The organism is Nocardia exalbida NBRC 100660, assembly GCF_000308575.1.
Classification (GTDB): Bacteria; Actinomycetota; Actinomycetes; order Mycobacteriales; family Mycobacteriaceae; genus Nocardia; species Nocardia exalbida.
On the sequence record NZ_BAFZ01000093.1, the window covers coordinates 57,672 to 110,662 of the forward strand.

A 52,991-nucleotide genomic window follows, 5' to 3' on the forward strand; every position below is an offset into this window, starting at 1 on the left:
TGGCCAGCACCCGCTCCGGGTCGACCGGGCCGTCGAACGGGCAGGTGAAGGCCGTCGCCAAGCAGAGCTGGATCGACCCGCCCGCATCGCGGGCCAGGCGCACCGCGTCCGGCATGGCGGCGACGCTGTCGGCGGTGTCGCGCCCGATGTTCGCCCGGTTGTGCGCGTCGGAGACCGAGAAGCAGTACTGGAAATTGCGCACGCCCGCCGCGGCGGCCTTCTCGACATGGCGCGGCGTCGCCACCCACACCCAGCAGCGGCGCAGCTCCTCCGGGGTCAGCGCGGCGACCAATTCCATGGTGTTCGCCATCGGCGCGACCAGGTCCGGGCGCGCCATCGAGCCGATCTCCAGCGCGGGTACCCCGAGCGCGAGCAGGCGGCGCACGATGTCCACCTTGCGCTGCACGGACAGCAGTTTGCCGGTCAGTTGCAGACCGTCGCGCAACGTGACGTCGCGCAGCACCGGCGCGGTCATCGCTGCTCCCGAGCCCGGTGGTGACCGCACATCACGCCGCCCCAGGGCTTCTCGCCCGCCCCGGTCGGATTCGGCTGGACGGCGGGCCTGCTGGTGCCCGGCGAGAGCAGCTCCCGCGCGCCGCGGCCCTTCGGACGCCTCCGGTCGTGCGACTGCGTGCTCATCGCGCCTCCAACGCGTCGATCTCGGCCTCGCTCAGGCCGAGCAGACCGGACAGCACCTCCCGGGTGTGCTCACCCAGGTCGGGGCCTACGGTCCGGATGGGCAGGGACTGATCGCCGATCACCGGGACGATGCCGGGAAAGCCGACGACCTTCGGCTCTGGCGCGCCGACATCCACGGCGAACGGCTGGATCATGTTGCGGGCCCGATACTGCTCGTCGGCCACGATGTCGGCCGCGGTGTAGATCGGGCCGCACGGGATCGCGGCGGCGTCGAGCAGTTTCAGCGCCTCTGCGCGGGTATGCCGGACCGTCCACTCGCCGATCGCCGCGTCCAGCCGCTCGCGGTGGCGCCAACGGCCCGCGTTGTCCTGGAGTTCCGGGTCCGCGGCCAGATCGGACCGACCGATGACCGCCATGTAGCGCTGGAAGATGGCGTCGCCGTTGCCGCCGATGATGATGCTGGTGCCGTCCGAGCACGGGTAGGCGTTGCTCGGCGCGATGCCCTCCATCCGGCCGCCGACGCGTTCACGCTGGATGCCGTAGGCGAGGTAGTCCGGCACCAGCGACTCCATCACCGACAGGATCGCCTCGTTGAGCGCCACGTCGATCACCCGCTCCCGCAGCGGGACCGGCGCGTCCGGCTCGGCGCGGCGCTCGCGCTGGAACAGCGCCATCACCGTGCCGAACGCGGCGTAGATGCCCGCGATCGAGTCGCCGATCGAGACGCCGGTGCGCACCGGGGGACGATCCGGATCGCCCACCAGTTCGCGCAGCCCGCCGACCGCCTCGGCCACCGCCGCGAACCCGGGACGCTCCGACAGCGGCCCGGTCTGCCCGTAGGCGGAGATCCTGGTGATCACCAGGTCCGGATTCGCCTCGTTCAGCACCTCGGGGCCAAGGCCCCACTTCTCCAGCATCCCGGGCCGGAAGTTCTCCAGCAGCACGTCGCAACGGCGGACCAGGTCGAGCACGATCCCGCGCCCCGCCTCGGTGCGCAGATCCAGCGTGATCGACTTCTTGTTGCGGTTGATCGTCCGGTAGAGCATCGAGGTGTCGCCGCCGTAGAGCCGCCAGTTGCGCAGCTCGTCGCCCGCTTTCGGGCGTTCCACCTTGATCACCTCGGCGCCGAAGTCACCGAGGATGCGCCCGGCGGTCGGCGCGGCTATATAATTGCCGAGTTCCAGGACGCGCACCCCGTCCAGCGGCCGAATACTCATGGCAACCAGTATGGGCTGTGTTGGTTTTTGCAGCGCCTGCGGCGCTGCGTGTTCACGGCCCCGAGAAGTCTCGCACCCGAGCGACCGAGACTCGCGACTACGTCGCATGCGCTTCGGTTACTCGGCCGCGAGACGGGCCGCGAACGGTGCTCGTAAGACTCGCACCCAGCGGGGCTGGGTTGGTCTCGGTCCTCTCTAGATGGCGGGGCAACACCCCTTCGTGGTGGCTTGATGACCGTGGCGTTTCGTGGGCCCGACCTGTTGATTTGGCAGGTCGGGCTGCTGGCGACGGCGCACCGCGACGCGAAGACACCGCATGGCCCCTCAACAGCCGGAAGATCCGGCAACCATGCGGGGTCCTCGCTCAGGACGCGAGCAGCCGCGTGTCCTCGATGATCGAGTAGTGCTCCGCGTTGCCCGAGATGGTGGTGCTCGTCGAGCCGTCGACGCCGACCGGGACGTCGCCGGCCAGGGTGATGCGGGTCAGCTTGCGCGGCTGGTCGTCGTAGTCGTCGATGGCGTAGTGCTGGGTGGCGCGGTTGTCCCAGATGGCGACGTCGCCCGGCGCCCAGTTCCAGCGGGCGGTGTTCTCCAGCCGGGTCACCCGGTCCTGGAACAGCCGGAACAGCGCGTGCGATTCCGTGCTGGACAGCCCGACGAAATGCTTGACGAAGTGGCCGAGCAGCAGCGCCCGCTCCCCGGTCTCGGGGTGCACGCGCACCACCGGGTGCTCGGTCTCGTAGTAGGTGGACTCGAACTCCGCCCGGTAGGCGGCCGTGTTCGGACGCGGCGTCTCCTCGACGCGGGCGTAGTCGTAGACGTTGGTGTGCACGGCACGCAGGGATTCGGCGAGCCGCTTGAGCGGCTCCGGCAGCGACTCGTAGGCCGCGACGGTGGAGGCCCAGGTGGTGGCGCCGCCGTAGGAGGGCAGCTGCACCGCGCGCAGGATGGACGCCTTCGGGATGCGGTCGACGAAGGTGACGTCGGTGTGCCAGCTGTTGGCGCGGCCGTGCTCGGAATCGATCGCCAGGCTCTTCACACCGTGCGAGGTGACCGTCGGATGCGGCGTGGTCGGTGAGCCGAGCAGCTCGGCGAACTCGTACTGCGCGTCCTCGGTGAGGTGATCCTGCCCGCGGAAGAAGATCACCTTGTGCTCCAGCAGCGCGTGCCGGACGACCTCGACGGTGACCGGATCCAGATCGCCGCCGAGCCGGACGTTGTCGATACGCGCGCCGATACGGGCGCCGAGCTTGGTCACCACGGCGGTGGATGGGGTGGCGGGTGCGACCGTCATGAGATCACCTTCGCTGTCGAGATCGGTTACTGCTCCCTAGAGCACATCACCGAGACAACCTCGCTGACCAGGGTTTTCGTCGCGCTGATCGCAAACAGGGCATCGCGAAACGAAGCCGCCCGACCCACGAACACCTCATGCGGCTCAGCGTGCGACCGAGCAAACGATCCGCGGCCACCGAGCAGACCCAGCCCCGAGAGGTGCGAGTCTTACGAGCGCCGTTCGCGGCCCGTCTCGCGTTCGAGTGAGCGAAGCGCATGCGACGAAGTCGCGAGTCTCGGTCGCTCGAACGCGAGACTTCCCGGGGCCGCGAACACGCAGCGCCGCAGGCGCTGCAAAATCAAACGCAGTGCTCGCGCAGGTACGCCAGATCCTCCGCGAGGCCGTCCCCCGGGGTTTCCAGGACCACCGGCGCGCCTGCCGTCCGGCACACCTCGGCGAGCAGTTGCGGGTCGATCGTGCCGTCGGCGAAGTTGGCGTGGCGGTCGGCGCCGGAGTCGAACTCGTCGCGCGAGGAGTTCAGGTGCACCAGGTCGATCCGCCCGGTGATCGCCTTGATCCGGTCGACGACGCCGATCAGTTCCTCACCGCCCGCCCAGGCGTGGCAGGTGTCCAGGCAGAAGCCAGCGCCGTAGTCGCCGACCGCGTCCCACAACCGGGCGATGGAATCGAAATGCCTGGCCATGGCGTGATTGCCGCCCGCGGTGTTCTCGATCAGGATCGGCACCGCGAATCCGCCCTTGTCCTGCTGGCGCTCGAACAGTTTGCGCCAGTTGTCGATCCCGGTCTCCAGCTCGGCGTCGGAACGCACGTGCCCGCCGTGCACCACAAGGCCGAACGCGCCGAGTTCGGCGGCCGCCTTCGCCTGCTGCGCCACCGCGTTGCGGGACGGCATGCGCAACCGGTTGTTCAGGCTCGCGACGTTGATCTGATAGGAGGAGTGCACCACCACCTCGATCGAGCTGGCGAGAATCTCCTCGGTCCGCGGATGCGGGGTGGGTTTGTCCCAGCTCTGCGGATCGACCACGAACATCTGGATGACGTCGGCGCCGAGTTTCTCCCCGAAGCCGATCGGGTCGCTGTCGAGCCGGACGTGTGCTCCAATGCGCATGCGGGCCACCATACTGGCAGCTACCGACGACAATCGAAGTTGCGCCGCGACTGTTACGTCCCCATGGCTCGCCGAGATACATGGGTAGTGTTCGCGCGCTCGACTCGAGAAGGGGGTGTAGCGGTGTTGCAGACCGGCGATGTCTTCGCGGGCTACGTCATCAAACGCGTCCTCGGCCGGGGCGGCATGGGCACCGTGTACCTGGCCCAGCACCCTCGGCTGCCCCGCCTGACGGCTCTGAAGCTGCTCGAACGGGAGCTCTACGCCGACACCGGCATCCGCCGCCGCTTCGAGCGCGAGGCCGATCTGGTCGCGGGCCTGGACCACCCGAACATCGTCACGGTGTTCGATCGCGGCGCCGAGCATCAGCAGTTGTGGATCTCCATGCAGTACGTGCCCGGCGCGGACGCCTCCTGCGCGGACGTCGACGTGCTCGCGCCCGGCCGCGCGGTGCAGATCGTGGCCGATACCGCCGCGGCACTGGATTTCGCCCATGCCAACCAGGTACTGCACCGCGATGTGAAACCGGCCAACATCCTGCTGGCGAAAGCGCCGATCGGACAGCCGGAGCGGGTGCTGCTCACCGATTTCGGGATCGCGGGCATCCGTGGCTCGGAGTCCACGATCGGCTCGTCGGGCACGATCACCGCGACATTGGCCTTCGGCGCTCCGGAACAGCTGATCGGACAGCCGCTCGACGATCGCGCCGATCAGTACTCCCTGGCCTGCACGCTGTTCTGGATGCTCACCGGCGCGCCGCCGTATCCCGGCGCCAACCCGGCGGCCGTGGTGAACAACCATCTGTACGCACCGATCCCGGTACCGAGCCGCGTTCGCCCCGCACTGCCGCCCGCACTGGATCCGGTGCTGGCTCGCGCGATGGCCAAGCGGCCCGCGGACCGATTCGCCAGTTGCGCCGAGTTCGCCGCCGCGGCGAAACACGCTCTCGGCGCACACCCCACCGGGCACTGGACGGCGCCACCGCACGCCATCCACGCCGACGGGCGCGCGGCCGAGCCGACGCACCGCACCGCCGCGCCGCGGCAGCCGGAAACCGCTCGGCCGCTGCCGAGTTTCCTGCCACCGCGCCGTCCCGTCCATCCCGGCCTTATCGAGTTGCCGAACTTGCCCATGCGCCCGGGATCCGCGGTGCGACAGCACCAGCAACCTCCGGACCCCCGGCCACCGCCGGGCGGCCCGGCGCACGCCGATCGCCCGCACGTCGCCATGCTCGACGAGCGATAGCCGGCGCGCGACTACTGCTATGGTTTCGATGTTTTCCGTGGTCGGGCCCATTCCGGCCACGCATTCTTATGCTGTACGCCTGTTCGCCGGTGGGTCCCGGCGGGCGGCGGGAAGTGGAGCAGTCATGCTGGCCAGCGGTGACGTTTTCGCCGGCTATGTCATCGAGCGGCAACTCGGCCGTGGTGGCATGGGCTCGGTCTATCTGGCGAAACATCCGCGGCTGCCGCGGATGACAGCGCTGAAACTGCTGAATCGGGAGATGTGCTTCGACAAGGAGGTGCGGGCGCGGTTCGAACGGGAGGCGGATCTGGTCGCCCAGCTCGATCACCCGAACATCGTCACGGTCTACGACCGCGGGCTCGACGACGAGCAGCTGTGGATTTCGATGCAGTACGTCGACGGTATCGACGCCGCCTCGGTGGAACCGAAGTCGCTGCCGCCCGAACGCGCGGTGCAGATCATCAAGGAGACCGCCGACGCGCTGGATTACGCGCACGGCAACGGGGTGCTGCACCGTGACGTGAAACCCGCCAACATCCTGCTGGCCCGCTCCACTGCCGGTCGCGGTGAGCGGGTGTACCTCACCGACTTCGGCATCGCGCGGCTGCGTGACGACACCGGTCATCTCACCCAGACCGGCACTTTCACCGCGACGCTCGCCTACGCCTCCCCCGAGCAGCTCACCGGCGCCTCGCTCGACCACCGCTCCGACCAGTACTCGCTGGCCTGCTCGCTGTTCTGGTTGTTCACCGGCACCGGCCCGTTCTCCGCGACGAACCCCGCCGCGGTCATCCAGGGACATCTGCAGGGAGCGCCGCCCGCGCTGAGCGGCGTCCGGGCGGGATTGCCTTTCGCGCTGGACGGCGTCCTGGCCAGGGCGATGGCCAAGCGGCCCGACGACCGGTACGGCAGCTGCGCGGAATTCGCCGCGGCCGCCAAACAGGCGCTGACCGGTTCGAGCGCGCCGTCGATGCCGGTGGTGGGCGGTCCGCGCCCGGTCACCGGGCCGCCGCACCCGACCGCGGGGCCGCGCCCGACGACCGGGCCGCAGATCCCGACGACCGGCTCGCCGTATCCGGTGGCGCAGGGGCACTACGTCAGCGGCCCCGGTCACCAGGTGCACACTCCGCAGACCAGCGGTCCGAACGCGCTCGCCGCCTCGGCCGCCCAAGCGACTCCGCCGCCCGCGCCGGTGGTGAACTCGCGGCCGCAGACCGGCCCAGCGCCGCAACCGACGGCCGCCAACCCCTACAGTCAGCAGCAATCCGGGTTCTCCGGCTTCGCCGCCCCACCGGCACTCCCGCACGGCGCGCACCTCCACCCGTCGGCCCCGCCGCCGCCGAAGAAGAACACCGGGCTGATCGTCGGTCTCGCGGTGGGCGTGGTCGTGCTGATCCTGGTGGTGCTCGGCATCATCGGCGCCGTCTCCGATTCGGGCTCGAACAACGCGGGCACCACGACCACGTCGGCGGTGAAGCCGAACCTCGTCGACGCGACACCGGAGTCGATCAGCGCGGAATTCCCGCGGATGGTGCCCGCCTCCCAGACCGAGGATGTCGGATACAACGGCGCGGAGTGCTGGCTGGCCTCGCCGAGCTCGCCGCCCTCGCCGTCCAAGGGTGACCCGGACTTCGGCGACTGGGCCGCGCAGTGGCGCTGCTTCAAGGGCGGCAACAACGATGATCCGTACTACCGCATCTACGTCTACAAGACCCCGGCCGACGTCCAGGCGGTGCTGAAGACGCTGCCCTCGTCGGCCACCAAGTCCAGCGACACCAACGGCGGGAAGACCTACACCAATTACAAGTACGTCGACGAGGGCGCCAAGATGGTCACCGCGTTCACCGGCGACCCGGATCGGACCCAGTTCCTGATGTACACCGACGGCTTCGCCCACACCACCATCGACGAAGCGCTGCGCTGGTGGCGCTCGGCGCCGCTGAACTGACCGATGCTGCACACCGGCGAGGTCTTCGCGGGGTACACCATCGAACGCCTGCTCGGCCGCGGCGGGATGGGATCGGTGTACCTCGCCCGGCACCCGCGGCTGCCCCGGTTGACGGCGATGAAGCTGTTGAATCCGGAGCTGTTCGACGACAAGGAGATCCGCGCCCGCTTCGAGCGGGAGGCGGACCTCGTCGCGCGGCTCGACCACCCGAACATCGTCACGGTGTTCGACCGGGGCGTCGAGGGCGACCGGCTGTGGATCAGCATGCGCTATATCGACGGCACCGACGCCGCCGCGCTGGACGCCTGGACGCTGCCGCCGCAGCGGGCGGTGCAGATCATCGCGGAGACGGCTACGGCGCTGGACTTCGCGCACAGCCGCGGCGTGCTGCACCGCGACGTGAAGCCGGCGAACATCCTGCTGGAGCGGGTGGAAGGCGGGCAGGAGCGCGTCTTCCTCTCCGACTTCGGCATCGCCCGATTCCGGGACGACACCGGACGGCTCACCCAGACCGGAACCTTCACCGCCACCCTCGCCTACGCCGCCCCTGAGCAGCTGTCCGGTGCGCCGCTGGATCACCGCGCCGACCAGTATTCGCTGGCCTGCACGCTGTTCCGCCTGCTGACCGGCACGGTGCCGTTCGACGCCACCAATCCGGTCGCGGTGATCCAGGGACATCTCAGCGCACCGCCACCGCAGGTCAGCAGGCTGCGGCCCGGCTTGCCGCCGGCACTGGACGGCGTGCTGGCCAAGGCGATGGCCAAGCACGCGGCCGACCGCTTCGACTCGTGCACGGAGTTCGCCGCCGCCGCGTGGCAGGCGCTGACCGCGCCCGCGGCACCGTGGCCACCACCGTCCCTGCCGAATTCGTCTCCGCCCCGGACCGACGCGGCCATCCCGCAGCGACCGGCGCGCGCCTACCTCGGCCCGGCACGACGTTCCCGTTGGCACGCTTCGGTGGGCGGCTGGATCGGCCTGCTGTTGGTGGTCGCCCTGTCCGGCGGCGCGGTCGCGATGGCCCTCAGCAGCCCTGATTCCTCCGGTACCGCCGCACCGACGACGACCGCACGCCCGCAGAACACCGCGTCCCCCGCGCCCTCGGGCACCGGCCGTCCGGCCACGACCGTCGCGGCCACCACCGACCGTGCCACGATCGGCGCTCGCGCGGCCGAGTTGAGCGCGGCGTTCCCGGACATGCTGCCGGAGACCTCGGCCCAGCGCTTGGTGCACTCCGGAACCGGATACAACAAGGCGGGCTGTTTCGCCCACACACCGGATTCCCCGGCGCCCGACGACCCGGAGGACCCCGACTTCGGTGCCTGGCTGGTGATGTGGAGCTGCTTCGGCGGCCCGAACAAGGCGTCCTTCGACTTCTACCTCTACGGCTCGCCCGCCGACGCGCAGGCGGCGCTCGCCGCGTTACCGCCCAACGACCACGCGACCGCCACCACCGACAGCGGCCGCAGCTACCCGAGCTACACCCTGCGCGGCAGCCGCGACCTGCGCCCGCGCATGGTCACCGCGTTCCCCTCGGATCCCGGCCGGGCAGCCATGCTGATGTACAGCGCCGGATTCATCGCCACCGACGCCGAGTTCATGAATTGGTGGAAATCCGCGCCGCTGAATTGAGTTTCCCCAGGGGAGACGCGGCTGGCGTTACTCGAAGACGTAGTGCGCGAACTCGTGGGTCGGGTGGAAGCCGATCGTCCGGTAGATCCGGTTGGCCGTGGCGTTGGCGATGTCGGCGAACAGGCAGACGTCCAGGCTCTTCGCGCGCAGCAGCTCGGCGACATGCGCGGTCAGCGCGCTGGCGTAACCGTGCCCGCGCGCGTCCGGCGGGGCGTAGACCGGCCCGATCCGCGCCCAGCCCTGGATCGGAACGTGGTGCGCGGCCAGAGCGACCGGCTTCCCGTCGCGTTCCCACAGCCACCACCGGCCCGAGTCCACACGGCGCCGGATCGCGGCCTCGTCCAGCCCGGACGCCATTCCGGACTCCTCGCGCATGGCCCTCAGCCAGTCCCCGCACAGCGCGACATCGGATTCCACGGCGCGGCGCGGCGCTCCGGCCACGTCCGGGATCCGCAGCGCGCCGAGCCGGTGCAGCCGGGTGAGGTAGGACTGGCGGAAGCCTTTCCCCAGCAGGGCGCCCCAGTGCTGAGCGAAAGCGGTGGCGTCGGCGACGAGGCCCTCCACACCCCCGGTCTCGGGGACGACGTCGGCCAGCGCGCGAGCCACCGCGGGAATGCCCTCGGGCGGTAGCTCGCCGAGATACACGTCGCGACCGGCTACGCGCATGGCGGCACCGATCACCGAAGCGTCCTCGCCGCGGACGGAGAGAAATCGCGATACCTCGGCCGGGGCGTCGATGCCCGTGACGTGGTTGGCGACGGTCGTGGTGAGCACCGTGTGCCGCAACGGATCGCGGAGCAGGAACGACCCCGCGACCGAGCGGAACTCGGCGGCGTCGGTGGTGATCTCGATCCTCATGGAAATCACGGTAGGCGCCTGAAGTGTTGCGCGCCTTGCTTTCTCGCGGCCGATCCGAGACCGGTGACCGGACGACCGGCCGGTTCGCCTCAGTCGGCTTCGCCGCCACCCTCGCGGAGTTTGAGCAGAACCAGTCCCGCGGTGCACGCGAGAATGAGTCCGGCGACCGTGATTTCGACGTGCAGTCCGGCGATGCCGAGCACCGCCCCGACGAGTCCGCCGATGAAGATCAACCAGGCGAGCGTCCGCGACACAATCGTGGACAGCGTGCGCCCCTGCTGGTTCGACGCGGGATGCTGTGCCGTTGCCGACACCACATCCTCGGCGGCGCGGGATGAACCACGCCGCGACGCTGTCGAGTAAGCTCCCATCATCAACTCCTCGATGACGCCGGTAAGAGAACCACTATCACGTTCTCACACAACGTGTCTCTCATCCTGAAACCGGCGTCTCACGCGTAACTTTGCTCACACACGCTACGACTCCGGGACGCCGGAAGATAGCGACACGTGCCCACGACACGCCGAAGAGACCAATTCGATATCTGAATCAGTAACGTTTTATATGCGCCGACCAGCGTATCCCCCAGCGACCTCTCGCCTCGCCTGGCCGACGGGCCTCGATTAAGGTGAGTCCACTCGATACACACGAGGAGTGTCACCGTTGGAAAGCAGCAGGGCCAAGATCGCCGGTCCGGCGATCGCCGCGGGAGCGGTTTCCATCGGACTCGTCCTGATCGGCGCCTGTGGCGTCGGTAGACAGGACACCTACGTGCCGCCCCCGCCGCTGAAAGCGGGCGAGTACGCCGAGCCGGTGGTCCACGAAAGCACTACCGGCGGCTCGACGACCCCGAGGGTCGTCATCCCGCCATCCCCCACCTGGCGGATCGCGCCGGCCGATCAGAAGCACCCGACCCCGTTCGCGGGCTTCGTCAGCAGCACCACCGCCGAGCCGTCCCCGCGCAATCCGCACGAGGACACCTCGCAGGCGGCAGCACCGGCCGAGGAACCGAGGACGAGCACCGCGCGGACGCCCGCGAACGAATCGACCGGCGAGGCGCCCACGCAACTGCGGACCACGCCGGGCGACGACGAGTGAGACGCGGTGGTGCGCAGGCACGCACCACCGCGGCACTCCTTACAGTTCCGGCTGCTCGTAGTCGCCGACCCGCGAGCTGAGCACGCGCAGGTGCTCCAGTCCGCTGCCGAGCGTGCGCTCGATCGCGGTCAGCCGGGCCACGTAGTGGCTCACCGGGTACTCCGCGGTGACGCCGATACCACCGTGCATCTGGATCGCCTCCTGCCCGATGTGCCGGGCCGCGCGGCCGACCTGCAACCGCGCGCGCGACGCGATCACCGGATCGTCGGCCCCGTCGGCCAGCGACGCCGTGGCGTACAGGCTCATGCTGCGCGCCAGCTCCAGCGACACGTACATGTCGGCCGCCCGCTGCGTGAGCGTCTGGAACTTCGACAGCGTGACACCGAACTGCTTGCGCTGCTTGAGGTACTCGGCGGTCAGCCGCAACGCCTCTTCCATCGCGCCGACCGACTCCGCGCACAGGCTCGCCTGCGCGTGCGTCAGCACGGACGCGATCGCCTCGGCCGCGTCCGCCCCGCCGAGCCGCTCGGCGGGCGCGTCGGTCAGCTCGAGCTGTGCCCCGCGCTGGCCGTCCACCGTGCGGTAGGACTTGCGGACCACACCGGTCGCGTCGGGCGCGATCAGGAACAGCCCCACACCGCCATCGGGCAGCACGGCGCTGACCACCAGCTCGTCGGCGCTGTCGCCGTGCGGGACGGGGTTCTTCACACCGGTCAGCGTGTACGAATCACCCTGCGCCGCGGCGGTGGTCGCCAGTTCGCTCGACGACCAGCGCACACCGGGCTCGGCGTGGGCGAAGGCCAGCAGCTTCGTGCCCGACGCGACCTCGGGCAGGATCCGCTGACGCTGTTCGGCGCTGCCCACCGCGGCGACCAGCCCGCCGGGCACCAGCACCGCGTCCAGGATCGGTTCGGGGGCGAGCCTGCGGCCCACCTCCTCGAGCACCACCATCGTCTCCACGGGACCGGCGCCGACGCCACCGTCCTCCTCGGCGAAACTCAGGCCGAGCACGCCCAGTTCGGCGAACTGGCGCCACACGTCGCGACTCCAGCCGAGTTCGGAGTCGACGACCTTCAGCCGTGACTCCGCGTCGTAGTTGCGGGCGAGCAGGTCACGGACCGTGTCGCGGAGCATGACCTGTTCATCGGTCAGATCGAAATCCATGGTGTCGCCTCACAATCCGAGGATCGTGGAGGCGATGATGGTGCGCTGCACCTCGCTGGAGCCTCCGTAGATGGTTGTCTTGCGGTAGTTCAGGTAGGCGGGGCCGCTGCGCTGTGCCCACCCGGGCGAGGCGATGTCGTCCGCGCCCACCGGGATGGCGTCCGGTCCCGCGATGTCGAGCAGCAGCTCGGTGGCGGCTTGCTGGAGTTCCGATCCGCGCAGCTTCAGCACCGACGAGGCCGGATTCGGCTTGCCGTCCGAGGAGTTGGAGACCACCCGCAGCTGGGTGAGTTCCAGCGCGAGCAGCTCGTTCTCCAATTCGGCGACCCGCGCCGCGAACACCGGGTCCTCCAGCAGCGTGCCGTTGCCCGACTTGGTCTTCGCCGCGTACTGCTTGGCCACGCCGATCTTGACCTTCGTGCGGCCGACACCGGTGATGCCGGTGCGCTCGTTGCCGAGCAGGAACTTGGCGTAGGTCCAGCCCTTGTTCTCCTCGCCGACCAGCTGATCGGCGGGCACCCGGACGTTCTCGAAGAACACCTCGTTCACTTCGTGCCCGCCGTCGATCAGCTTGATCGGGCGGATGGTGACACCGGGCGACTTCACGTCGAACAGCAGGAAGGAAATGCCCGCCTGCTTCTTCGCCGCGCTGGGGTCGGTGCGCACCAGGCAGAAGATCCAGTCCGCGTACTGGGCCAGCGTGGTCCAGATCTTCTGGCCGTTGACGATGTAGGAATCACCGTCGCGGACCGCGGTGGTGCGCAGCGAAGCCAGGTCGGAGCCCGCGTCCGGCTCGGAGAAGCCCTGGCACCACCAGATGTCCAGCGCCGCGGTGGGCGGCAGGAAACGCTCCTTCAACTCCTGCGAGCCGAAGTGGGCGATCACCGGGCCGACCATCTGCGCGTTGAACGTCAGCGGCTCCGGCACCGAGGCCAGCTGCATCTCGTCCTGCCAGATGTGGCGCTGCATCGGCGTCCAGTCCTTGCCGCCCCAGGCCACGGGCCAGTTCGGCACCGCGAGACCGTGGTCGTTGAGGATCTTGTTCGCGGTGACGATGTCGTCGCGGGACAGCTCACGGCCGTCCCGGACGCGCTCGCGGATGTCGGCCGGGATCTCGGTCCGATAGAACTTGCGCAGTTCGTCGCGGAAGGCGACGTCGTCCGGGGACAAGGATAGTTTCATACGCATCTCCCTGCGTGTCTCGTACGTCCGAGTCAAACCTACCCCCCGGTAATCCTCCATTGTCGAGTGGATCACAGGAGCGGGCCGCCGGGGCCGGTCACCAGGCCGGATTCCCCGCCGCTCCCCGGGACGGCGATCGCGGCGAGCTGGTACGTTGCTGCACGTGGGTCGGGGTCCCACAGGCTTCGGTATCGAGGAGAACGAGTGAACGGCAGGACCATCGCACGCGCCGCGGCGGCCGCGGCATCCCTCGGCATCGGCGCGGTGCTGACGTTCTCCGCGCCGGCCGGCGCGGAGCAGAACCAGGCGCCGGTCGACTCCGGCCTGGCCCATCTGACCGAGATCGCGGGCGCCGACCCGTCCGCCCAGGAGGGCATCGCCGCGCTCACGCGATACGCCGGTTTGATCGACGCCGCGCACCTGCGCGAGGTCTCCAGCGTGTTCACGCCGTTCTCCTACGCCGCGCCCACCTTCGGCTGCGGCAGCAACGGGCCGATCACCACGATCATCGCGGCCGCGACCACCGACGGGACGGGCAACGGCCGGGACCTGAACGTCGCGCCCGGCGAACTGCGGTTCAGCGCGACACCCTCGCACCCCGGCGCTCCCCTGGCTTCCGGGCTCGTCGTCGCCTGGGTGAACGTGAACACCGGCGCCAGCGGCCTCGACCCGCTCGACGACGTGACCGAGTACCGCCTGCCGACGCTGTCCAAGACGGTCGAGAGCGGCCCGGGCACCGTTCTCGCCTCGATGTGGGGCATCATCGACTACCCGTTCGCCCACTGCGTGATGACCCCCACCGTCGGCCTGTTCACCGTCCCGGACTTCCCGGCTCCGCCGCCCGCGGCACCCCAGCCAGCACCCGCGGTCCCCCAGCCCGCGCCCGCTCCCTAGCCGGGACCGGCGCGGCGAACGCCGGTTTCGGCGAGACGCCCGCCGCACCGCGACGGGATGCCTCGGACGAGGTCAGAGAGCCAGTTCGCGGTGGATCCCTTCGGCGATCCGAGCGGCCGTACCGTCACTCGGCACCACCGTGATATCAGGAGTTCGGGGACGTTCGTAGGGCGAACCGATGCCGGTGAAATCTCGCAACTCGCCACTACGCGCAGCACGATAGAGATTCTTCGGATCCCGCCTTTCGCACTCCGAAAGCGGAGTGTCGACGAACACTTCGTAGAAGGCGGCTCCGATTTCTTCATGTGCGCGCCGCGCTCGGCGACGTCCGGCTTCGAACGGACTGATGAGGGCCACCATGACGACCAGTCCGGCATCGGCGAACAAGGCCGCCACCTCGCCGGCGCGTCGTACGCTTTCATAGCGATCCGCGTCGGCGAATCCGAGGTCTGAGTTGAGACCGGATCGCAAGCCGTCTCCATCGAGCAGATACGTGGCACGTCCAGCACGTGTCAGACTCTCGCGCAGCTCCGATGCGATCGTCGTCTTGCCTGCTCCGGACAGGCCGGTGAACCACACTGTCGCGCCTCGGACCCGAGCAGGCATCGACACTCTCCTTTCCGAAGGAGTGGCGGTGTCCCGGCCTTCGGCTGGAGGTCGCGCCACAGAGCGATATCAGCCGACAGATGGCGGCGTTTCACTTTTGTCCGTCACCGCCGCGGGATTTCCGGCTATCGCGGCCGGAAACAGGCGGGAGATGCTCTTCCGATAGACGACGCTCGCGGCGACGAACCCGACTCCCAGCACCAGCCAGCCGGGTGTGCCGAAACGGGCGACGATGGCGCTGAACAGCGGTGGCCCGGTGATCTGCTGGACGGACATTCCCAACGAGAACGTCGCGATGTACTCCGATCGCCGCCCCTCCGGTGCCAGATCGTGCGAGACGACCCATGCCGACGACGTCTGGTAGATCTCTCCTATGGTCAAGGTGCCGATCACCGTGAACAACACCACCGCGCCGAGTACCGGCCCGTCCACCTGGGCCATCACTGCCATCAGCAGGCACGAGACCCCCAACGCGATCCCGGCTCGGACCACCGCCGAACGAGCGGAGCGCACCGAGGCGATCCCCTTGCCGAGCGGAACCTGTAGCAACACCACCAGCAGCGCCCCGATCGTGACGATCAAGGGGATGAACGCGTCGGGCACGTCTGACCGAGCAGTTGTCCACAACGGCAGTGCGACGATCATCATCGTGGCGTGCAGCCCCAGCATGCCGTTGGCCAGGCCGAGCGCCAGATATCGAACATTCCGGATCGCGGGCAATCCGCGAGCACGGACCTCGAGGGGCGATTTCTCCAGTGCGCGCAGCCGGTAGACGAGGACGCCACAGATCAGATAGGACGCCGCGTTGCCCAGGAGCATGATCAAGTAGCCGCTGGTTCCCGCAGCCGCCAGCCCGAGCCCGGCCAGGGCCGACCCCACCATGACTCCGCCGTTCCGCGTCGCGCGCATCGTCGCCAGAACTGTCGAGCGCTCGAGACCGGTGACGACTATGCCCGCCACCGCCTGATTCACCGGCGGAACGGCCCGCATGATCACTGTTGCCACGGAAACGGCCACGACGAAACCGAGAACTCCGTCGATGAGCAAGTAACCGCAATACACCACTGCCAACGCGCAGTTGAGCGCCGCCAAGGTGCGCACCGCTCCGAACCGGTCGGCCGATCCGGCCAAAGGGACACTCGCGAAGATCCCGATTACGGCCGCGACTCCGAGCCCGCCACCCACCACCGCGATCGGTATGTCCAGGTAGGTGGTGTAGAACAACACCGCACCGGCCAGAAACAACCCGGTACCAGTCGAATTGACCAGCGCGGCGAGCACGAGAACTCGTGCGGATCCGTCGAGGGACAGCAACGCCTTCATGGCACGGAACCCGCCGCAGTGCGGTCGCCGCCTCCGGAGCAGTCGTGGGGAAGCCGGGGCGAGGCCGCCACACTGCTGGGATCGGCGCGATCGAGAAGGAGGACGCCGTCGAGATGATCGACTTGATGGGCGACGACCCGGGCCGCGCGGCCGAACAACTCCCAGTCGACGGGTTCCCCTGAACTCGTAGTCGCTCGATAGCGAATACGTGCGGAGCGGGCGACCAGCCCGGTCACGCGTGGGATGCTGACGCAGGTTTCATAATCCTCGACCGTCTCCGCAGCCAGTGGAGTGATCTCCGGGTCGTAGTGCACCACGACTCCGGCTTCCACGCCGGACAGACGACGAACCTGACACATTCCGGTGGTATCCAGCGCTATCATTCGCACCGGGGTACCGATCACCGGCGCGGATATGCCCGACCGCTGGTAGCGCGTCAGCGCGGTGCTCAGCCGGGCGGTGATGGCAGCGAGGTCGACGGCATCCGATCCCAGGTCTCGCACGAAGGTAGCCGGAACACGAAGAGCGGGCTCGTCGAAATCCATGATTCGAACGTCCTGCGGCATCCGTCACCTCGCTTCGGTGAGATGCCGCGCCAGATTCCGCTGATCGATGAACAGGTCGAAGCGTAGCGATTTCCCGCCCTTGGTCAGCAAGTCCTCCAGTTCGACTCGGCGTACCACGACCTCCGACAAATTCATCGCGGCGATGATTCGATTCGTATCGAAATCGACGGTCGGCCCGTCGTGCACGATCGACACTTCGACCTTTCCCGGCTCGGTCTGTCGAACCTGCCATCGGCGCAGTGGAAGCGCTTCGAGGTAGAGCTGTAGGGGTTTGACGTTCATCGGGACACCGTCTCGGTCGGCGATGAAGCCGCGTTGCCTGCCCTCCAGACCGCGCAATCGTCGGAGTGCCCGTCCACACGCACACGATCGGCCCAGTAGCTCGGCCCGGTCTTCCGGTCGGTACTTGACGAGGAGCATGGCGGAGTTGATCAAATTGGTCAGCAGCAAGGCACCGTCGGAGTCGAGAGCGATATGCACCCGCTCCTCGTTGACGTGGTAAGTCGCCGCTTCCGCTGGACACTCCCAAGCCACTTGCCCGAACTCCTGCAATCCGAAGATATCTCGATGCGGCGCATCGAACGTAGCGGCGAGGGCTTTGCGCGTTTGCGAGTCGACGGTGTCGCCATGGGTCAGCAACAGCCTGGGATCCGGTATCGACAGTTCACCCGCCGTGATCATGCGGGCCAGCACCAGGACCTCCATCGGCTGCCCCCACACGACATCCGGCTGGAAATCGGCGACGAGCTGCTCGACGTATCGCGCATTGGCAGCGGTGACTTTCGCGATGTTGATCCGCAATCGCGTCCAGGTTGCGGCGTCACCGCTGAAATGCGCCAAGCCGTGCCGCGGGTCGCAGGTGACTCGCAGCGTACGGAAACCCGGTGTGAGCCCGTAAGCATGGAATACCCGCATGGGCATGGCCACGCCGTTGATCAGATGCGACTCCCCGTGTTCGATGACGACGGGCTCACCGGTAGTGCCGGAGGTCCGAGCCCGCAGCACGTCCACCGAATCGAGCAATCCGGTACGCAATTCGTGCGGGCGCCGGATCAGATCGGCCTTCCGCAGGACGGGGAGATGGTCGAGAACGGTTCGCGGATCGTCGTTCGCACCGGTTTCGGCCAGAGCGGCCCGTTGCTCTGCCGTTCCGTGCTCGGCGACCAATGCGAGCAGTTCCCGCAGCCGCGCCTCGGATACGGCCGTGAGCCGATCGAGATCCCACTCCGTGTGCCGGTACACCGTGTCGTACATTCGCCAACCCTCGGCGACTGCGGCGTACGTGCGAAGTGTCTGATTGTGCCAATAGCGCGGACGATCCGCGAGCGCGTCGGTTACCGCCGCGTCTGACCCCATGAGCCGAACCTTTCGATGACAGGGCGGTGTTGGGGGCGCGGCCGCGCCCCCAACACCCTTCACGGTCCTGAATCAAACGATCAGGCAGTGGCTTCCTCGGTCACGATGTCCATGCTTGTCACCTCCCCTCGTATCGAACGTCGGCGATCTGCAGCAAGCGAGCCTGCTGCAATAACGCCGAGTCGTATTGCTCGTGCCGCTGAGCCAGCAGCACGAGATCTGCCGTCGCGATCGCGGATTGCACGTCGGGTTCGACACGCAAGGCCACGCCATCGACGACAAGCTCTGCGAGGAACGGGTCGTGCATCGACACGACCGCTCCGGCCCTGGCCAGCTCGCGCACGAGCCCGACCGCGGGAGTATTCCGAACGTCGACCACATTCGGTTTGTAGGTGAGACCGAGGACGAGGACCCGTGCGCCGGACAACCCCGCGCCGCGGCCCGCCAGCAGCTGAGCGGTCCGCTCGACCACGTGCCGCGGACGGTCGTCGTTGATCGCTTGGGCACGCTCCACCAAGGTCATCGGCGAGCCGGCGTCACGCGCGGCCGTAGCCAGGTACATCGGGTCGACCGGGATGCAATGACCACCGACCCCCGCCCCCGGATAGAAGGCGTGGAAACCGAAAGGCTTGGTAGCCGCGGCCGTGATAGCGGCGCCCGCGTCTATTCCAGCGGCGGCACAGTAGGCCGCGAACTCGTGCACCAAGGCCAGATTGACCTGCCTATAGGTGTTCTCGAGGATTTTCGCCGCTTCGGCTTCCGCGAGACCGGGCGCCACGTGGATCGCGCTGACCACTCGTCCATAGAGATCGACCGCCTTACGGGCGCACTCGGCCGTCAAACCGCCTATCACTCTCGGAGTGTTCGCGGTGGTATAGCTCTTGTTGCCGGGGTCGATTCGCTCAGGGGCGAATGCGAGGTGGAAATCTCGCCCCGCCTGCAACCCGCCGCTCTCCAGCAGCGTGCGCACCACACCGCCGGTGGCCCCTGGATGAACCGTGGATTCGACCACGATCAATTGCCCGGGCTGCAGATTCTCGGCGACCGTCGTGGCCGCCGAGATCAGTGGACCGAGATCGGGCCTGCGGTCCGGCCCGAGCGGCGTCGGCACGCAGATCAGCACGGCGTCACAGGAGCGCAGATCCGAGCCATCCGATGTCACGCAGAACGATTCGGCGGCACCGGAAACTCGCTCGTCCGCGACGGTATCCACGGGGCTGCGGCCGGAGCGGAGCAGTGAGCACACCGCCGGATCCGTGTCGATACCGCACACAGGATGACCGGCTTCCGCGAAGGCCAGCGCCTGGGGCAAACCCACGTAGCCGAGCCCGATTATCCCGATCTTGGCAGCTGTGGACGCAGCGAGTGCGAGCCCCGTTCCCGTCGTAGTCCGGCGGGCAGCGGGGAGAATACGCGTGTTCATCGATTCATCACCACAGCCTCGATATCTGGACAGTCCGGTAGGCGCTTTCCCTGCGGCGCGAATCCCGGCGAGGTCGCGCCGCTGGACCGAACCGATCTCCCGTTCCGTCTATCCATTCGTCCCGCGGCGTGCACGATGCTCAACACGCGATTGAATCCGCGCACTGCGGGCGAACTACCGACTCCGCTCGCACGTACCAACTGAATCGCCGTCGGAAAGGCGAGCGGCTGCGGGTGATCACGGCCGCTGGACCACGAGTCCAGCATCGCGCGCCGCACCCCCTTGCCGTTTCGATGCGCGATCACCAGCTCGGGCTCGAACTGCGCAGGTGTGCCGCTGCCCGCGAGTGCTTCGGCGAGGCTGTTGTCTCCGCCGACACCACTGCGCGAGAACCCGCCCACGGATCGGAAGGCAGACGTGAGGATCGCGCTGTTGCCGCCGGCGAAGAAACTGATGGGATCGCCCGTGGACAATGACCGATAGCGCGCGTCGTAGCGTGCTTGCCGGGCCGAAGAGACCAACCCGTTGTCGAACCGCAGCACGCGGCCGCTGATCGCTGGTCGCTGCTCGGTGACCGATCCGGCCACGGTAAGCCAGTCTCCGCGCGGAACGGAATCGTCGTCCAGGAATGCCAGGACATCACCGGAAGCGGCTGAAACAGCGCGTGCCCTGCTGCTGCCCGCGCCCATCCGTTCGCGGTTGTACAGAACGACTTTCGGCAGGTCGCTCGCGTAGACGGATGACAATGCGTCGGGTCGCGTGGACACGTCGTCGATGACAACGAGTTCGTGGAGCGTCACGCCCGGCGTCGAGCCGAGACGCTGCACGCATTCCGTCAGGCCCGCCAAACAGCGCCGCAAGTCATCCGGCCGATTCCGGGTCGGGATGATCACTGAGATACGTACCACTGCCGTTTCCATTCTCGAACCAAGGCAGGCCAGGAGTCGGGATCGTGCGTCGGTAAGTAGGTCCGACGGATTCGATGCGGCGCCGAATCCCATGCCGTGGGCTCGGCTTTGATCGTGCTGAAGCCGAGGACATCGGTACCGAGCACCGCGCCCGCCGGTACCAGTCCGTAGGGATACGCGAACAGCGTTGTCGGCTGTCCGGTGCGCTCGGCCAGCGCCGACAACGAGCCGAGGACCTCCTGCCGGACACTCGGCGCATCCAGGTCGGTGAGCTTCGGATGGGTGCGGGTGTGCGCGGCCAAGAGATGACCCTCGGCACGCATTTCCATCGCCTGTCGCCAGCTCATGAATTCGGTACCCGGTCCGGACGATTCACCGATGGTCAGTGCGTCGGTGATGCAGAAGAGCGCGATGCGTGTGTCGAACTCGGCCAGAATCGGTGCGGCGATCTGCCAGTTGTCCCGGTATCCGTCATCGAAGGTGATCAGTACCGACGGCCGGTCGGGCGGGACGAAGCCGGCCCGTACCGTTCCCGGGTCGAGCGCCGGACCGAACTCCGACAGAACGAGGTCCAACCCCTGACGAAAAGCACCTGGAGTCAAAGCGGTGTAATGCGTCATGTCGGAACACACGTGGTGGAAGTACAACACCAGTGGCCACCCCGACGCCGAACCCACCCGCGGGTCGGCATACGTCCCCGTCATCACCGTGCCCAACCCAGTTCGTCGATGACCGCTGTCGGCACCGGGACACCCGCGGAGTGCGCCAGTTCGGTGTGCCTGCGCTCGGCCTGGTCCGGGAACCACGGCTCGATGGGCGGCGAGCCATAACCATCGAGTACGGCCTGGCGGAGCGCCTGCACCAGCGCGGGGACGGTCGGGCGCCCATCGGTGGCGGCGAAGCTCCCCATCGTGAAACCGACGAACAACTGGGAACACCGCATGACCGCACCGGGCTGTTTGCGCTGTTTGCTGACTTGCGGACTCACCAGACCACCGGCCAGTGCTCCTGCGAGAATCTCGACGATCAGGGTGACGCACAGACCCTTGTATCCGCCGAAAAGCGGGATCGAGCCACCCGCGTCCAACTGCGCCGGATCCCGAGTGGGCCGACCGGCCGGGTCTTGCAGCCACCCTTCGGTGACCGGTACTCCGCGATTGAGCGCATCACGGATCTTGCCCGCGGCTACGACTCCGGTCGCGAGATCGATGCAGAACGGTTCGCCACCGACCGGGCCCGGGGTAACCAGGCATAGCGCGTTGCTGCCGAGAGTCGGACGTTGCGCACCAGGGGCAGCGACCGCGGGACCCGAGATATTCAGCAGCAAGCCGACAACCTGGCGCTCTTGGAACGGATCCCGGTACGCTGCCAGCATTCCGACGTGGTTGTTGTTGTGGACGGCGACTGCTGCCAATCCCTGCTCAGCGGCGCGGTCGGCGCACAAGCGGGCCGCCGACTCCGCCGCGACCTGCCCTGGGCCACCGCAGGCGTCTATCGAGATCATCGCCGGCGCCGTGTCGGTGACCACCGGCTCTGCGTCCGAAGAGATCCCACCCGCAGCGATCCGTCGCAGATATGTCGGCAGAAGGCTGACACCATGCGAGGCATGGCCGCGAGCGTCGGCGTCGACCAGAACACGAGCCACGGATCGTGCCTGCCGCGCGGGAATGCCGGCTTGTACCAACTCGTTCTCCACACGGGAGCGCAGTTCGTCGATCTCGACCATGGTGATCGCGAAAGGTGCAGGCGCAGTTGCCGGGACGAACTCGCCGCCGTGCAGCCCGAAGACCCGCAGACCGGTCCTTGCCACCGGAGGCGCCCCTGTCAGCAGCACAACCGCGCGGTCGGCCAATTCACCCGACCGGTAGGACTCGACATCGGGTTCGCGCGCGTCGCCCAAATCGAGGACGACAACGTCGGTGTCGCTGCGCACGGATCCGTATCGGGGTAACGTGCGACCGCTGAGCAATTGAGCGAGAGCATGACGTTCGGCGGAACTCAGACCGCACAGCATCGCTTTATCGGGCGGTTCTACCACGAGCGTCGCGCCGCGCAGCAGCAGCTGCTCATTCCCCCCGCTTTCGGAAACATGAACTACATCACGTAATTCGAGCACAGCAGACTCCCCTTCTGCCAAATGTAAATCCCCGACCCGATCGGTAACCGCGATTCGCGAATATTTTTACCGACCCATTGCAACACTTCGGTCTATACGACCCGGTAATCGCTACCGAATAAATCTTGCAGCATTATGATGCCGTTTGTCAACTACCCGAGTCGATTTCATCTTCCTGCGCCGAGTCATGCAGCGGAGACATGAATTCGAGCCGATTGCCCACACAGTCGAAAGCATAGAATCGACGAAATCCCGGGAATTCCTCGTCCCACGACAGTTCGACATCCGCTTCGGTCAATCTCCGGGCCAACTCGTCCAGGCGGCCCACGAGAATGCCCGGATGAGCCTTACGCGCAGGACGGAAATCTTGTTCGACACCGAGGTGGATCTCGAGCCCGTCGCCACGAACCCACAAGCCGCCGCGAGCCGCGAGCACAGGAGGTTTGCGCACCTCCCGCAAGCCGAGTATCTCGACGTAGAACCGGCGGCATTCCGGCTCACTACCCGGCGGAATGGCCAGTTGGACGTGGTGTAGACCGAGGTGGAAGTCGGTCGATGTCGCCACGGAGTCGTACGGGAGAACTGACATGCGTCCAGCCTTTCGTGTCACAATCCTGCTTGCCCGAGTAGCCGAGTCCACGTGTCGCGAACCCGAGTGGGAAGCGCGGCGTCGGTCGGTGCCGGAGACTCGGTGAGCAGCTCGCGGTACGGAGCCAGATCGACGTCGAGTCGGGAGCCGAGTCGTGACAGTCCACGCCCTGCGCACAGCTGACTGTATTCGACGACCGTGCACAATCGCTGGTCAGCCGTACGCGGATGGGCCAGCCATGGTTCATGCCATGCCACCCACTTCGCCAAAGCCGCCCCCCGGTCCGAGGGCCGCCACGGACGATCCCCGGCCCATCTCAGCGTCGACCGAGCCACCGCTTCCGGATTCCGGATCAGGAGCACCCAGTGCGCGTCCGGCAGGCTCTCCGCGAGTGCGTCGAGTTCGAGCAGGTACTCGTTGTATTTGTCACCGAACCGGGTCGCGCCGGCATACGCCCCGGCGAGCACGTCCCGGCGCAGTTGCACCGGATCGGCGACTGCCCCTGCGCTTACCGCTACGGCAGCAGCGCGCAAAACGGTTTCCGTTGTCCCCAGCCATCTTTCGCTGTGCGTTCCGAACGGCGCCTTGCGATGCAACGCCCAGATCATCTCATCGACACGAAGGTGACGCGCTTGCAGATCCGCGGCCGTCACCCACCGGTGCAAGATGTAGGGCAGCTTCCCGTTGACGGTGAATATGCCACCGACCTTGTCGAACGCGGCATCGAGCACCGAAGCCAGTGCCGTAGTACCGGACCGCTGGGCACCGAGCACGATGACGGGAGGCGCATCGCTCATGACGGCGGCCCCACCTTCGCGATCTCATCCAGCATCGCTCGAAGGATGCCGAGGCATTCGACGCTCGCTGTCCGACCACCGCGGGAAAAGGCTTCTCCCCAGGGAGTGTCACGTTCCTGCGCGGACAGCACACGGCCGATACGCCAATGCGTCTCCAGACTGAGATACCCCGTGTAACCGTCATCGGCGAGCCGCTGCAAGATCGCGGGCCAGGGCAGATCGCCCGACCCGATCCGAACATAGCCGTTCATGCCGGCCGGATCCTTCACGTGCACATGACGAATCAGTGTTCTGCCTGCGGCGTAGTCGTCCGGGAAAGGCGCCGGATCCCATCCACTGAACACGGTGTTTCCCGGGTCCCACAGGATTCCGATACCCGGGAAGCTCAACGCCTCGAGGAACTCCAGCACGTGGCGCATGGTCGGTGTATTGGTTCGGGTGCCCGTCTCGACGACGAACGGTATATCGGATCGCACCTCGGCCAGGACACGGTGGACGGCGCGCGCGGCCACGACGGGATCGGGCTCGCCATCTCGCCAGAAGGTGAATATCCGTATATGTGGCGCGCCGAGCACGGCAGCTTGCTGAATGAACTTCCGCAGTTCATCGGCAACCGCGGCGTATTCCTCGTCGGTGCGCGGCAGCGGACATTTGAACGCGGGTGGGGCATAGCCCGCCACCGTGAGGCCCCTGGCATCGAGTGCGTTCCCGATCCGCCGCAGCCGGGACCTCGTGAGCATGGCCGGCGCGCGGTCGGCGACCGACCGGATCTCGACTCCTACCGCTCCCGCGGCAGCCGCCACCTCGGCGACCACCTCGATGTCCTGCGCGATTTCATCACCTATCACCGCGAGCTTCATCGAAGCACCTCCGCGCGAAGCTGCTGGACGACGGCCAGATCTTGCCGCGGTGTACCCGCACGTGACTCCACGGTTATCGCACGCACCGGCGCACCGTCATCCACTATCTGCCGGACCTGATCCAGGTCCGACGATTCCAGGGGACGATGCCGCCAACCGTTCTCGGGCGGTTCAAAACCCTTCACCTGCACAGCCCGCACGTGCGGGGCCAGGTCGCGCAGCTCGCTCCGGCTCGAGCCGCCGATCCGCGCGAGGCCCAACAGGTCGAGCACCACACCGATTCCGGTGCGTTCGGCCAGCGCCGTCAACCGCACTACATCGGGTCCGCCCTGGTGCGTCTCGACCAGCAACTCGATTCCCTGCTCGACCGCCGCACCACATTGCGCGTCGACGAGTGCCCGGTCCGGTTCCGCTACACAGAACACCTTGATCGGCACCGCGATCACTGGCCGGATCGAATCGAAACGCGATGCTCGCTCGCCGAGTCTGAGCCCCGATCCCAAAAAATAGATCGACAGCCCGGCGCCGAGTACAGCGGCGATGCCTTCGTCGACGCCGTGGCGCTCCCAGCCGTGCCCTTTGCCCGCCCGCAGGTCGACGCCCGCCCCTCCGGCAGCGGAAGTCAGTGCGGCGAGTTCCGCTGCCGAACCTTCGGGCATGGTGCCGGAACTGAGTCCGGTACCGATATCTTGAAGGCGACCTCGTCTTGTGACGCTCTGATCGACCCTCACCATGCGCTGTCGACTCCTGCCGGCGTCGCGGCGGCACCCGACAGCCGAACCAGCGCATCGGTGACGGACCGACTGCGTGACAACGCGATAACTCCGGGGTCGCTACCGGTTCGGACAGCTATCGCCAAGCGACGATAGACCTCGGCTCGCAGTTCTACCGCCGGACGCGCGGCCCGAGCGATCGGCTCTCCGTCGAATTCACCGGTACAAGCGCCATCCCGAATCTCGAGCCGGTCCTTCGAACCGAAGATGGCAAGATGCTCGCACCGATGTTCGGAGCGGCTGGTGACAGCGATATTCAAAGCCGCTCCGGAGGCGAAACGAACGTGTCCGACCAACTCGCTGTCGACACCGGGTGCCGCCTCTACCCGGGACAGCACTTCGGCCTCGGCGATCGGACCCAGGACTTGGCACGCCAGATCCAGATAGTGCACACCGAGGTGGGCGGTGACGCCACCCATCGCCACGGCCGCACGCGATCGCCATCCCTGCCCGTAGTAGGTATCGGCGCGCCGCCGCGAGACGACAAGGCTGCCTGTGGCACCCGAGAAGTGTTGTGCCAACGCGGATGGATCGAGTGCGGTCAGCCGGTCGGGCAAGCACAAACGATGCTGGAACATGACAACCGCGAACCGCTCGGCGGCTCGCGCGGCCGAGGCGAGATCGTCCAATTCGGAAACGGTTTGCGCAGGCGGCTTCTCGACCACGACGTGCTTACCGCAGTGCAATGCGCGGGCGACCAGTTCGGCTCTGCCACCGGGCGGCAGGCAGAACGCCACGACATCTATCGCATCGTCGCGGAGAATTTCTGTGAAGTCGCGAATCGGGACCGAAACTCGTCGCGCCACGTCGGCGTCCGGCTCGACACCCGCGATAACCGAATACTCCGGACAATTCCCGATGGCGGCGAAATGGCCCTGCCCAGCATTGCCCAGTCCGACCACCGCGACGCCGACGCGCCGGGTCGCCGATATTCCCCCGTAGCTCAACAATCCCCCTCCCGATTACAAAGCTCTACTCCGGCAGGACTCGACCGAAACGACTGTGTCATTCGAAATCGGTTGTTGCTCAGCCTTCCCCGCCGCAAAGGTTATGGCAACCACATCGATAACGCAAGCATCGTTGCGCGGCAGGCGGGAGCGGGGCAGCCGGCGATACTCAATCCAGGGCGGCGAAGAACGCGCGGATGTCGGCGACGTGCGCGTCGGGGCGTTCCATCGCGATGAAGTGGTTGCCGGTGTTGCCCTCCGGCCAGTGCACGACGGTGTTGTCGCGTTCGGCGAGCCGCCGCATCAGCGCGGAACCGCCGCCGTAAGTGCCGGTGGGCACCGGTTTCTGGCCTTTCGGCCAGGCGAATCCCCCGTCGCCGAGGCCGTTGTACATCGGCCACGACGACGAGGCCACGGTGTCGGTGAACCAGTACAGGCTGATGACGGTCAGCAGATGGTCGCGGCTGATCACGTCCTCCACCCGGTCGGCGAGCGGGGCGAACTCGGTGAACTTCTGCATCAGCCAGGCGAGCAGACCGACCGGCGAATCGGTCCACGCGTGGGCGAAGGTCTGCGGGGCGGCGCGCAGCAGGACGTGATGGTTCACGCCGCCGGTCATCCACTGCTGCATCCGGTCCCACTCGGCGCGTTCCTCTGGCGTCATCGTGGGCACGTCCGCCTCGGTCGGCATCCCGATCCCGCCGTCGAGGTGCACACCGATCACCCGGTCCGGTGCGGCGATGGCGAGTTCCGGCGTCACGTAGGCGCCGAGGTCGCCGCCCTGTGCGCCGAAGCGCCGGTAGCCGAGCCGGTCCATCAGCGTCAGCCACATCCCGGCCACCGCCGCCGGTGTCATGCCGGGTTCGCGCGGCCCTTCGGAGAAGCCGAAACCCGGAACCGATGGCACCACCACATGGAACGCCTGCGCCGGATCGAGTCCGTATGCCCGCGGGTCGGCGAGGGGGCCGATGGTCTCGGAGAATTCGACGAACGAGTTGGGCCAGCCGTGCGTGAGGATGAGTGGCGTCGCGTCCGGCTCCGGCGAGCGCACGTGCAGGAAGTGCACGTCGAGCCCGTCGATGCGCGTCTTGAACTGGGGGAACTCGTTCAGCGCCGCTTCTCGTGCGCGCCAGTCGAATCCGGTCCGCCAGTACTCGGCCAGCTCGCGCAGGTAGCCGACCGGCACGCCGCGTTCCCAGCCGGAGCCGGGCAGCTGCGCGGTCCAGCGGGTGCGGGCGAGCCGGTCGTGCAGGTCGTCCACGTCGGCCTGCGGGATCTCGATGCGGAACGGGCGGATGTCGGTCATTCGGTCGGCTCCTTGCCGGTCGGTCCTGCGGTACGAGGACGACGTTAAGGACCATCTAGGACTGATCAGGTCCTAGATTTCCGGCATCCTCGACGTCATGAACGACACCCCCGCCCGGCTGCTTCGTCTGCTGTCGCTGCTCCAGACGCCGCGTGAATGGCCGGGCAGCGAATTGGCCGAACGTCTCGGCGTCACCGATCGCACGGTGCGCCGTGACATCGACCGGCTGCGTGAACTCGGCTATCCGGTCACCGCGACGCTCGGCGCGACGGGCGGCTATCGCCTGGTGGCGGGCGCGGCGATGCCTCCGCTGCTCGTGGAGGACGACGAGGCCGTCGCCATCGCGGTCGGGTTGCGCGCCGCCGCCGGGGCCGGGGTGGCCGGGATCGAGGAGGCGGCGGTGCGGGCGCTGGCCAAAGTGGAGCAGGTGCTGCCCGCGAAGTTGCGGCGCAGAGTGCGGGTCCTCGCCACCGCCCTGACCCCGCCCACCGGCGGCGGGCCCGCCGCCGACCCCGACGTGCTCACCACACTGGCGGCGACCGTGACCAACCGGGAGCGGGTGCGTTTCGCCTATCGCGACGAGGCGGGGGCGGAAACGAGGCGCAATGCCGAGCCGGTGGGCCTTGTCCCCGCCCGGCGGCGCTGGTATCTGGTCGGCTACGACCTCGACCGGGCCGGCTGGCGGGTGTACCGCGTCGACCGGATCGACCGTCCGCAGCCCACCGCAGCCCGGTTCACCCCGCGCCCGCTCCCCGCCGCCGATGCCGCCGCCTACGTCGCGGGCCGCCGCACCGACTGGGGTTCACCGACCTTCCGTCTTCGCCTCACCATCCACGCTCCCGCCCACCTGGTCGCGGGACGGTTGGGCGAGAACCCCGGCGAGATCGTCGCGATCGATGCCGGCACCTGCCGGATCGATACCCTGCGGGACGACGCGCCGGAATGGCTGGCGCACCGGCTGCTCGGGCTGGGAGCGGATTTCCGGGTGCACGAACCGCCGGAATTGATCGCACACCTGCGCGCCATCGCCGAACGCGCCGGGCGCGCGATCGGCGCGAATCCGCCACCCCGTGCCGATGCCTGAGCATCCGGCGCAGCCCGAGGGCTCAGCGAGAAAGGTCGATGCGGAGGAGAGCGCCGGATTCGGTGCCCGCGATCAGTTGTCCCGGGTCGGCCGGAGTGGCGGCCACGGCGGTGAGCGGCTGCGTTTCGAGGACGGCGCAGGCCGCGCCGGTAGCGGGATCGACGCGAATCAATCGGCCGGTGAGGGTGGTGACGTAGAGGATGCCGGTGGGGTCGATCAGCAGGTCATCAGCGAAATCCGGGAGGCCGGGCAGCCGCGAGGACAAGTCGGTCACGGTGGCGCGGGCCGCTGGGTCGTCGAGCGGGATGCGGATGATCCGGCCGAGCGGGCCGCCGTTGGCTGTGACATACAGCGCGCCGTCGTGCACGGCCGCGCCGTTGGCGGCCAGTCCTGCCAGCGGCGCGCCCCACGCGGTGTCGACGGACGCGTCGGGACGGATCTTGACCACGCCGGACACGGTCGCGACGTAGAGGTTGCCGCTCGGGTCGAAGGCCGCGCCGTTGGGCATCGTGTAGCCGGAGACGAAGATCTCCGGCTTCGGCACGGCCGCCGCCGGATCGAACCGGACCACGCCGCCCGGCCGGACGACGCTGACCGGCGCGTCACCGTAGACGACATACAGCAGCCCGTCGGGGCCGAGCCGGACCGCGCCGGGGAATTCCACCGGAACGGTCGCGGTCAGCGTGCCCGCGGCGTCGTAGCGCTGGACCTCGTTGCGATAGAGCCGCGAGACCCACAGGTTGCCCTGCGCGTCGTAACCCAGATTCTCCGACCAGTCGAGCACCGGAACGAGCGCCGGAACGGCCGTGACCGCCACCGCGGGGTCGCAGGCGGCGACCGGCGGCGCGGCGCCCGCGCCCGGCGCGAGTATCGCGGTGAGTGTCGACGTCGCGGCGGACAGAAGAAGAGCGCCTGGACGGTGGAGGATTCTCAACGCGGGCACCTCGGGCTCGGGTAGGTGGGGGTCGCCGCGGATCCTAACCGCTCTCGACGCCGCATCGTGCGGTCCCATCCGCGACACGATCTTTGGCACTATCGGTGAATGCCATTCTTCGACGGCGCGCGCGGCCGGATGCACTATCGGCGGTGGTCGACCGAGAACTCCTCGTGCACCGTGGTGCTGCTGCCCGGAATCGGCCAGCACAGCGGGCACTACCATCGTTTCGCGCGCGCCTTGCAACCCAGCGGGGCGCAGGTATGGGCGTTGGACACCGCCGGGCACGGGTTGAGCGAGGGCGATCCGAAACGGCCCGGCACGCTGGCCGAACTGGTGGCGGACGCGCTGCGGCTGGTCGAGCTGGCTCGCGCGGATCGGCCGCTGATCTTGATGGGCCATTCGCTCGGCGCGGTGACCGCGCTGGGCATGCTCGGCGCGGCGGTGCCGGATCCGGCCGATGCGACAACGCATTCGACGGTATTGGAACGGGACTGCCCGCTGCGGCCCGCGTTGCACGCAGGCGCTCTGGCGGGCCTGGTGCTGTCGGGCGTTCCGAAGCGCGCGCTGGGCGGTGGTGCGCCGGGCGCGCCGGGAACGCCACTGCCACGCGAACTTCCGGTGCTCGCCGTGCACGGTGTGGACGATCGGCGCGCGCCGATCGATGCGATCAGGGTCTGGACTAGCCGCCACGAATCGGTAGATTTACGGGAGTACATCGACGCAGGGCACGACCTGTTGCACGAGCCGGTGCACGCGCGGGTCACTGCCGACATCGCGGATTGGATGCAGGGTGTCGTCGTGGGGTTGGCACGACATCCGTGAACCGCTCTTCGGACGAGGAAGGGGGACGGCGCAGATGCCATCACAGGAGAACGGGTTCGGCGGGGAGCCGCCCGCGGAGGTCACCGCACCCGGTGTCGATATCGCCGCACTGAATCGAGCGGTCGACGACGGCTCGCTGTGGATCGACGGCCTCTTGGTCGCCGACGGCGCGCACGAACGCTGCGCGCGCCAGTACGAGTTGCTCGCCGACCGGGTCGAAGAGCAGATCCGCATCCTCAGCGCCGCCACCGGGCTGCCGGGATTCGGCGGCTTCGCCTCCGGCGACGCGCTGCGCGCCGGTTTCGAGCGCAAAGCCGACGGCGCGATTACGCGATTGACCGGATACGCCTCCGCCGCAAGGGATCTCGCCCAGACTTTCCGCGCCGCGGCCGCCACCTACCAGCAGGCCGACGAAGCGCTCGCGCAGGCGGTCGAACGGATCGACGTGACGGGAGCCGCGCATGCGTGAGATGCCACGCGCAGGCGAGCGGGCCACCCACCGGCGCACCGACCCCTCGTACGCGCCGAACGTCGAGGTGTTCGACAACCTCACACACAGCGAGATCCACGCCAAGGTGCAGCTGCTGGACCCGGCGGTGCTCTCGGGCGGCAGGCAGGCCTGGAGCGACGCGGCGGCGCACCTCGCCGACGCGGTCTTCCAGGCGCACAACGAGATTCGCGCGGTCATCGCCGACGGCTGGCGCGGCTCCGCGGCGAAGAGCGCGGACGCGGTGGTGCGCGTGTTCGAACAGAGCGGCCAGGACCTGGCCGACGTGTTCGCGGTGGTCTCGCAGCGTCTCGGGCAAGCGAGCGACGCGGCGGAAGCGCTGCGCGCCGCGGTGACCGAGCCGCCCACCGCGGCACCGGATCTCGCGGGGGCGCTGCTGGATCCGTCCCGGGCGACCAGCAATGTCGAAGGACAGAAGGCGAGTGAGCACGCCCGCCAGGACGTCGTGCGAGCGATGAACGACATCTACGCGGGTGTGTTCGTGCAGACCGGCACCGACGTGCCCGCGTACCCCGACGAAGCGGACCCGTCGGCCGCCACGGCGCCCACCCCCGTACCGGCGAGCAAGCTCGTCGGTACCGTGCAGCCCTCCCCCGACGCGCAGCCGATTGCGCTGGGAACGCACGCGCAGGAACCGAACCGCGCAGCGGAGCGGAGCGCCGGCACGGCGCCCGCCGATCAGGCGCCCGCCGCGGAGACTCCGACCACGTCCGCCGCCGCTGCCGCGCCCGCCGCCGCCCCGATCACGGCCGAGACACCGGCGACGACCGCGCCCAGGGTCGCATCCACCGCTACGACGGCGCTCCCGACGGTGGCGGCGGCCGCATCCCTCCTGCGCACCGCGCCCGCCGCGGCCGCGTCCGGACCGACCACCGCGTCCGCCTCGGCGACGAGCGAGCCCATGACAACGCCCGCCGTACCGGGCGTGGGGAGCCAGGTGCCGCCCGAGGAACAACGCAAGCGCGACGAGCGGCGCAAGAACAACGACGGCGGCGACGCGGCGGTCACCGGCCTGAGCGCGGGCGCGATGGGCGGTCTGATGGGCGGCGCGGTGGCCGCGGTCGACACCCCGCGCGCGGGTTCGAGCGTGGCCGCGAACGCCGTGTCCGCACGCTCGGTGCCGCTCGATGACGAGGACGACGAGTTCGATCTCGACGAGCTCCCCACCTTCCTCGAACCCTCCGACGACGGCGGCGAACTCATCGGATCCCTCGATCCGACCACGCCGCCCGTCCTCGGTGAATGGTCTGAGTACGAGTGAACTGGACGCTGACCCCGGACCAGTTCGCGCTGGCCTGGTCACGCACCGACGGTGATCGCATCCCCTATCCGCTGGCCGTGCGCCTGTCGGCACGCGACAGCGGTGAGCGCGCCGCGCAGCTTCCGGCGCTCGATCACTGGTGTGCCCAGGTGCTGGATGCCGACCTGGAAGCGGCGCTGCGCATCCTCGCCCAGCCGGATCTGCGAGTGGAGGTGTTCGGTCAGCGTGACGCGGCGGCCGGCCCGCCCGCACGGGGAAACGGCGGCCCGCCGTCCGTCGTACCGGCGGAAAGCGAACCGGCGCGCCCGATCCGTATCCTCGGCGCCGCCGCCGGGAACATCGCGGTGGTCGCGGCGCAGCGCCCCGGCGCGACGCCCGACCGTGGCGGCGACGTGCGGCTGTTCGCGGGCAGCTCGAAGAGCCTCTGCGCGCGGATCGTTTCGATGCTTCCGGACAACACTCCCGGCACGCTCCCGCGCATGACCGCTCCGCTGGCCCAGGTCGGTGAAGACAGTCGCAACCTGGTCACCGTTCCGGTCGCCGGGCCCTCCACCTCGTCCCGGATCCGCAAGCTGCTCAGACAGCCGCGGGAAGGTATCGGCCAGATGGTGGTCTCCGCGCGACGCGGCGCGGGTGAACTGCGCCCGTTCGGCGTGCTGTGCTGGATCGATGTCCTCGCCGACGGCCGGTACGCGGTGCGCACCGGCACGGACGTCGATGTCGTCGCGGTGACCGCGGAGGGTTTCGCCGCCCACCTGCGACCGCTCGTCACCGCGGCCGCGCGCACGTCGACGGCTTTCGCCGGGCGTTGAACATCTCGGCGGCCCGTTACGCGGTCAACCGCCTTGTGGGGTCGACCGCCGTCCCACGGCGGGTTCCCAACACCTCCGGCAACGGCGCGACCGGACCGTTTACGGTGTACGAGTGCCACTCTACGAATTCGAAGGCAAACGGCCGCAGGTCGATCCGACGGCGTTCGTCGCGCCGACGGCGACCCTGATCGGTGACGTCCGGGTCGAGGCGGGCGCCTCCATCTGGTACGGCGCGGTGCTGCGGGCGGACCTGGCGCCGATCGTCATCCGGGAACGCGCCAACATCCAGGACAACGCGGTGCTGCACGTGCCGCCGGACGTGCCGATGGAGATCGGGCCCGGCGCGACGATCGCGCACAGCGTGGTCTTCCACGGCGCAGCGGTCGGCGCGGAGGCCATCGTCGGCAACGGGACGACGGTGCTGGATCTGGCCAAGATCGGGGCGGGCAGCATGATCGCCGCCCACTCGCTGGTGCCACCCGGGGCCGAGATTCCCGACGGCGTGCTCGCCGCCGGATCTCCCGCCGAGGTGAAACGGCCGATCGAGGGCACTCAGGCGCAGATGTGGGTGCGGCTCAACCCGGGCTTCTACGCGGAACTGGCGCAGCGTCACCGCAAGGGCATCGTCGAGATCTGACCGCCGTCAGCACAGCAGCGCGGTGACCTCGGCGTCCTCGAGCTGGTGGAAATCCCGGTAGGCGCCGCCGACGCCGCCGAGCGAGCGCGGCACCCACGGGCAGACCACCTCGTCGGCCTCGTCGGCGACCCGGTGCATCGCCTCCGTGGAGGAGACCGGGACGGCGGCGACGACTCGCGCGGGCTGGTGCAGGTGCGCGACCCGGCAGGCGACCACGACCGTGGCGCCGGTCGCCATGCCGTCGTCGACGATCACCACCGTGCGCCCTGCCAGCGGGATCGGCAGCGACGCTCCGCGCAGCACCTGCCTGCGCCGCTCCAGTTCGGCGCGCTCCCGCGCCTCGATCGAGTCGACCTTCCTCGGCGTCAACCCCGTGTGCGCCAGCACATCCGGGTTCAGCACCCGGACCCCGTCCTCGCCGACGGCGCCCAGCGCCAGCTCCGGCTGCCACGGCACACCCAGCTTGCGAACCAGAAGGATGTCGAGGTCACCGCCGATCACCTCGCGCACCGCCGCCGCTACCGGCACTCCGCCGCGCGGCAGACCGAGCACCAGCGGGTTCGACGCGCGTAGGTGTTCCAGATGCTCACCCAGTGCGTGACCGGCCGAGGTCCGATCGGCATACATCATCGATGTCGAACGCTACTCCGGTCCGCGCTCGGTGATCGCGAATCGCCGCAACGCGAGGCTCGGGTTGGCGGTGCGCACCTTGCTCAGGTATGCCAGGTCGATTCCTGCGGTGAGCACGCCCGTTTCGTCGCCGAGTCCGGCGAGCACCGAACCGGCCGGGTCCACGATCATCGACGCGCCGGCGCCCCGGGGTGCGGCCTGATCCGCGGCGGCCACGTACACGGTGTTCTCGATGGCCCGCGCGCGCACCAGCGTGGTCCACTGGTCGACCTTGCCCGGTCCGGGGATCCATTGGGCTGGCAGCAGCAGCACCTGCGCGCCCGCCGCGGCGACCCGGCGGGCGCCTTCGGGGAAGCGCAGATCGAAACAGGTCTGCATGCCGAAAATCACATCACCGACCGCGAAGGTGGCCGGGGCCTCGATCGCGCCCGGCTCGACCACATCGGATTCGAGGTGGCCGAACGCGTCGTAGAGGTGAACCTTCCGATAGCGGGTGACGAGGGATCCGTCGGGGCCGAGCACGACCAGGGTGTTGCGGATGCGGTCGCCGCCGGGAGCGACCTGCTCCACCGTTCCGGCGACCAGGAACACGTCGAACTCGCGCGCGATCTCCCCGAGGCCGGTGACGAATGGGCCGGTCAGAGGCTCGGCGACAGCGACGACCCGCTCGTCGAGCCGGGTGACGGCGAACATCGAATATTCCGGTGCGACGATTACGCGGGCGCCGCGCTCGCGGGCCGTGCGCACGTGCTCGCGCACCGCCGTGAGGTTCGCCGAGGGGTCCGTCGATGGGGCGAACTGGACGACCGCCACGTCCAGCTGATCCGGCGTCGCGTCCTGCCCCGCGGGCGAGTTGTCCAGTTGCATAGGTCTCACCGTATTGGGGCGGTGACCGGTGCGACCAGCACGAGGCAGTAAACTCCTGGTCAATGAGCACCAATCAGGTCGACAGCGTTTCTGGCGACAACGACAGGGACACCGACGGCCCGTCGTTCGCCGATCTGGGCATCGATGACCGCATTCTCGCGGCCATCGCCGATGTCGGTTACGAATCGCCCTCGCCGATCCAGGCGGCGACGATTCCGCCGCTGCTCTCCGGCGCCGACGTCGTCGGTCTCGCACAGACCGGTACCGGCAAGACAGCGGCCTTCGCCATCCCGATCCTGATGGGGCTCGAAGCCACCGGCCGCACCCCGCGCGCCCTGGTGCTCGCCCCGACCCGCGAGCTCGCGATCCAGGTCGCCGAGGCGTTCGGCCGCTACGCCGCGCACATCCCCGGGCTGCATGTGCTGCCCATCTATGGCGGGCAGAGTTACGGCGTGCAGCTGTCGGGCTTGCGCCGCGGCGCGCACGTCGTGGTCGGCACGCCGGGCAGGGTGATCGATCACCTGGAGAAGGGCACGCTCGACCTGTCGCAGTTGCAGTACCTGGTGCTCGACGAAGCCGACGAGATGCTCAAGATGGGCTTCCAGGAGGACGTCGAGCGCATCCTCGCCGACACTCCGTCGGACAAGCAGGTGGCGCTGTTCTCCGCCACCATGCCCGCGGCGATCCGCAAGATCTCCAAGCAGTACCTGCGCGAGCCGGTGGAGATCACGGTCAAGGCCAAGACCTCGACGGCCACCAACATCACCCAGCGCTGGGTGCAGGTCTCGCATCAGCGCAAGCTGGACGCGCTGACCCGGGTGCTCGAGGTCGAGTCGTTCGAGGCGATGATCATCTTCGTCCGCACCAAGCAGGCCACCGAGGAGCTCGCCGAGAAGCTGCGCGCCAGGGGCTTTTCCGCCGCCGCGATCAACGGCGACATCGCGCAGAACCAGCGCGAGCGCACCATCGGCCAGCTCAAGTCGGGCGCCCTGGACATCCTGGTCGCCACCGACGTGGCCGCGCGCGGGCTGGACGTGGACCGCATCTCGCATGTGGTCAACTACGACATCCCGCACGACACCGAGTCCTACGTGCACCGCATCGGCCGCACCGGCCGGGCCGGGCGCAGCGGCGAAGCACTGCTGTTCGTCGCGCCGCGCGAGCGGCACCTGCTCAAGTCGATCGAGCGAGCAACCCGCCACCCGCTGACCGAGATGCAACTGCCCAGCGTGGAAGACGTCAACGCGCAGCGGGTCACCAAGTTCGGCGACGCCATCACCGAGAACCTCACCTCGGCGAATCTTCCGCTGTTCCGCAAACTGATCGAGGACTACGAGCGCGAGCACAACATCCCGCTGGCCGACATCGCCGCGGCGTTGGCGATGGGCTCCTACGACGGCGACACCTTCTTCATGGAGCCCGAGCCGGAGCCGGTCGAGCGCCCGCATCGCGAGCGGACCCCGCGCGAGCGGCCCGTCCGGCACTTCGACGAGGACCGGCAGGGTGGTGCGCACCACCGGGCCACCGGAACCGAGCTGGCGACCTACCGGATCAGCGTGGGCAAGCGGCATCGCGTGGTGCCCGGCGCGATCGTCGGCGCCATCGCCAACGAAGGCGGCCTGCGCCGCAGCGACTTCGGGCACATCAGCATCCGTCCGGACCACAGCCTGGTCGAGCTGCCCGCGCAGCTGCCGGAGGAAACGCTGGAGGCGTTGCGGCGCACCCGGATCAGCGGTGTGCTCATTCAGCTGCAACTGGATCAGGGCCCGCCGCAGCAACGGTCGTTCACCCGTGGTCCGCGCCGCGAGCGCGAGGGCGTCAAGCGGACGGAGCGTCGTAAGCCGCGTTCCTGAGCCGGGGAGGGTAGGCCGAGGTCAGGCGCGCTAGCTACAGTGTTGCGGTCCGTGTGTAATTCGGCGCACGCCGGCAGCGAGTGTCCCGCGAAGACACAGGAGGGCCGCGTTTGTTCGTGTTCGGTGATCGTGTCGTCTGCACCACCGTCGATCTCGTCCGCGCGGCGCACTGCGAGTTCGCGCTGCTGCGCGCCCTCGACGCCGAACTGGGCACCATCCCGGCCGAACCACGAAGCACCTCGGCGAGCCAACAGGCCGCGAGGGGAACCGAGGATGTGCGGCAACGCCTTCTCGCCGACTACCGCGCACGGTTCGGTGGTGCGGTGGTCGAGATCGACCGTCCGCCGGACGAACCGGGCGATCCGGCCCGCCACGTCGCGGCACTGACCGCCGCCCACGCCGACACGGTCGCCGCGTTGCGCTCGGGCGCACACGTGGTGCACGGCGCGACCTTCTTCGACGGCCGGTTCCAGTGCTCCGCCGACTTCCTGGTGCGTGCCGAACACCGCGTTCGCTACACCGTGCACGGCATCGCGCCGACCACCGCGGACCGGGTGGCCGCCGCACTGGAACTCGCCGCCTGCGCCGAGGCCCTCGACCGCTCGGGCGCGCTCACCGCGCCGCTGGTGCGGCTGCACCTGGGCGAGGAGAGCAGCGCCAAGGCGCTGAGCGAGCTGCTTCCGCTGCATCGGGCGCGCAGGCGCAGGGTCGAACGCATCGTGGAGGAGAAGCTCGGCGAACTGCTGCCCGTGCAGTGGGGCGATCCCCGTTATCTCGCTTGCGGCCGCTGCCGCACCTGTGTCGAGGCCCTCTCCGCCGCGCGTGATCTGCTGCTCGTGGCCGGTATGCCGCCCGCGGCGCGCGCCCGGCTACGCGAAGCGGGGGTGAACACTCTCGATCGGCTGGCCACCACGGAGATCGCGGTGCCGGGCGTGCCGCCGCGCACCGTCTCCGCGCTGCGCCGCCAAGCGGAAATCCAGCTGCGGCGCGAAGTTTCGGGCGAGCCCACCTACGCGCTGCTCGACGCGGCCGCGCTCGGGGCGCTGCCCGCGCCCTCCCCCGGCGATCTCTCGCTCACCATCGCGGGCGGCGGGCGCACTCCGCTCGTCGTGGAGGTCGGCGGCCGGGACACGGTGCACCTCTCGCTGCGCGGGCCGAGCGGATCGAGCGAACCCCGCGCTGCCGCCGCCGCGGAACGCCGGGTGCTCGAGCAGGTGCTCGACTATCTGACCCAGCGCCGCCGGATCTATCCCGACCTGCACGTCTACCACTACTCGGCCATGGTGCGCACGGCACTGCTGCGCTGTACCGGACGGCACGGCGTCAACGAAGAACTCGTGGACGAGTTGCTGTGCGACGGCGTCCTCGTCGACCTGTATCCGATCCTTCGTAACGCGCTGCTCATCGGGGAGTCCTCCTACCGGCTCAGCGGGCTGCGGCGACTGCTTCCCGATTCGCCCGCCGCCGAACACGATTGCCACACGGTGCTGCGCTTACGCGATTGGCTGCTCGATCGCGCGGGCGAGCAGCGCATCGCCACGCGGGCCGTGGCGCCGGGGCGGCCGGACGCGTGGTGCGCCGCGGTCCCCGGCGAGCCCGCGCCGCCGCCGTCGTCACGGCCGTCGTCGCTGGAGGCCGCGCTCGCGGAATACGCCGCCGCGCAGGGCGATCCGCAGCACCCCGCCGCGATGATGGCCGCGGCGCTCGGCTATCACCGGCGCGAGCGGCAGCCGCTGTGGTGGGCGCACGCCGACCGGCTCAGCCATCCGGTGGACGAATGGGCCGAGGCTCCCGGGGTTCTGGTCGCCGACTGGGGCACGGTCGACACCAAGTGGCATCGTCGCCCCGACCGCCCGGCGATGCGGCGCTACCTGACCCTCACCGGCCGGATCGGCACCGGTTCGAGCGGCGCACCCGGCCCGAGCACACTCACCCCGGGCACCACCGTCTACACCTTTTACGACCAGCCGATGCCGGACGGCATGGTCACCGGGGCGGGCCTGCGGGCCACCGCGACGGCGACGGTGCTCGGCTGCTCGGTGGACACCGAATTCGACGACACCGTCCGGCTGGAGGAATTGCTGCCCGAGAGTTGCGAACCCTACGACGAACTGCCCTCCGCGATCGCGCCCGGCCTCCCGGACTGGGACGAGAACGCGGAACTGGCGATCGAACTCGCGGCGCAGCAGTTGCTGATGACCCTGCCGGACGCCCCCCGGTCGGCCGTCTTCGACATCCTCGCCCGCCGCCCGCCGCGGCTGCGCGGCGAGGCCAGGTTGCCCGAGGTGCACGGCGACTACGCCGTGGCGATCACCGCCGCGCTGTGCGCCCTCGACGACTCCTACGTCGCCGTGCAGGGCCCGTCGGGCACCGGGAAGACCGCGACCGCCGCGCGGGTGCTGGAGCGGCTGATCACCCGGAACAAGTGGCGGATCGGCATCGTCGCGCGAGCGGCCGCCACCGTGGAGAACCTGCTCGACGCGGTCGTGCGGGCGGGCGTGCTGCCGGAACTGGTCGCCAAGAAGGACGCGGCGGCGGTCGCCCCGGAGTGGGTGGTGATCGACGCCGCCCGCTATCCGCGATTCCTGGACAACGCGATCAGCGGTTGCGTCCTCGGCGGCGATCCGGCCGACTTCGTGAACGAGGATCTGGTGCCGCGTGCGGCCCTCGACCTGCTCGTCGTGGCCGACGCGGGCCGCTTCCCGCTGGCCGAGACCGTCTCCGTCGCGGCGTGCGCACGCAACCTGTTGCTGCTCGGCGACCCGGTCGCGTCGAGCGTATTCGGCGCCCACCCCGCCCCGATCGGCGAATCGGTACTCGGCTGGCTGGCCGAGGGACGCCAGACCTTGCCCACCGAGCGGGGCTACTTCCTGGACCGCACCTGGCGGATGCACCCGGCGGTCTGCGAACCCGTCTCCCGCCTCTACTACGACGGGCGGCTGCGCGCCAACGAGACGGTCACGCTGGCCCGTCGCCTGGACGGCGAGCAGCCCGGCGTGGACACCGTCCTGGTGGACCACTACGGCAACGCCACCGAGTCACCGGCGGAGGCGCGCGAGGTGGTGCGCCGGGTCCGCGCCCTGCTCGGCATGTCCTGGACGATCGGCGCGACCACGCGCAGGCTGCATCCGCACGACATCTTCGTGGTCGCGCCGTACGCCGCTCAGGTGGGGCGCATCCGCACCCTGCTGGCCCGCGCCAAGATCGAGGACGTCCTGGTGGGCACGCCGGATCGCTTCCGCGGCCGGGAGGCGGCGGTGGTGCTGCTGTCCATGACCACCTCCTCCCCCGCCGACGCGCCCTACGGCATGCCGTCGCTGTTGTCGCGCGGCTTGATCCACGCGCTGTGCCGCGCCATGTGGAAGGCGATCGTCATCCGCTCGCCGCTGCTCACCGAGTATCTGCCCGCGAGCACGGACGAACTCGCCGATCTCGGCGCGTTCCTGCGGCTGACCGACGCGGGTCAGCCGAAGCAGACGCCCTCGCCCCGATAGGTCGGCACGCCGACGCGGGAGCCGTCCTCATCGACCAACTGCACGACGTCGAACCGCTCGCACAATTCACCGGCCTTCGCGTGCCGGAACCACACCCGATCGCCGATCCGGAGTTCCGCGGCGCCCGACAGCGGGGTCTGCACCTCACCGGCGCCCTCGGTGCCGAGCAGCTTCAATCCGCGCGGCCACACCGGCTTGGGCACCCGCGACGATCCGGCGGGGCCGGAGGCGATGTAGCCGCCCGCGAAGACGGTAGCGATATCGGCCGCGGGCCTGCGCAGCACGGGCATGGCGAAATAGAGCGCGGGCCTGGGGGTGAACGCCCGGTAGTCGTCGAACAGCGTGGGCACGTACAGCCCGGACCCGGCGGTCACCTCGGTGACGTCCGGATCGGCGACGCTGACCTCGATGGAGCCGCTGCCGCCGCTGTTGACGATCTCGAGTTCACCGGTCACCGAACGAACCGCGTCGAGCACCTGCGCCCGGCGTTTGCGGATCTCCGCCGCCGACGCCCGCTTCACCAAGCGCACCGCGACATTCGAATCAGGAAGCCCCGCGATCTGCGCCTCGTAGGTCATCACGCCCACCACGTCGAAGCCCCGCCGCAGCGCCGCATCCGCCAGGGCGGCCGCCTGCTGCGGCGTGCGGACCGGAGAACGGCGCACACCGAGGTGCAGTGGGCCGACGCGCAGGGACGCGTCGACGTCCAGACAGACCCGTGGCCGTACCCGATCGGTGCCAACGGCGGCGCGGATCAGGTCGAGTTGCTCGGCATCGTCGATCATCAGCGTGATCGATCGCGACGCGATGTCGTCGGCGGCCAGTTCCGCCAGTGCCGCGCGGTCCACGGTCGGATAGCCGAGCAGGACATCGCGCGCTCCGTGGCGCACGAGCCAGAGGGCCTCGCGCAGGGAGTAGGACATGACGCCCGCGAAGCCGCCCGCGGCGGTGAGATCGGCGCCGAGGACTTCGGCGAGCACGGCGCGGCAGCGCACGGATTTACTGGCGACTCGGATCGGGGTGCCCGCCGCGCGACGCACCAGGTCGGCGGCGTTCGCGCGCAGGGTGGGCAGGTCGAGGGCGGCCAGGGGCGGGTCGAGTTCGGCGGTGGCCGCGTGCAGCCCCGCGATCGGCGACGTCTCGGTCACCAGGACAACTCAACCACCAAGTTGGTCAAACGTCCAGTATTTGTCAGATCTCCGCGGCCTTGGTGGCCAGTCCACTGACCATCTCGTCGAGCACCACCAGCATGGTCTCGTCGTTGCAATCGGCCAGCCAGCGCAGGACCGTGCCCTGCACGATCGAGACCACGTTGCAGGCGATCGCCTCCACCGGCTCCAGCCACTGCGTTCCCGACCGCTCGGCACACAGCTTCAAGAACGCGGTGACCTCGGCGTCCTTTTCGCGATAGAACTCCGTCGCGATCGGATCCGGGAAGCAATCGGTCCTGTCCTCCCAGCGCGCGCGCAGCGCCTGCAAGGTCATCTCATACGACTGGATCTGCCTGGCCGGGGTGGCCTTGACCAGCGGCCAGTAGGCACTGACCCCCGCGTGCAGCAACACCCGCAGCGCGCGCAGGCCCGTGTAGTCGAGCGTGGCGGCCGCCGTTTCGACCGCCTCGGTGACGGCGGGGCGTAGCCGGATTTCTGTTATCACTTCTCCACGTGCGCTCAACGACGACTCCCTCTCGGCGAAAGAACTCACGCACCTGCGTCGGCGCGACTCGCTGAACAGGGCGGGCAACACATCGGGAAATACTCGGGCTACCCGGTCCAACGTTCACCAATGGTAGAGCGTTTTCGGGGTTTGAGAACGGGTTCGATGGGCAATTCCGGACTGAAAGAATGTTTTGTTACCCAACCGGGATCGCAGCGCGATCATGCCGTGCCGCCCGGAAATCCCGCTATGACGGGGGATCTGGGCGTTCACCTTCGCCCGGCGGACCGTTGACAACGGTACGGTCCGAGCCGTCGGCAACCCAAATCCTGTGGCAAATGCCACAGCGAAACCGCGCGAATCGGTCAGCATAACGTGCGGGGTTCGATCCGCTCCCGACACCGTTTCGTTCCGCGTGCCCGATAGCCTGGATCGGTGACTCTCTCGCCCCCCGCCGACCAGTACTTCCTCTCCGGCACGTTCAACTTCCGCGACACCGGCGGGCTGCGCACCCACGACGGCGCCAAGGTTCGCCCGGGTGTCCTGCTGCGCTCTGCCCAGCTGAGCGGACTCGACGACGCGGGCCACGCCGCGCTGCGGGAACTGGGCATCAGCGACGTCCACGACCTGCGCGGACAGCGCGAGATCGACCACATCGGCGCCGACCGGCTGCCCGCGGACGTCCGGCTGACCATCACTCCGTTCGACTCCAGGATGGCCGAGGCGCCGCCGCACGAGGCGACCGCGCGGACCGCCTACACGCACATGCTCGAGGTCTACCGGATGTTCCCGGCGCTGCCCGAGGCGCACGCCGCCATCGCTTCGCTCGCCGAGTCCATCCTGCGCGGTGAAGGCGCCGTGCTGGTGCACTGCGCGGCGGGCAAGGACCGCACCGGCTGGGCCGTCGCCACGCTGCTGCGCGCGGTCGGCGTGACCGAGGCCGACGTCCAGGCCGACTACCTGCTCAGCAACGGGGCCGTCCCCGCGCTGCGCGCCCTGATGACGGGCAAACTGCTGGCCGGCGAGGAGTTGTCGATCGACCTGCTCGGCGTGCGCGAGGAGTACCTGGACATCGCCACCGCGTCGATGCGCGAGTTGCACGGCGAACTGGACGGTTACCTCGCGACCATCGGGCTGACGCCCGAGTTGCTCACGCGGCTGCGCGAGCGAATGCTGGAGTGAGAACCGATCACTCGACCGGCACCGCTCCCCTGCGCACCAAGCCGTCGGCGTCGATCGTCACCTGATCGCCGGTGTGGAACCAGGTTCCGGTGAACCGCGCGGCCGTGGTGGTGGGGTCGTTCCAATAGCGCGGGGTCACATTCGGCCCGCGACAGAGCAGTTCGCCGCGGCCCGCCGTCGCCCCAGGCCCCCACAGCGCCAATTCCGTTCCGCCGAAAGGAAACCCGAGCACCGCGGCCGCGTCGGACGAGTCCGCCTGCTCGGCGTGGTCCACCGCGAGACCGATGCCGCTGGTTTCGGTCGCGCCCCACACCGACCACTGCCGGGCCGCGGGGAACACGCCGCGCAGTTCGGCCGTGAGCTCGACGGGAGCGACCGGGGACGCGGCGCGTTCGGCGCGATGACCGGCTTTGCTGATCCGCTCGATGCCCTCGGTGCACAGCCCTTCGGCGCGCAGTTCGGCGAGTTCGGGCAGCAAGCCCGCGAAGATCCGCGGCGTCGCGGAGACCATGTCGATCCGCTCGGCGGCGATCGCCTCGGCCATGCCTCGGGCGTCCCGGGTGAGCACCACGGTGCCGCCGACGGCGAAGGTCGGCAACAGCTGATCGACGCAGCCGCTGGCGTGCGCCAACGGCAGCAGCACCAGGTTGCGCAGGCCATCGGTGGGCAGGTCCAGCGCCGCGACCACCGAGCGCACGGCCGACAGCAGATTCTCGTTGGTCAGCTCGACGCCCTTGGGCGTGCACGTCCCGCTCGTGTAGCTCAGCAGTGCCAGGTCGCCCAGCGCCGCGCCGTCGTCGATGTAGGCGGCGCCGTCGGGCAGCTCGGCGCCCTTGCGGCCGAGCACGAAATCGGCACGGCTGTCGGCGATCACGCGCTCGGCCACCGCCTCGGGCAACCCATCGTGAACCAGCACAGGTACCGCGCCGCTGAGCAAGGCGCCGAGGAATGCCTGCACCCAGCGAGCGCCGGAGGGCATGTGCACGGCGACGCGGTCGCCGTATCCGATGCCGTGCTCCTGCAAGCCGCCCGCGATCCGGGAGGCGCAGTGCCACAGCTCGCGGTAGGTCAGGCGGGGGCCGCCGATCTCCACCACGGCTTCGCGGCTACCGAAGGCGTGCACTTGCAGATCCAGCAGCTCGGTCAGCGCGGGTGTGAGGTTTCCGTAGCGCAGCACCCCGTCGGCGCCACGGGCTAGCGGGTTGTCCCAGGCGTGCGGGCGGGAGAGGGGATATTCGACGAGCAACTGCGACATTCGTCCTCCGCGTGCCTCGAGGTATCAGGCACTGCGACTATATGACGCATGTCACAACTTCGCTGCGATAGGCGATGAACGTGTCCCAGCTGTCACCGCCCCGAGTAGCGGGCCTTCCCCGGACCCTGCTCGAGGAAACTGCGCACCCCGCCCTTCAGGTCCTCGGTGTCGAACAGCGCTCCCGACACCTCGGGCGTCACCGAATCAGCGTGTGCCACACCACCGGAACGCCAGGCCTCGATGATCTTCTTGGTCGCCGCGTTCGCCTTGGTCGGGCCATCGGCCAGCCGGTGGGTCAGCGCTTTCGCCGCCGCGTCGAGGTCTTCGTGCACGGCGTTGACCACGCCCCACTCGGCCATCGTCGCCGCGTCGTAGAGGTCGCCGGTCATCACGAACTCGCGGGCCCGTCCGGAACCCGCGCGTTCGGCGAGGCGCTGCGGCCCGCCCATCGACGGGGTCAGCCCGACCACGATCTCCACCAATCCGAACCGGGCCTTCGGCGCCGCGAGCAGGATGTCGCAGGCGAGCGCGATCTCGAAGGCGGCGGTCAGGGTCAACCCGTGCGCGGCGAACACCACCGGGCACGGCAGCGCCTCCAGCGGGTGGATGATCTGCGCGAACAGGGTGCGCCACAATTCGGCGCCCTGCTCCGGGGTCAGTCCGTCGAAAACGTGCACGTCGACCCCGCCGGACACCACCTTGCCCTCGGCGCGCAGCAGCAGGGCGCGCGGCGGCCGCGCCGACAGCTCGGCGATATCGGCGATCAGCGCGTCCAGCATCGCCCGATCGAAGAGATTGAGCGGCGGATGGGCGAGGGTGAGGGTCGCCACCTCCGCGCCGTCGTCGGTGCGGACACGTTCCAGCCGGGTGGCCTTCGTTTCACTCATCCGGTCAGCGTACGAAATCGATCTGGAAGACTGTCGATGTGACCAAGTCGGCCAGCCAGCGCGGTTCCTACGTCGAACCCGGCGAGTTCAAGAGGGACACGAACTACATCACCACCCGGATCACGGCCGACGGCCGCGACGGCTACCCCGTCGAGCCGGGGCGCTACCGGCTGGTCGCGGCGCGCGCCTGCCCGTGGGCCAATCGAACGCTGATCGTGCGCAGGCTGCTCGGACTCGAGCCGGTGCTCTCGCTCGGACTGTGCGGGCCCACGCACGACAAGCTCAGCTGGACCTTCGATCTGGACCCCGGCGGCGTCGACCCGGTACTCGGCATCCCCCGGCTGCGCGACGCCTATCTGGCCCGGTTCCCGGACTATCCGCGGGGTATCACGGTGCCCGCCGTCGTGGACGTGCCGACCGGGCAGGTCGTCACCAACGACTACGCGCAGATCACGCTCGACTTCTCCACCGAGTGGACCGCGCACCACCGGCCCGGCGCGCCGCAGTTGTACCCGGAGCCGCTGCGCGCGGAGATCGACGAGGTGAACCTCGCGGTGTTCCGCGACGTCAACAACGGCGTCTACCGCTGCGGGTTCGCCGGGGCGCAGGACTCCTACGAGGCCGCCTACGACCGGCTCTTCCACCGCCTGGACATGCTCTCCGAACGCCTTGCCGCGCAACGGTATCTGGTCGGCGACACGATCACCGAGGCCGATGTCCGGCTGTTCACCACATTGGTCCGCTTCGACGCGGTGTATCACGGGCACTTCAAGTGCAACCGGTCCAAGCTCAGTGAGATGCCGGTGCTCTGGGCGTACGCGCGCGATCTGTACCAGACCCCCGGGTTCGGCGACACGATCGACTTCGGGCAGATCAAGACGCACTACTACGTGGTGCACCGCGACATCAACCCGACCGGGATAGTTCCCAAAGGCCCCGATCCGGCGAACTGGCTCACCCCGCACGGCCGGGAGGCCCTCGGCGGCAGGCCGTTCGGTGACGGAACCCCGCCGCCCCCTCCGCCGTCGGGCGAACGCGTGCCCGCGATCGGCACTCCCGCGTAACGGGCGCGTCCGGACGACACCCGTCCGGACGAAAGCGAGGCAGCCGCCGGTGGAACCGATGCGGCTGGGTACTTCGTTGTCATGACGAGCTGACGGCAACCGGTGCCATACAGTTCTACCCAGCAGACCGGAAGAGGAGGATGCCGCCGATGCTCAAAGGCGCGTTCGAGAAGACGGTGGTCGAACTGCTCGACACCGGGTCCCGCCTGCAGGCCCCCGCGGTCGCCAAGTACGTGGACCGAATTCGTCGCTCCCATCCGGATGACAGTCCCGCGCAGATCATCGACCGGCTGGAGAAGCAGTACCTGCTCGCGGTGACCGGCAGCGGCAGCGCGGTCGGCGCGACGGCGGCCGTTCCCGGCGTCGGCACCGTCGCGGCCATCGCCGCCGTCAGCGCGGAGACCACCTTCTTCATGGAGGCCTCGGCGGTGTTCACCCTGGCGGTGGCCGCGGTGCACGGTATCTCGCCGGAGGACCAGGAACAGCGCAGGGCGCTGGTGCTGGCCGTCGTGCTCGGCGAGAGCGGCATGCAGATCGTGCAGAAGAGCGTGGGCAGTTCCGCGAAGAACTGGGGCTCGGCCTTCGCCAACCGCATCCCCGGATTGTCGAGCATGAACGATTCGCTGCTGAAGCGGTTCATCATCCGGTTCATCACCAAGCGCGCCGCGCTGATGGCGGGCAAGGTGCTGCCCGCGGGCATCGGCGCCGTGATCGGCGGCGCGGGCAACCGTGCCCTGGGCAAGGCCACGATCAACAACGCGCGCAAGGCATTCGGGAAGCCGCCTGCCACCTGGCCCGGGCACCTGATCATCGACGCCGATCCGTTCACCGCGATCGACCCGGTCAAGCCGCGACCTCCGGCCGAGCCACGATGAGCGGGACGCTGCCGATCGCGTTCGCGGTCCAGGGACTGACCAAGCGGTACGAACTGGCGACCGCCGTGGCGGACGTCAGCTTCACCGTGCCCTCCGGAGCCATCGCCGCGCTGGTGGGTCCGCGCGGCGCGGGCAAGACCACGATCCTGCGGGTGCTGCTCGGACTGGTCGTCCCCACCTCCGGAACCGCGTCCGTCGGCGGCCCCGGTGCCCGGCGCGACGGCAGGGGCTCCGCGAGCGTGATCGGCGGCGTCCTCGCGCGCCGCGGACTGCCTCCGGCCCGTACCGCGCGAGAGCACCTCTGGATCCACGCCGCCGCGGCGAACGTCGCCGACAGCCGGGTGACCGAGGTACTCGACCTGGTGGGGCTGGACGGGCACGCCACGACCAAGACCGGCGTCCTGTCGATCGGGCAGCAGACCAGGCTGGCCCTGGCCACCGCGCTGCTCGCCGATCCTCCGCTGCTGGTGCTCGACGATCCGATGGACGGGCTCGACGCCGCCGAACGCGGCTGGCTGCACGACTTCCTGCGCGGGCACACCCGCCGCGGCGGCAGTGTCCTGTTGACCAGCGAGAGCCTCGGCGCCGTTCTGCCCGCCGCCGACCAGCTGGTCGTCCTGAACGAGGGCACGGTGGTGTACCAGGGCACTCCGGCGCGGCTGCGGCGCGGGCACCCGGACCGTCTGGTGGTCGCGGCGTCCACGCCCATCGCGCTGGCCACCATGCTCGCGGCACAGGGATTCACCGACGCGGTGATCCGGCCGGACGGTCGCCTCGCCGTCGCCGAAGCGAGCGAAGCGCAGATCCGCGCGGCCGCCACCGCGGCGCAGGTGCGCATCGATAGCATCGTCGCCGACCCGATCCATCCCGACCGCGTGCTCGCGTCGCTGACCAAACCCACCGCCGTGCCCGCGCCGCACTATCCGGGTCTCGCCGCGCCCGGCGCCCAGCCACCCTCGCCGACGCCCTACGGAATCCCACGATGATCACCATCCTGCCCGCGGACCTGGTGCCGAACGTCAACTCCGAGGTGCGCAAGGTCGTCACGATGCCGCGCGCCAGGACGCTCGCCGCCGCGCTGCTCGCCGTGACACTGTTCGCGAGCCTCGTGTCGGCGAGCCTGGCCGGGCCGCCGGATCCGCGCGGCCAGCCCGCCACCGGCGCGGCGACGATCGGGCTCTACGTCGCGCTGGCGCTGGTCGTGCTCGCGGCCGCGGTCTTCGGAGCGGTGGGCACCGGCGCCGAGTACCGGTACCACAGCATGGCGGTGACCGCTCTGTTCACCGCGGACCGCGACCGGCTCGCCGCCGGGAAATTCCTGGTCATCGGGTGTTCTGCGCTGGCGGCGGCGGTAGCGGTCGAGCTGGTGTCGGTCGGGGCCCTGTTCGGCGTCGGACACGGCAAGGTCGCCGTCACCGGGGAGTTCTTCGCGGTACTCGGCGGTGGGCTGCTCGCGGCGGTCTGCTGGTCGCTGATCGGCGCGAGCGCGGGCATCCTGCTGCAATCCTCGACCAGAGCCGTGCCGCTGCTGCTCGGCTGGATCGTGCTCGCCGAACCCTTGATCTGGCTGATCGCCCGCGGCCTCGGCATTCCGGGCGTGGTCACCCTGCTGCCCGTCTCCGCGACCGTCGGCACCGTGGCGGTGGGTTCCTACCCCGACAGCGATCTACTCGCCCCGACCCCGGCCGCCGTCGTGGTCTTGCTGCTGTGGACCATCGGCCTGGGCGCCGCGAGCTGGTGGAGTCTGCGCACCCGCGACCTGTGATCCGCGGCTGGTAGGGAACAACGGCTTGTCGGCCGGTGTCGGTACCGTCGATGACGAACGCGGTACGACAAAGGGGGCGAGCGAACGACGTGGACGGGGGACGTAGACCCGGCTGGATACGCAGGCTGTGGGCGGAATGCCTACCGCACCGCGCGGTGCTGGGCGGACTGGCGGCGGCCGTGGCCGGCGGGGCGGTCGTCGAGACCGCTGGGCCGCTGCTGACGAAACGGGCCGTCGACGCGGCGGGGATCGGTGACACGGCGGCGATCAGCGCCGTGGCCGGACTGATCCTGATACTGGCCGTCAGCCGGTCCGCGGCCGGGTTCGGGCGGCGCTGGCTGGCCGGGCGACTGTCCCTGGACGTGCAGCACACGCTGCGCGTGCAACTGCTGGGCGCCTTGCAGCGGCTGGACGGCGTCGGACAGGACACGCTGCGCACCGGGCAGGTGGTCTCGCGCTCGATCACCGATCTCCAGCTGGTCCAGGGCCTGCTGGCGATGGTGCCGCTCTCGGGCATGGCACTGCTGGAGTTCGGCCTGGCCGCCGCGGTCATGATCTGGCTGTCCCCGCCGCTGGCGGCCGTCGCGCTGCTGGTGGTCCCCGCGATCGGCGTGGTGGTCTACCGCATGCGGCCGCGCCTGCACGCGGCGACCTGGTCGGCGCAGCAGCGCGCCGCCGATCTCGCCCAGCACGTCGAGGAGACGGTCACCGGCGTGCGGGTGGTCAAAGGGTTCGGCCAGGAAGCGCGCATGGTCGATCTGCTCGAGCGGCACGGGCGCAAGCTGTTCGCGGAGCGGATGCGCGCCGCGCGGATCGATGCCGGGTTCGCGCCGTCGGTCGCGACGATTCCGCAGATCGGCATGGTCGCCGTCATCGCGCTCGGTGGACTGCTGGCGCTGCACGGCAGCATCGGCATCGGCACCTTCGTCGCGTTCGCCGCGTATGTCGCCGTCATGACCGGCACCGCGCGCATCCTCTCCTCTGTGATCGTCATGGCCCAGCTGACCAGGGCAGCGGCCGAGCGGGTGTTCCAGGTGATCGACACCGCGCCGGTCATCGCCGAGCCCGACCACCCGGTGGAACTGCCGGACGGACCGCTCGGCATCGAGATCGATGCGCTGAGCTTCGGTTTCGACCCCGACCGGCCGGTACTGCGCGAGCTGGATCTGCGCGTACGGCCCGGCGAGACGGTGGCGGTCATCGGCCCGGCGGGGTCGGGCAAGTCCACGCTCGCCCTGCTGCTCCCCCGCTTCTACGCGCCGGACGCGGGCAGTATCCGGCTGTTCACCGACGCCACCGCGTCGCACGCAGGCTCCGACACCCGGGCGAACCCGCCCGCCGGGACCCACACCGCCGAAACGGTCGGCGTCGACATCGCCGACGTGCGCGCCGCCGACCTGCGCGCCGCCATCGGCGTCGTCTTCGACGATCCGTTCTTGTTCTCCGACACCATCGCGGCCAATATCGCGCTCGGACGGCCGGAAGCCACCGACGAGGAGATCCGGCAGGCCGCCGTCCAGGCCGCGGCCGACGATTTCATCGCCGAACTGCCCGACGGCTACGACACGGTGGTGGGCGAGCGCGGCCTTACCCTCTCCGGCGGTCAGCGCCAGCGGATCGCGCTGGCCAGAACGCTGCTGGCCCGCCCGCGCATCCTGGTGCTCGACGACGCCACCTCCGCGGTGGACGCGGTCACCGAAGCCGCCATCTTCGATGCCCTGCCCGACAACGGTGGACGGACCACGCTGATCCTCGCGCACCGGGAGTCGACGCTGGCCCACGCCGACCGCGTGATCCGGTTGCCCGCTCCCGCCGGGCACCTCGCTGCCGAGCCGGACCCGGCCGCCACGCCGGTCCCCCGGGGGCGAGCGCTCGACGGTCCCTCCGGTCGCCGCTTCGGCAGCGCGGCGGCCGACATCAGCGAGACACCCGAGCTGCGCAAGACCATCGGGCTCCTCCCGCCCGCCACCGAGCAGCCGGGCATGGACGCGGAGCGGCTCCGCGAGCCGGATCCGGCGTTCCGGCTCACCCGTTTACTGCGGCCGGTCCGCGCGTTGGTCCTGACGGTGATCGCGCTGCTGGCCGCGGACGCGATCATCGCGATCGCCTTCCCGCCGCTGGTGCGCTACGCCATCGACGGCGGCGTGCTCGGCGACGACGCCGGGGCGCTGGTCCGCGCGGCGCTGCTCGGCACGATCCTGGCCGGGGCGGGCTGGGCGGTCGGCGCGGCCACCACGATGCTCACCGCACGCACCGGGGAACGGGTGCTGTTCGCCCTGCGTGTGCGCAGCTTCGCGCACCTGCAACGGCTCGGCCTGGACTACTACGAGCGCGAGCTGTCCGGGCGGATCATGACGCGGATGACCACCGACGTCGACGCGCTGTCGACCTTCTTGCAGACCGGAGTCGCCACCAGCCTGATCGGCCTGCTGACGTTGGTCGGCATCACGGCCGCGCTGCTGGTCATCGACGTCTCACTGGCGCTGGCCGTGCTGTCGACGGTGCCCGCCCTGGCGATCGCGACGGTGCTGTTCCGGCGGGTGTCGTCCACCGCCTACACCGTGTCGCGCGAGCATGTGTCGGCGGTCAACGCCGACTTCCAGGAGAACGTGACGGGCCTGCGCGCGGTGCAGGCCAACCGGCACGAGCCACGCGCCGCCCGTCGATTCGCCGAGTACTCCCAGCGTTACCGCAACAGCCGGTTGCGGGCGCAGCGGGCGATCGCGCTGTATTTCGCGTTCGTCGTCGGATGGGCGGACGTGGCCTTGGCGGTGGTGGTGTACTTCGGGGCCCGCGAAGTCGCCACCGGCGCCACCAGCGCGGGCACGCTGGTGGCTTTCGTGCTGTATCTGGAGCTGCTGTTCGTGCCGATCCTGCAGCTGTCCCAGGTCTTCGACAATTACCAGCAGGCCAGGGTCGGCCTACGGCGGATCGGGGACCTGCTGCGCACGCCCTCCTCGATCGCCGCCGATCCGGCCGACCCGGTGCCCATCGACGGCGGGCTGCGCGGTGAGGTGATGTTCGACGACGTCCGCTTCCACTACGCGGGCAGTCGCGTTCCCGCGCTGGACGGCGTCTCGCTGCACATTCCGGCGGGCTCCACCCTGGCCCTGGTCGGGCCGACGGGCGCGGGCAAGTCGACCGTCGTCAAGCTGCTGGCACGGCTGTACGACCTGCCCCCGGACGCCGGTTCCGCCGGTGAAGCAGGGCCTGCGGCCGCCGCACCGAAAAGCGAAGCCGGAGTGGCCGCGGATGCCCCAGGCGCGATCCGGGTGGACGGCGTCGACGTGCGCGACTACCGCCTCGCCCAGTACCGCTCTCGGCTGGGCATCGTCCCCCAGGAAGCTCACCTGTTCACCGGCGACGTGGCGAGCAACATTGCATTCGGGAAACCATTTGCCACACCCGAGGAGATCGCCGCGGCCGCCGCCGCGGTGGGCGCGACGGAGATGATCGCCGCCCTTCCGCTGGGGATGAACCAGCCGGTCGGTGAGCGCGGGCGCGGCCTGTCGGCCGGGCAGCGGCAGCTGATCGCCCTCGCCCGCGCCGAACT

General features: G+C 69.3%; 49 protein-coding genes (1 of these 49 only partly in view). 19 read left to right on the forward strand and 30 right to left on the reverse strand.

All coding sequences use genetic code 11. The features are described from left to right. The 5 genes from ON29_RS22765 to ON29_RS22780 form a co-directional block, all read right to left on the reverse strand. Window positions 1–475, reverse strand: the 5' portion of a protein-coding gene (locus ON29_RS22765; protein WP_040869298.1) for a hydroxymethylglutaryl-CoA lyase-like TIM-barrel protein. The gene continues 452 nt to the left of window position 1, outside the view; the window shows 475 of its 927 coding nt (coding positions 1–475); the start codon lies at window positions 473–475; its stop codon lies off the left edge, out of view. Then, on the reverse strand, window positions 472–639 hold the full coding sequence (locus ON29_RS36065; protein ID WP_157114177.1) for a hypothetical protein: 168 nt from the start codon (window positions 637–639) through the stop codon (window positions 472–474). The genes ON29_RS22765 and ON29_RS36065 overlap by 4 nt, the downstream gene beginning before the upstream one ends. Further along, window positions 636–1,856: a CaiB/BaiF CoA transferase family protein gene (locus ON29_RS22770; protein WP_040869299.1), complete on the reverse strand. Its 1,221-nt coding sequence runs from the start codon at window positions 1,854–1,856 to the stop codon at window positions 636–638. Before ON29_RS22770 ends, ON29_RS36065 begins: the two co-directional genes overlap by 4 nt. A gap of 364 nt (window positions 1,857–2,220) precedes the next feature. After that, on the reverse strand, window positions 2,221–3,150 hold the full coding sequence (locus ON29_RS22775) for a TauD/TfdA dioxygenase family protein (RefSeq protein ID WP_040869301.1): 930 nt from the start codon (window positions 3,148–3,150) through the stop codon (window positions 2,221–2,223). A gap of 340 nt (window positions 3,151–3,490) precedes the next feature. Then, window positions 3,491–4,261, reverse strand: coding sequence for a deoxyribonuclease IV (locus ON29_RS22780; protein ID WP_040869380.1), 771 nt, complete (start codon window positions 4,259–4,261; stop codon window positions 3,491–3,493). A 123-nt stretch (window positions 4,262–4,384) separates the two neighbouring features. On the opposite strand from ON29_RS22780, the gene ON29_RS22785 reads away from it, so the two are divergent. The 3 genes from ON29_RS22785 (at window position 4,385) to ON29_RS22795 (ending at window position 9,083) form a co-directional block, all read left to right on the forward strand. Then, a complete protein-coding gene (locus ON29_RS22785) occupies window positions 4,385–5,506 on the forward strand; it encodes a serine/threonine-protein kinase (protein ID WP_083864008.1) in 1,122 nt (373 codons plus the stop codon). Between the two features lie 124 nt (window positions 5,507–5,630). Then, window positions 5,631–7,454: a serine/threonine-protein kinase gene (locus ON29_RS22790; protein WP_040869303.1), complete on the forward strand. Its 1,824-nt coding sequence runs from the start codon at window positions 5,631–5,633 to the stop codon at window positions 7,452–7,454. Between the two features lie 3 nt (window positions 7,455–7,457). Continuing rightward, on the forward strand, window positions 7,458–9,083 hold the full coding sequence (locus ON29_RS22795; RefSeq protein ID WP_040869305.1) for a serine/threonine-protein kinase: 1,626 nt from the start codon (window positions 7,458–7,460) through the stop codon (window positions 9,081–9,083). A 27-nt stretch (window positions 9,084–9,110) separates the two neighbouring features. On the opposite strand, the gene ON29_RS22800 is transcribed toward ON29_RS22795, so the two are convergent. Together ON29_RS22800 and ON29_RS22805 are read right to left on the reverse strand one after the other, a co-directional pair. Next, on the reverse strand, window positions 9,111–9,941 hold the full coding sequence (locus ON29_RS22800; protein ID WP_051175486.1) for a GNAT family N-acetyltransferase: 831 nt from the start codon (window positions 9,939–9,941) through the stop codon (window positions 9,111–9,113). Window positions 9,942–10,030: 89 nt separating this feature from the next. Beyond that, window positions 10,031–10,312, reverse strand: a complete 282-nt coding sequence (locus ON29_RS22805; protein ID WP_040869308.1) for a hypothetical protein — start codon at window positions 10,310–10,312, stop codon at window positions 10,031–10,033. Window positions 10,313–10,604: 292 nt separating this feature from the next. On the opposite strand from ON29_RS22805, the gene ON29_RS33970 reads away from it, so the two are divergent. Further along, on the forward strand, window positions 10,605–11,039 hold the full coding sequence (locus tag ON29_RS33970; RefSeq protein ID WP_051175487.1) for a hypothetical protein: 435 nt from the start codon (window positions 10,605–10,607) through the stop codon (window positions 11,037–11,039). Window positions 11,040–11,078: 39 nt separating this feature from the next. Here ON29_RS33970 and ON29_RS22815 read toward each other — a convergent pair whose 3' ends face one another. Continuing rightward, window positions 11,079–12,203, reverse strand: a complete 1,125-nt coding sequence (locus tag ON29_RS22815; protein WP_040869309.1) for an acyl-CoA dehydrogenase family protein — start codon at window positions 12,201–12,203, stop codon at window positions 11,079–11,081. A gap of 9 nt (window positions 12,204–12,212) precedes the next feature. Further along, the gene (locus tag ON29_RS22820) at window positions 12,213–13,385 is read right to left on the reverse strand and encodes an acyl-CoA dehydrogenase family protein (RefSeq protein WP_040869311.1); all 1,173 of its coding nucleotides are present in this window, start codon (window positions 13,383–13,385) and stop codon (window positions 12,213–12,215) included. 204 nt (window positions 13,386–13,589) lie between these two features. Here ON29_RS22820 and ON29_RS22825 point away from each other — a divergent pair, with 204 nt between their 5' ends. After that, complete coding sequence (locus ON29_RS22825; protein WP_040869314.1) at window positions 13,590–14,279, forward strand: hypothetical protein; 690 nt, start codon at window positions 13,590–13,592, stop codon at window positions 14,277–14,279. Between the two features lie 72 nt (window positions 14,280–14,351). Here the strand turns inward: ON29_RS22825 and cysC are convergent, their stop codons facing one another. The 14 genes from cysC to ON29_RS22895 form a co-directional block, all read right to left on the reverse strand. Beyond that, window positions 14,352–14,885 carry an adenylyl-sulfate kinase gene (cysC, locus tag ON29_RS22830; protein ID WP_051175488.1) on the reverse strand — a complete coding sequence of 178 codons (534 nt, stop codon included), beginning with the start codon at window positions 14,883–14,885 and terminating at the stop codon, window positions 14,352–14,354. Window positions 14,886–14,954: 69 nt separating this feature from the next. Next, on the reverse strand, window positions 14,955–16,208 hold the full coding sequence (locus ON29_RS22835) for an MFS transporter (protein ID WP_040869316.1): 1,254 nt from the start codon (window positions 16,206–16,208) through the stop codon (window positions 14,955–14,957). Beyond that, a complete protein-coding gene (locus tag ON29_RS33975) occupies window positions 16,205–16,753 on the reverse strand; it encodes a peptide deformylase (protein ID WP_157172864.1) in 549 nt (182 codons plus the stop codon). The genes ON29_RS22835 and ON29_RS33975 overlap by 4 nt, the downstream gene beginning before the upstream one ends. Window positions 16,754–16,777: 24 nt before the next feature. Then, window positions 16,778–18,130: a phenylacetate--CoA ligase family protein gene (locus tag ON29_RS22845; protein ID WP_040869318.1), complete on the reverse strand. Its 1,353-nt coding sequence runs from the start codon at window positions 18,128–18,130 to the stop codon at window positions 16,778–16,780. A 118-nt stretch (window positions 18,131–18,248) separates the two neighbouring features. Beyond that, on the reverse strand, window positions 18,249–19,553 hold the full coding sequence (locus ON29_RS22850; protein ID WP_083864009.1) for a nucleotide sugar dehydrogenase: 1,305 nt from the start codon (window positions 19,551–19,553) through the stop codon (window positions 18,249–18,251). Next, window positions 19,550–20,473: a glycosyltransferase family 2 protein gene (locus ON29_RS22855; protein ID WP_157172865.1), complete on the reverse strand. Its 924-nt coding sequence runs from the start codon at window positions 20,471–20,473 to the stop codon at window positions 19,550–19,552. Before ON29_RS22855 ends, ON29_RS22850 begins: the two co-directional genes overlap by 4 nt. Then, window positions 20,443–21,036, reverse strand: coding sequence for a polysaccharide deacetylase family protein (locus ON29_RS22860; RefSeq protein WP_157172866.1), 594 nt, complete (start codon window positions 21,034–21,036; stop codon window positions 20,443–20,445). The genes ON29_RS22855 and ON29_RS22860 overlap by 31 nt, the downstream gene beginning before the upstream one ends. Before the next feature lie 128 nt (window positions 21,037–21,164). Continuing rightward, window positions 21,165–22,394: an Ldh family oxidoreductase gene (locus ON29_RS33980; RefSeq protein ID WP_051175490.1), complete on the reverse strand. Its 1,230-nt coding sequence runs from the start codon at window positions 22,392–22,394 to the stop codon at window positions 21,165–21,167. Between the two features lie 331 nt (window positions 22,395–22,725). After that, window positions 22,726–23,142, reverse strand: coding sequence for a VOC family protein (locus ON29_RS34990; RefSeq protein ID WP_245549072.1), 417 nt, complete (start codon window positions 23,140–23,142; stop codon window positions 22,726–22,728). A 41-nt stretch (window positions 23,143–23,183) separates the two neighbouring features. Then, on the reverse strand, window positions 23,184–23,963 hold the full coding sequence (locus tag ON29_RS22875; protein WP_040869324.1) for a sulfotransferase: 780 nt from the start codon (window positions 23,961–23,963) through the stop codon (window positions 23,184–23,186). Beyond that, window positions 23,960–24,823: a sugar phosphate isomerase/epimerase family protein gene (locus ON29_RS22880; protein WP_040869326.1), complete on the reverse strand. Its 864-nt coding sequence runs from the start codon at window positions 24,821–24,823 to the stop codon at window positions 23,960–23,962. Before ON29_RS22880 ends, ON29_RS22875 begins: the two co-directional genes overlap by 4 nt. After that, a complete protein-coding gene (locus tag ON29_RS22885) occupies window positions 24,820–25,482 on the reverse strand; it encodes an IolE/MocC family protein (protein WP_040869328.1) in 663 nt (220 codons plus the stop codon). Before ON29_RS22885 ends, ON29_RS22880 begins: the two co-directional genes overlap by 4 nt. A gap of 68 nt (window positions 25,483–25,550) precedes the next feature. After that, window positions 25,551–26,543: a Gfo/Idh/MocA family protein gene (locus ON29_RS22890; RefSeq protein WP_169332600.1), complete on the reverse strand. Its 993-nt coding sequence runs from the start codon at window positions 26,541–26,543 to the stop codon at window positions 25,551–25,553. 169 nt (window positions 26,544–26,712) lie between these two features. Then, on the reverse strand, window positions 26,713–27,849 hold the full coding sequence (locus ON29_RS22895; RefSeq protein WP_040869332.1) for an epoxide hydrolase family protein: 1,137 nt from the start codon (window positions 27,847–27,849) through the stop codon (window positions 26,713–26,715). 97 nt (window positions 27,850–27,946) lie between these two features. Here ON29_RS22895 and ON29_RS22900 point away from each other — a divergent pair, with 97 nt between their 5' ends. Beyond that, the gene (locus ON29_RS22900; protein ID WP_040869335.1) at window positions 27,947–28,933 is read left to right on the forward strand and encodes a helix-turn-helix transcriptional regulator; all 987 of its coding nucleotides are present in this window, start codon (window positions 27,947–27,949) and stop codon (window positions 28,931–28,933) included. Window positions 28,934–28,955: 22 nt separating this feature from the next. Here the strand turns inward: ON29_RS22900 and ON29_RS22905 are convergent, their stop codons facing one another. Beyond that, the gene (locus ON29_RS22905; RefSeq protein WP_040869393.1) at window positions 28,956–29,867 is read right to left on the reverse strand and encodes an NHL repeat-containing protein; all 912 of its coding nucleotides are present in this window, start codon (window positions 29,865–29,867) and stop codon (window positions 28,956–28,958) included. A 108-nt stretch (window positions 29,868–29,975) separates the two neighbouring features. On the opposite strand from ON29_RS22905, the gene ON29_RS22910 reads away from it, so the two are divergent. The 5 genes from ON29_RS22910 to ON29_RS22930 all read left to right on the forward strand — a co-directional run bounded on the left by ON29_RS22910 (window position 29,976) and on the right by ON29_RS22930 (window position 33,910). Further along, window positions 29,976–30,692, forward strand: a complete 717-nt coding sequence (locus ON29_RS22910) for an alpha/beta hydrolase (RefSeq protein ID WP_040869337.1) — start codon at window positions 29,976–29,978, stop codon at window positions 30,690–30,692. Window positions 30,693–30,726: 34 nt separating this feature from the next. Further along, complete coding sequence (locus ON29_RS22915) at window positions 30,727–31,161, forward strand: hypothetical protein (protein WP_040869339.1); 435 nt, start codon at window positions 30,727–30,729, stop codon at window positions 31,159–31,161. Then, a complete protein-coding gene (locus tag ON29_RS22920; RefSeq protein ID WP_157172867.1) occupies window positions 31,154–32,461 on the forward strand; it encodes a WXG100 family type VII secretion target in 1,308 nt (435 codons plus the stop codon). Before ON29_RS22915 ends, ON29_RS22920 begins: the two co-directional genes overlap by 8 nt. After that, window positions 32,458–33,273 (forward strand): ESX secretion-associated protein EspG, encoded by an 816-nt coding sequence (locus tag ON29_RS22925; protein WP_040869342.1) that lies wholly within the window; start codon window positions 32,458–32,460, stop codon window positions 33,271–33,273. The genes ON29_RS22920 and ON29_RS22925 overlap by 4 nt, the downstream gene beginning before the upstream one ends. 112 nt (window positions 33,274–33,385) lie before the next feature. Continuing rightward, window positions 33,386–33,910, forward strand: coding sequence for a gamma carbonic anhydrase family protein (locus ON29_RS22930; protein ID WP_040869343.1), 525 nt, complete (start codon window positions 33,386–33,388; stop codon window positions 33,908–33,910). A gap of 6 nt (window positions 33,911–33,916) precedes the next feature. Here ON29_RS22930 and ON29_RS22935 read toward each other — a convergent pair whose 3' ends face one another. Continuing rightward, on the reverse strand, window positions 33,917–34,540 hold the full coding sequence (locus tag ON29_RS22935; RefSeq protein ID WP_040869345.1) for a phosphoribosyltransferase: 624 nt from the start codon (window positions 34,538–34,540) through the stop codon (window positions 33,917–33,919). A gap of 12 nt (window positions 34,541–34,552) precedes the next feature. Further along, window positions 34,553–35,407 carry a carbon-nitrogen hydrolase family protein gene (locus tag ON29_RS22940; RefSeq protein WP_051175492.1) on the reverse strand — a complete coding sequence of 285 codons (855 nt, stop codon included), beginning with the start codon at window positions 35,405–35,407 and terminating at the stop codon, window positions 34,553–34,555. 62 nt (window positions 35,408–35,469) lie between these two features. Here ON29_RS22940 and ON29_RS22945 point away from each other — a divergent pair, with 62 nt between their 5' ends. Both ON29_RS22945 and ON29_RS22950 read left to right on the forward strand, forming a co-directional pair. Next, window positions 35,470–37,260 (forward strand): DEAD/DEAH box helicase, encoded by a 1,791-nt coding sequence (locus tag ON29_RS22945; RefSeq protein ID WP_040869347.1) that lies wholly within the window; start codon window positions 35,470–35,472, stop codon window positions 37,258–37,260. 116 nt (window positions 37,261–37,376) lie between these two features. After that, window positions 37,377–40,754, forward strand: a complete 3,378-nt coding sequence (locus ON29_RS22950; protein ID WP_245549073.1) for an AAA domain-containing protein — start codon at window positions 37,377–37,379, stop codon at window positions 40,752–40,754. On the opposite strand, the gene ON29_RS22955 is transcribed toward ON29_RS22950, so the two are convergent. Then, a complete protein-coding gene (locus ON29_RS22955; RefSeq protein WP_040869350.1) occupies window positions 40,724–41,902 on the reverse strand; it encodes an alanine racemase in 1,179 nt (392 codons plus the stop codon). The two genes, ON29_RS22950 and ON29_RS22955, sit on opposite strands and share 31 nt — an antisense overlap. A 43-nt stretch (window positions 41,903–41,945) precedes the next feature. Beyond that, window positions 41,946–42,428 carry a hypothetical protein gene (locus ON29_RS22960; protein ID WP_040869353.1) on the reverse strand — a complete coding sequence of 161 codons (483 nt, stop codon included), beginning with the start codon at window positions 42,426–42,428 and terminating at the stop codon, window positions 41,946–41,948. Window positions 42,429–42,845: 417 nt separating this feature from the next. Between ON29_RS22960 and ON29_RS22965 the strand changes: the two genes are divergently transcribed. Next, complete coding sequence (locus ON29_RS22965) at window positions 42,846–43,592, forward strand: tyrosine-protein phosphatase (RefSeq protein ID WP_040869355.1); 747 nt, start codon at window positions 42,846–42,848, stop codon at window positions 43,590–43,592. Between the two features lie 7 nt (window positions 43,593–43,599). Here ON29_RS22965 and ON29_RS22970 read toward each other — a convergent pair whose 3' ends face one another. Further along, complete coding sequence (locus ON29_RS22970; RefSeq protein WP_040869356.1) at window positions 43,600–44,847, reverse strand: class I adenylate-forming enzyme family protein; 1,248 nt, start codon at window positions 44,845–44,847, stop codon at window positions 43,600–43,602. A 92-nt stretch (window positions 44,848–44,939) separates the two neighbouring features. Then, window positions 44,940–45,734: an enoyl-CoA hydratase/isomerase family protein gene (locus ON29_RS22975; protein ID WP_040869357.1), complete on the reverse strand. Its 795-nt coding sequence runs from the start codon at window positions 45,732–45,734 to the stop codon at window positions 44,940–44,942. 38 nt (window positions 45,735–45,772) lie between these two features. Between ON29_RS22975 and ON29_RS22980 the strand changes: the two genes are divergently transcribed. The 5 genes from ON29_RS22980 to ON29_RS23000 all read left to right on the forward strand — a co-directional run. After that, window positions 45,773–46,798, forward strand: a complete 1,026-nt coding sequence (locus ON29_RS22980; RefSeq protein ID WP_040869358.1) for a glutathione S-transferase family protein — start codon at window positions 45,773–45,775, stop codon at window positions 46,796–46,798. Window positions 46,799–46,947: 149 nt separating this feature from the next. Next, window positions 46,948–47,673, forward strand: coding sequence for a hypothetical protein (locus tag ON29_RS22985; RefSeq protein ID WP_051175493.1), 726 nt, complete (start codon window positions 46,948–46,950; stop codon window positions 47,671–47,673). Continuing rightward, entirely contained in the window at window positions 47,670–48,659 is a 990-nt protein-coding gene (locus tag ON29_RS22990) for an ABC transporter ATP-binding protein (protein ID WP_040869362.1), read from the forward strand. Before ON29_RS22985 ends, ON29_RS22990 begins: the two co-directional genes overlap by 4 nt. Beyond that, on the forward strand, window positions 48,656–49,438 hold the full coding sequence (locus ON29_RS22995) for an ABC transporter permease (protein WP_040869364.1): 783 nt from the start codon (window positions 48,656–48,658) through the stop codon (window positions 49,436–49,438). The genes ON29_RS22990 and ON29_RS22995 overlap by 4 nt, the downstream gene beginning before the upstream one ends. 50 nt (window positions 49,439–49,488) lie before the next feature. Next, the coding region (locus ON29_RS23000) for an ABC transporter ATP-binding protein (RefSeq protein ID WP_051175499.1) at window positions 49,489–52,991 on the forward strand (3,503 nt) is incomplete at its 3' end.

What these genes read in the sequence shown, in the direction of transcription:
- ON29_RS22970 (WP_040869356.1), bottom strand. Translation starts at nt 44,847, where the DNA reads ATGTCGCAGTTGCTCGTCGAATATCCCCTCTCCCGCCCGCACGCCTGG.
- ON29_RS22820 (WP_040869311.1), bottom strand. Translation starts at nt 13,385, where the DNA reads ATGAAACTATCCTTGTCCCCGGACGACGTCGCCTTCCGCGACGAACTG.
- ON29_RS22990 (WP_040869362.1), top strand. Translation starts at nt 47,670, where the DNA reads ATGAGCGGGACGCTGCCGATCGCGTTCGCGGTCCAGGGACTGACCAAG.
- ON29_RS22850 (WP_083864009.1), bottom strand. Translation starts at nt 19,553, where the DNA reads ATGAACACGCGTATTCTCCCCGCTGCCCGCCGGACTACGACGGGAACG.
- ON29_RS22985 (WP_051175493.1), top strand. Translation starts at nt 46,948, where the DNA reads ATGCTCAAAGGCGCGTTCGAGAAGACGGTGGTCGAACTGCTCGACACC.
- ON29_RS22935 (WP_040869345.1), bottom strand. Translation starts at nt 34,540, where the DNA reads ATGATGTATGCCGATCGGACCTCGGCCGGTCACGCACTGGGTGAGCAT.
- ON29_RS22815 (WP_040869309.1), bottom strand. Translation starts at nt 12,203, where the DNA reads ATGGATTTCGATCTGACCGATGAACAGGTCATGCTCCGCGACACGGTC.
- ON29_RS22775 (WP_040869301.1), bottom strand. Translation starts at nt 3,150, where the DNA reads ATGACGGTCGCACCCGCCACCCCATCCACCGCCGTGGTGACCAAGCTC.
- ON29_RS33975 (WP_157172864.1), bottom strand. Translation starts at nt 16,753, where the DNA reads ATGGATTTCGACGAGCCCGCTCTTCGTGTTCCGGCTACCTTCGTGCGA.
- ON29_RS22920 (WP_157172867.1), top strand. Translation starts at nt 31,154, where the DNA reads ATGCGTGAGATGCCACGCGCAGGCGAGCGGGCCACCCACCGGCGCACC.
- ON29_RS22910 (WP_040869337.1), top strand. Translation starts at nt 29,976, where the DNA reads ATGCCATTCTTCGACGGCGCGCGCGGCCGGATGCACTATCGGCGGTGG.
- ON29_RS22790 (WP_040869303.1), top strand. Translation starts at nt 5,631, where the DNA reads ATGCTGGCCAGCGGTGACGTTTTCGCCGGCTATGTCATCGAGCGGCAA.
- ON29_RS22975 (WP_040869357.1), bottom strand. Translation starts at nt 45,734, where the DNA reads ATGAGTGAAACGAAGGCCACCCGGCTGGAACGTGTCCGCACCGACGAC.
- ON29_RS22855 (WP_157172865.1), bottom strand. Translation starts at nt 20,473, where the DNA reads ATGGAAACGGCAGTGGTACGTATCTCAGTGATCATCCCGACCCGGAAT.
- ON29_RS22835 (WP_040869316.1), bottom strand. Translation starts at nt 16,208, where the DNA reads ATGAAGGCGTTGCTGTCCCTCGACGGATCCGCACGAGTTCTCGTGCTC.
- ON29_RS22770 (WP_040869299.1), bottom strand. Translation starts at nt 1,856, where the DNA reads ATGAGTATTCGGCCGCTGGACGGGGTGCGCGTCCTGGAACTCGGCAAT.
- ON29_RS22900 (WP_040869335.1), top strand. Translation starts at nt 27,947, where the DNA reads ATGAACGACACCCCCGCCCGGCTGCTTCGTCTGCTGTCGCTGCTCCAG.
- ON29_RS22885 (WP_040869328.1), bottom strand. Translation starts at nt 25,482, where the DNA reads ATGCCCGAAGGTTCGGCAGCGGAACTCGCCGCACTGACTTCCGCTGCC.
- ON29_RS22800 (WP_051175486.1), bottom strand. Translation starts at nt 9,941, where the DNA reads ATGAGGATCGAGATCACCACCGACGCCGCCGAGTTCCGCTCGGTCGCG.
- cysC (WP_051175488.1), bottom strand. Translation starts at nt 14,885, where the DNA reads ATGCCTGCTCGGGTCCGAGGCGCGACAGTGTGGTTCACCGGCCTGTCC.
- ON29_RS22940 (WP_051175492.1), bottom strand. Translation starts at nt 35,407, where the DNA reads ATGCAACTGGACAACTCGCCCGCGGGGCAGGACGCGACGCCGGATCAG.
- ON29_RS22880 (WP_040869326.1), bottom strand. Translation starts at nt 24,823, where the DNA reads ATGAAGCTCGCGGTGATAGGTGATGAAATCGCGCAGGACATCGAGGTG.
- ON29_RS22845 (WP_040869318.1), bottom strand. Translation starts at nt 18,130, where the DNA reads ATGGGGTCAGACGCGGCGGTAACCGACGCGCTCGCGGATCGTCCGCGC.
- ON29_RS22995 (WP_040869364.1), top strand. Translation starts at nt 48,656, where the DNA reads ATGATCACCATCCTGCCCGCGGACCTGGTGCCGAACGTCAACTCCGAG.
- ON29_RS22945 (WP_040869347.1), top strand. Translation starts at nt 35,470, where the DNA reads ATGAGCACCAATCAGGTCGACAGCGTTTCTGGCGACAACGACAGGGAC.
- ON29_RS22795 (WP_040869305.1), top strand. Translation starts at nt 7,458, where the DNA reads ATGCTGCACACCGGCGAGGTCTTCGCGGGGTACACCATCGAACGCCTG.
- ON29_RS22915 (WP_040869339.1), top strand. Translation starts at nt 30,727, where the DNA reads ATGCCATCACAGGAGAACGGGTTCGGCGGGGAGCCGCCCGCGGAGGTC.
- ON29_RS22780 (WP_040869380.1), bottom strand. Translation starts at nt 4,261, where the DNA reads ATGCGCATTGGAGCACACGTCCGGCTCGACAGCGACCCGATCGGCTTC.
- ON29_RS36065 (WP_157114177.1), bottom strand. Translation starts at nt 639, where the DNA reads ATGAGCACGCAGTCGCACGACCGGAGGCGTCCGAAGGGCCGCGGCGCG.
- ON29_RS22895 (WP_040869332.1), bottom strand. Translation starts at nt 27,849, where the DNA reads ATGACCGACATCCGCCCGTTCCGCATCGAGATCCCGCAGGCCGACGTG.
- ON29_RS22805 (WP_040869308.1), bottom strand. Translation starts at nt 10,312, where the DNA reads ATGGGAGCTTACTCGACAGCGTCGCGGCGTGGTTCATCCCGCGCCGCC.
- ON29_RS22875 (WP_040869324.1), bottom strand. Translation starts at nt 23,963, where the DNA reads ATGAGCGATGCGCCTCCCGTCATCGTGCTCGGTGCCCAGCGGTCCGGT.